Source organism: Mycobacterium scrofulaceum (assembly GCF_002086735.1).
GTDB lineage: Bacteria > Actinomycetota > Actinomycetes > Mycobacteriales > Mycobacteriaceae > Mycobacterium > Mycobacterium scrofulaceum.
The window spans coordinates 1-55647 of the sequence record NZ_MVIJ01000030.1 but is presented as its reverse complement, the minus strand read 5'-3'; the positions used below and the strand labels follow the sequence as shown (position 1 = coordinate 55647).

The 55647-nt window shown below is 68.3% G+C and carries 57 protein-coding genes (1 of these 57 only partly in view); 26 read left to right on the top strand and 31 right to left on the bottom strand.

Annotation, left to right across the window (positions count from 1 at the left end; genetic code table 11):
• The 3 genes in view from BST44_RS18870 to BST44_RS18860 are tightly spaced (each overlapping or abutting the next) and all read right to left on the bottom strand, a layout consistent with a single transcriptional unit that may run on beyond the window.
• A protein-coding gene (locus BST44_RS18870) for a dihydrolipoamide acetyltransferase family protein (protein ID WP_083178621.1) crosses the window boundary here: on the bottom strand, positions 1–1026 show its 5' portion. It extends 204 nt beyond the left edge of the window; only the first 1026 of its 1230 coding nucleotides appear in the window; the start codon lies at positions 1024–1026; its stop codon lies beyond the left edge, outside the window.
• A complete protein-coding gene (locus tag BST44_RS18865; RefSeq protein WP_083178620.1) occupies positions 1023–2027 on the bottom strand; it encodes an alpha-ketoacid dehydrogenase subunit beta in 1005 nt (334 codons plus the stop codon). The genes BST44_RS18870 and BST44_RS18865 overlap by 4 nt, the downstream gene beginning before the upstream one ends.
• A complete protein-coding gene (locus BST44_RS18860) occupies positions 2024–3148 on the bottom strand; it encodes a thiamine pyrophosphate-dependent enzyme (RefSeq protein WP_083178619.1) in 1125 nt (374 codons plus the stop codon). The genes BST44_RS18865 and BST44_RS18860 overlap by 4 nt, the downstream gene beginning before the upstream one ends.
• 158 nt (positions 3149–3306) lie before the next feature.
• Here BST44_RS18860 and BST44_RS18855 point away from each other — a divergent pair, with 158 nt between their 5' ends.
• Positions 3307–3777 carry an Lrp/AsnC family transcriptional regulator gene (locus BST44_RS18855; RefSeq protein ID WP_083178618.1) on the top strand — a complete coding sequence of 157 codons (471 nt, stop codon included), beginning with the start codon at positions 3307–3309 and terminating at the stop codon, positions 3775–3777.
• A gap of 7 nt (positions 3778–3784) precedes the next feature.
• On the opposite strand, the gene BST44_RS18850 is transcribed toward BST44_RS18855, so the two are convergent.
• The 3 genes from BST44_RS18850 to BST44_RS30685 form a co-directional block, all read right to left on the bottom strand.
• Positions 3785–4849, bottom strand: a complete 1065-nt coding sequence (locus BST44_RS18850; protein ID WP_083178649.1) for a Glu/Leu/Phe/Val dehydrogenase family protein — start codon at positions 4847–4849, stop codon at positions 3785–3787.
• A gap of 171 nt (positions 4850–5020) precedes the next feature.
• Positions 5021–6217, bottom strand: coding sequence for a metal-dependent hydrolase family protein (locus BST44_RS18845; RefSeq protein ID WP_208619836.1), 1197 nt, complete (start codon positions 6215–6217; stop codon positions 5021–5023).
• A complete protein-coding gene (locus tag BST44_RS30685; RefSeq protein WP_208619835.1) occupies positions 6214–6846 on the bottom strand; it encodes a TetR/AcrR family transcriptional regulator in 633 nt (210 codons plus the stop codon). Before BST44_RS30685 ends, BST44_RS18845 begins: the two co-directional genes overlap by 4 nt.
• A 76-nt stretch (positions 6847–6922) precedes the next feature.
• Between BST44_RS30685 and BST44_RS18840 the strand changes: the two genes are divergently transcribed.
• Genes BST44_RS18840 through BST44_RS18810 form a run of 7 tightly spaced genes read left to right on the top strand, consistent with a single transcriptional unit; the run spans position 6923 to position 11977 of the window.
• Positions 6923–7978 (top strand): LLM class flavin-dependent oxidoreductase, encoded by a 1056-nt coding sequence (locus tag BST44_RS18840; RefSeq protein WP_083178617.1) that lies wholly within the window; start codon positions 6923–6925, stop codon positions 7976–7978.
• Between the two features lie 29 nt (positions 7979–8007).
• The gene (locus BST44_RS18835; protein ID WP_083178616.1) at positions 8008–8448 is read left to right on the top strand and encodes a nuclear transport factor 2 family protein; all 441 of its coding nucleotides are present in this window, start codon (positions 8008–8010) and stop codon (positions 8446–8448) included.
• Positions 8449–8480: 32 nt separating this feature from the next.
• On the top strand, positions 8481–9293 hold the full coding sequence (locus tag BST44_RS18830; protein WP_083178615.1) for an alpha/beta fold hydrolase: 813 nt from the start codon (positions 8481–8483) through the stop codon (positions 9291–9293).
• On the top strand, positions 9293–10156 hold the full coding sequence (locus BST44_RS18825; protein WP_083178614.1) for an FAD binding domain-containing protein: 864 nt from the start codon (positions 9293–9295) through the stop codon (positions 10154–10156). The genes BST44_RS18830 and BST44_RS18825 overlap by 1 nt, the downstream gene beginning before the upstream one ends.
• Positions 10153–10683: a (2Fe-2S)-binding protein gene (locus BST44_RS18820; protein WP_083178613.1), complete on the top strand. Its 531-nt coding sequence runs from the start codon at positions 10153–10155 to the stop codon at positions 10681–10683. Before BST44_RS18825 ends, BST44_RS18820 begins: the two co-directional genes overlap by 4 nt.
• Positions 10680–11069, top strand: a complete 390-nt coding sequence (locus tag BST44_RS18815) for an SCP2 sterol-binding domain-containing protein (RefSeq protein WP_083178612.1) — start codon at positions 10680–10682, stop codon at positions 11067–11069. Before BST44_RS18820 ends, BST44_RS18815 begins: the two co-directional genes overlap by 4 nt.
• Entirely contained in the window at positions 11066–11977 is a 912-nt protein-coding gene (locus tag BST44_RS18810) for a DUF1028 domain-containing protein (RefSeq protein ID WP_158086666.1), read from the top strand. The genes BST44_RS18815 and BST44_RS18810 overlap by 4 nt, the downstream gene beginning before the upstream one ends.
• Before the next feature lie 4 nt (positions 11978–11981).
• Here the strand turns inward: BST44_RS18810 and BST44_RS18805 are convergent, their stop codons facing one another.
• Positions 11982–14384, bottom strand: a complete 2403-nt coding sequence (locus tag BST44_RS18805) for a xanthine dehydrogenase family protein molybdopterin-binding subunit (protein WP_083178647.1) — start codon at positions 14382–14384, stop codon at positions 11982–11984.
• Positions 14385–14597: 213 nt separating this feature from the next.
• Here BST44_RS18805 and BST44_RS18800 point away from each other — a divergent pair, with 213 nt between their 5' ends.
• Positions 14598–15233, top strand: coding sequence for a TetR/AcrR family transcriptional regulator (locus BST44_RS18800; RefSeq protein WP_158086665.1), 636 nt, complete (start codon positions 14598–14600; stop codon positions 15231–15233).
• Between the two features lie 7 nt (positions 15234–15240).
• On the opposite strand, the gene BST44_RS18795 is transcribed toward BST44_RS18800, so the two are convergent.
• From BST44_RS18795 to BST44_RS18785, 3 genes are read right to left on the bottom strand one after another with little or no spacing between them, the layout of a single operon-like run.
• Positions 15241–16077 carry an SDR family NAD(P)-dependent oxidoreductase gene (locus BST44_RS18795; RefSeq protein WP_083178609.1) on the bottom strand — a complete coding sequence of 279 codons (837 nt, stop codon included), beginning with the start codon at positions 16075–16077 and terminating at the stop codon, positions 15241–15243.
• Positions 16074–17156 carry an aminotransferase class V-fold PLP-dependent enzyme gene (locus BST44_RS18790; RefSeq protein ID WP_083178608.1) on the bottom strand — a complete coding sequence of 361 codons (1083 nt, stop codon included), beginning with the start codon at positions 17154–17156 and terminating at the stop codon, positions 16074–16076. The genes BST44_RS18795 and BST44_RS18790 overlap by 4 nt, the downstream gene beginning before the upstream one ends.
• A 52-nt stretch (positions 17157–17208) precedes the next feature.
• Complete coding sequence (locus BST44_RS18785; RefSeq protein WP_158086664.1) at positions 17209–18210, bottom strand: SDR family oxidoreductase; 1002 nt, start codon at positions 18208–18210, stop codon at positions 17209–17211.
• Positions 18211–18433: 223 nt separating this feature from the next.
• Here BST44_RS18785 and BST44_RS18780 point away from each other — a divergent pair, with 223 nt between their 5' ends.
• On the top strand, positions 18434–19033 hold the full coding sequence (locus BST44_RS18780; protein ID WP_083178606.1) for a RidA family protein: 600 nt from the start codon (positions 18434–18436) through the stop codon (positions 19031–19033).
• A 41-nt stretch (positions 19034–19074) separates the two neighbouring features.
• On the opposite strand, the gene paaK is transcribed toward BST44_RS18780, so the two are convergent.
• From paaK to BST44_RS18735, 9 genes are all read right to left on the bottom strand, one after another.
• On the bottom strand, positions 19075–20409 hold the full coding sequence (paaK, locus tag BST44_RS18775; RefSeq protein ID WP_083178646.1) for a phenylacetate--CoA ligase PaaK: 1335 nt from the start codon (positions 20407–20409) through the stop codon (positions 19075–19077).
• Positions 20410–20432: 23 nt separating this feature from the next.
• Complete coding sequence (paaE, locus tag BST44_RS18770; protein WP_083178605.1) at positions 20433–21533, bottom strand: 1,2-phenylacetyl-CoA epoxidase subunit PaaE; 1101 nt, start codon at positions 21531–21533, stop codon at positions 20433–20435.
• Position 21534: 1 nt separating this feature from the next.
• Positions 21535–22053, bottom strand: coding sequence for a 1,2-phenylacetyl-CoA epoxidase subunit PaaD (gene paaD, locus BST44_RS18765; RefSeq protein ID WP_083178645.1), 519 nt, complete (start codon positions 22051–22053; stop codon positions 21535–21537).
• Between the two features lie 5 nt (positions 22054–22058).
• Complete coding sequence (paaC, locus tag BST44_RS18760) at positions 22059–22970, bottom strand: 1,2-phenylacetyl-CoA epoxidase subunit PaaC (protein WP_083178604.1); 912 nt, start codon at positions 22968–22970, stop codon at positions 22059–22061.
• Between the two features lie 22 nt (positions 22971–22992).
• Positions 22993–23361 (bottom strand): 1,2-phenylacetyl-CoA epoxidase subunit PaaB, encoded by a 369-nt coding sequence (paaB, locus tag BST44_RS18755; RefSeq protein WP_083178603.1) that lies wholly within the window; start codon positions 23359–23361, stop codon positions 22993–22995.
• Entirely contained in the window at positions 23358–24338 is a 981-nt protein-coding gene (gene paaA / locus BST44_RS18750) for a 1,2-phenylacetyl-CoA epoxidase subunit PaaA (protein WP_083178602.1), read from the bottom strand. The genes paaB and paaA overlap by 4 nt, the downstream gene beginning before the upstream one ends.
• Before the next feature lie 76 nt (positions 24339–24414).
• Complete coding sequence (locus BST44_RS18745) at positions 24415–25215, bottom strand: enoyl-CoA hydratase/isomerase family protein (protein ID WP_083178601.1); 801 nt, start codon at positions 25213–25215, stop codon at positions 24415–24417.
• 21 nt (positions 25216–25236) lie between these two features.
• A complete protein-coding gene (locus BST44_RS18740; RefSeq protein ID WP_083178600.1) occupies positions 25237–26094 on the bottom strand; it encodes a 3-hydroxyacyl-CoA dehydrogenase family protein in 858 nt (285 codons plus the stop codon).
• On the bottom strand, positions 26091–26831 hold the full coding sequence (locus BST44_RS18735; protein WP_083178599.1) for an enoyl-CoA hydratase/isomerase family protein: 741 nt from the start codon (positions 26829–26831) through the stop codon (positions 26091–26093). Before BST44_RS18735 ends, BST44_RS18740 begins: the two co-directional genes overlap by 4 nt.
• Before the next feature lie 229 nt (positions 26832–27060).
• Between BST44_RS18735 and BST44_RS18730 the strand changes: the two genes are divergently transcribed.
• The 3 genes from BST44_RS18730 to BST44_RS18720 all read left to right on the top strand — a co-directional run bounded on the left by BST44_RS18730 (position 27061) and on the right by BST44_RS18720 (position 30352).
• On the top strand, positions 27061–27681 hold the full coding sequence (locus BST44_RS18730) for a TetR/AcrR family transcriptional regulator (RefSeq protein ID WP_083178644.1): 621 nt from the start codon (positions 27061–27063) through the stop codon (positions 27679–27681).
• Between the two features lie 107 nt (positions 27682–27788).
• A complete protein-coding gene (gene paaZ / locus BST44_RS18725) occupies positions 27789–29849 on the top strand; it encodes a phenylacetic acid degradation bifunctional protein PaaZ (RefSeq protein ID WP_083178598.1) in 2061 nt (686 codons plus the stop codon).
• 167 nt (positions 29850–30016) lie between these two features.
• Entirely contained in the window at positions 30017–30352 is a 336-nt protein-coding gene (locus BST44_RS18720) for an EthD family reductase (RefSeq protein WP_083178643.1), read from the top strand.
• 46 nt (positions 30353–30398) lie between these two features.
• On the opposite strand, the gene BST44_RS18715 is transcribed toward BST44_RS18720, so the two are convergent.
• Together BST44_RS18715 and BST44_RS18710 are read right to left on the bottom strand one after the other, a co-directional pair.
• Positions 30399–30848 (bottom strand): VOC family protein, encoded by a 450-nt coding sequence (locus BST44_RS18715; protein ID WP_083178597.1) that lies wholly within the window; start codon positions 30846–30848, stop codon positions 30399–30401.
• A gap of 131 nt (positions 30849–30979) precedes the next feature.
• Positions 30980–32101, bottom strand: a complete 1122-nt coding sequence (locus BST44_RS18710; RefSeq protein ID WP_083178596.1) for a citrate synthase 2 — start codon at positions 32099–32101, stop codon at positions 30980–30982.
• A gap of 72 nt (positions 32102–32173) precedes the next feature.
• Between BST44_RS18710 and pdxH the strand changes: the two genes are divergently transcribed.
• Complete coding sequence (gene pdxH / locus BST44_RS18705; RefSeq protein ID WP_083178595.1) at positions 32174–32833, top strand: pyridoxamine 5'-phosphate oxidase; 660 nt, start codon at positions 32174–32176, stop codon at positions 32831–32833.
• Positions 32834–32961: 128 nt separating this feature from the next.
• Positions 32962–34254, top strand: coding sequence for a citrate synthase (locus tag BST44_RS18700; protein WP_083178594.1), 1293 nt, complete (start codon positions 32962–32964; stop codon positions 34252–34254).
• Here the strand turns inward: BST44_RS18700 and BST44_RS18695 are convergent, their stop codons facing one another.
• The 5 genes from BST44_RS18695 to BST44_RS18675 all read right to left on the bottom strand — a co-directional run bounded on the left by BST44_RS18695 (position 34255) and on the right by BST44_RS18675 (position 39606).
• The gene (locus BST44_RS18695; protein ID WP_083178593.1) at positions 34255–35820 is read right to left on the bottom strand and encodes a phytoene desaturase family protein; all 1566 of its coding nucleotides are present in this window, start codon (positions 35818–35820) and stop codon (positions 34255–34257) included.
• Entirely contained in the window at positions 35817–36080 is a 264-nt protein-coding gene (locus tag BST44_RS18690) for a DUF2630 family protein (protein WP_083178642.1), read from the bottom strand. The genes BST44_RS18695 and BST44_RS18690 overlap by 4 nt, the downstream gene beginning before the upstream one ends.
• Positions 36081–36221: 141 nt before the next feature.
• On the bottom strand, positions 36222–37562 hold the full coding sequence (locus BST44_RS18685; protein ID WP_083178592.1) for a HAMP domain-containing sensor histidine kinase: 1341 nt from the start codon (positions 37560–37562) through the stop codon (positions 36222–36224).
• Positions 37563–37578: 16 nt separating this feature from the next.
• Positions 37579–38289 carry a two-component system response regulator PrrA gene (gene prrA / locus BST44_RS18680; protein WP_142274567.1) on the bottom strand — a complete coding sequence of 237 codons (711 nt, stop codon included), beginning with the start codon at positions 38287–38289 and terminating at the stop codon, positions 37579–37581.
• A gap of 177 nt (positions 38290–38466) precedes the next feature.
• A complete protein-coding gene (locus BST44_RS18675; RefSeq protein WP_083178591.1) occupies positions 38467–39606 on the bottom strand; it encodes an FAD-dependent oxidoreductase in 1140 nt (379 codons plus the stop codon).
• Positions 39607–39709: 103 nt separating this feature from the next.
• On the opposite strand from BST44_RS18675, the gene BST44_RS18670 reads away from it, so the two are divergent.
• A complete protein-coding gene (locus BST44_RS18670; RefSeq protein WP_083178590.1) occupies positions 39710–40261 on the top strand; it encodes a TetR/AcrR family transcriptional regulator in 552 nt (183 codons plus the stop codon).
• A gap of 123 nt (positions 40262–40384) precedes the next feature.
• On the opposite strand, the gene BST44_RS18665 is transcribed toward BST44_RS18670, so the two are convergent.
• Positions 40385–41842 carry a carboxyl transferase domain-containing protein gene (locus tag BST44_RS18665; protein WP_083178589.1) on the bottom strand — a complete coding sequence of 486 codons (1458 nt, stop codon included), beginning with the start codon at positions 41840–41842 and terminating at the stop codon, positions 40385–40387.
• A gap of 27 nt (positions 41843–41869) precedes the next feature.
• On the opposite strand from BST44_RS18665, the gene BST44_RS18660 reads away from it, so the two are divergent.
• From BST44_RS18660 to BST44_RS18630, 7 genes are all read left to right on the top strand, one after another.
• Complete coding sequence (locus BST44_RS18660; RefSeq protein ID WP_083178588.1) at positions 41870–42601, top strand: enoyl-CoA hydratase; 732 nt, start codon at positions 41870–41872, stop codon at positions 42599–42601.
• 5 nt (positions 42602–42606) lie between these two features.
• The gene (locus BST44_RS18655) at positions 42607–43719 is read left to right on the top strand and encodes an MBL fold metallo-hydrolase (RefSeq protein ID WP_142274566.1); all 1113 of its coding nucleotides are present in this window, start codon (positions 42607–42609) and stop codon (positions 43717–43719) included.
• A gap of 38 nt (positions 43720–43757) precedes the next feature.
• Complete coding sequence (locus BST44_RS18650; RefSeq protein WP_083178587.1) at positions 43758–45335, top strand: serine hydrolase; 1578 nt, start codon at positions 43758–43760, stop codon at positions 45333–45335.
• Positions 45332–47701 (top strand): cation-translocating P-type ATPase, encoded by a 2370-nt coding sequence (locus BST44_RS18645; protein WP_083178586.1) that lies wholly within the window; start codon positions 45332–45334, stop codon positions 47699–47701. The genes BST44_RS18650 and BST44_RS18645 overlap by 4 nt, the downstream gene beginning before the upstream one ends.
• Positions 47702–47742: 41 nt before the next feature.
• On the top strand, positions 47743–47931 hold the full coding sequence (locus BST44_RS18640) for an antitoxin (RefSeq protein WP_083178585.1): 189 nt from the start codon (positions 47743–47745) through the stop codon (positions 47929–47931).
• Between the two features lie 4 nt (positions 47932–47935).
• Positions 47936–48409, top strand: a complete 474-nt coding sequence (locus tag BST44_RS18635) for a type II toxin-antitoxin system Rv0910 family toxin (protein ID WP_083178584.1) — start codon at positions 47936–47938, stop codon at positions 48407–48409.
• Positions 48410–48474: 65 nt separating this feature from the next.
• A complete protein-coding gene (locus tag BST44_RS18630) occupies positions 48475–48909 on the top strand; it encodes a hypothetical protein (protein ID WP_083178640.1) in 435 nt (144 codons plus the stop codon).
• A gap of 4 nt (positions 48910–48913) precedes the next feature.
• Here BST44_RS18630 and BST44_RS18625 read toward each other — a convergent pair whose 3' ends face one another.
• The 4 genes from BST44_RS18625 to BST44_RS30150 all read right to left on the bottom strand — a co-directional run bounded on the left by BST44_RS18625 (position 48914) and on the right by BST44_RS30150 (position 52821).
• Entirely contained in the window at positions 48914–49396 is a 483-nt protein-coding gene (locus tag BST44_RS18625) for a VOC family protein (RefSeq protein WP_083178583.1), read from the bottom strand.
• Complete coding sequence (locus tag BST44_RS18620) at positions 49396–50910, bottom strand: carotenoid oxygenase family protein (protein ID WP_083178582.1); 1515 nt, start codon at positions 50908–50910, stop codon at positions 49396–49398. The genes BST44_RS18625 and BST44_RS18620 overlap by 1 nt, the downstream gene beginning before the upstream one ends.
• Before the next feature lies 1 nt (position 50911).
• Entirely contained in the window at positions 50912–52147 is a 1236-nt protein-coding gene (locus BST44_RS18615) for an acetyl-CoA acetyltransferase (RefSeq protein ID WP_083178581.1), read from the bottom strand.
• 443 nt (positions 52148–52590) lie between these two features.
• Entirely contained in the window at positions 52591–52821 is a 231-nt protein-coding gene (locus tag BST44_RS30150; protein ID WP_083178580.1) for a hypothetical protein, read from the bottom strand.
• Positions 52822–53217: 396 nt separating this feature from the next.
• Here BST44_RS30150 and BST44_RS18605 point away from each other — a divergent pair, with 396 nt between their 5' ends.
• The 3 genes from BST44_RS18605 (at position 53218) to BST44_RS18600 (ending at position 55203) form a co-directional block, all read left to right on the top strand.
• On the top strand, positions 53218–54696 hold the full coding sequence (locus BST44_RS18605; protein ID WP_083178579.1) for a glycoside hydrolase family 183 protein: 1479 nt from the start codon (positions 53218–53220) through the stop codon (positions 54694–54696).
• Between the two features lie 84 nt (positions 54697–54780).
• The gene (locus BST44_RS30145) at positions 54781–54921 is read left to right on the top strand and encodes a hypothetical protein (RefSeq protein WP_158086663.1); all 141 of its coding nucleotides are present in this window, start codon (positions 54781–54783) and stop codon (positions 54919–54921) included.
• A gap of 48 nt (positions 54922–54969) precedes the next feature.
• Positions 54970–55203 (top strand): hypothetical protein, encoded by a 234-nt coding sequence (locus BST44_RS18600; protein ID WP_083178578.1) that lies wholly within the window; start codon positions 54970–54972, stop codon positions 55201–55203.
• Positions 55204–55647: the final 444 nt, after the last annotated feature.

Genomic DNA, 55647 nt, shown 5'->3' with positions numbered 1-55647 from the left:
GATGATCGCCGCCGACCCGTCGACACCGAAGACACCGTAGTTGTTCAACGTCACGGTGCCGCCTGCCAGCCGTGCGGGCGGCAGCTTGCCGTCGCGGGCCAGAGAAATGACTTCGGCGAGGTTGTTCGACAGCGCCACGGTGTCGAGCGCGTCGGCGTGCGGGATGACGGGAACCACCAACCCGCGCGACGACTGCACCGCAATCCCGAGATGAATGTGGCGGTGCCGCACAATCTGCTGGCGTTCGGCGTCGAAGGACGCGTTCAACTCGGGAAACTGGCGCAGCGCGGCGACGGTGAGCCGGGCCAGCAATGCGAGGAGGCTGACGGGGGCCGTCGCGCTCAGCAGTCCTCTCGCGTCCAACAACCCGGTCGCGTCGGCGTCGACCCACACAGTGGCGTCAGGGATTTCGCGGCGACTGGCGCTCAGCTTGTCCGCGATGAACTTCCGGACCCCGGTGACGGGAATGCGGGGATCGTCCTCGTCGGCCCCAGGTTCCCTAGCCGCGATCGCCCGCTCGAGGTCGGCGCGGGTGATGACGCCGCCGGCGCCGCTGCCGGAAAGCTGCTCCAGGGCGATACCGTTGTCGCGCGCAAGCGTTCGGACAACCGGCGAGATGACCTTCGCCGCAGAACCCCGCACCGTCACCGCAGCTCGTCGGCGCCGGCGAGGTGAAGCGTCGTGAGCGCTGGTTCCGTAACCGATGAGTACATTGCCCGAACCGGCGCGCTCTTCGTCCCGGTGGTGGCCGAACGTGTCGCCGCTTTCGGGAGGGTCGGGGAAGCCACTGGTGCGCACGGTGATCAACGGTGACCCGACTGCCACGGCGACGCCCACCGCCCCGTGCAGTTCGACGACCGTGCCGGCGAACGGGATCGGCACGTCAACGCAGGCCTTGGCGGTCTCCACCTCCATGACCGGTTGGTCGATGCCGACGCTGTCGCCGACGTCGACCAGCCACCGCGTGATCACCGCTTCGGTAAGCCCCTCACCGAGGTCGGGCAGCATGAAGGTCTGATCGGTCACGCGCCGACCGCCCAGCGGGTGTCGGGATGGTCATCCCACTGCAGCCGATCGACGGCGTCGAGAATGCGGTCGCAGGTGGGCAGATACCAGCGTTCCAATTTCGGTGCGGGGTAAGGGATGTCGTAGCCGCATACCCGCAGCACCGGTGCCGCCAAGTGGTGAAAGCAGCGCTCCTGGATGCGCGCGGCGATTTCGGCAGCCACGCCGGCGAACCCCGGCGCCTCCTGTACCACTACGCAGCGACCCGTCTTGCGGACCGAGGCCGTCACCGTCGCGTCGTCGAACGGCACGATCGATCGCAAGTCGACGAGTTCGACGTCCCGCCCGTCCTCGGCGGCTGCCCTCGCGGCGTGCAGGGCCGGCTCCACCGATGGCCCGAAGGCAATCAACGTGATATCCGTGCCCGCTCGGAGCACGTGGGCCTGCCCGATCTTCGCGCCTCGGCGCAGCTCGACGTCGTCCCTGGAGAAGTAGAGCCGCTTCGGCTCGAGGAACACGACCGGATCGGGATCGTCAATGGCCTCGCGCAACAGCCCATAGGCATCGGCGACCGTCGCCGGCGTGACGACTTTGAGCCCCGGCGTGTGGGCGTAATAGGCCTCGCTCGAATCGCAGTGGTGCTCGACTCCGCCAATACCACCGGCGTAGGGCACGCGGATCACCAGCGGCGCCGACAGGACGCCGCGAGTCCGGTTCCGCAGCTTGGCGACGTGCGACACGACCTGCTCGAAGGCCGGGTAGGCGAAGGCGTCGAACTGCATCTCGACCACCGGCCGAAAACCCCCCATCGCCATCCCGACCGCGAATCCGATGATTCCGGACTCCGCCAGTGGAGTGTCGAAACACCGGTCGGCCCCGAACGCCTCGGCCAGGCCGTCGGTGACGCGGAAGACGCCCCCGAGTGCGCCGACGTCCTCTCCGAACACCACCACGGAATCGTCGTCGTCGAGCGCATCGCGTAAGGCGGCGTTCAAAGCCTGCGCCATCGTGGTCGGTGTCATTGATCGTCCTCGTCGAGATCGGGGGTGAATTCGATACGGGCGTGGTTTTGTTGTTCTTGCAGTTGGGTGGTCGGCTCGGCGTACACGTACCGGAACAAATCGTCGATCTCGGGGGGCCGGTCACGATTCATGCCGTCTCGGATCGTGGTGGCAAAGCCGTCCGCCTCGGCGGTCAATGCGGCGGCGTAGGCGTCGTCCACCAATCCCTGGGCGCGCAGGAAGGTTTCCAGTCGCCGTAGGGGGTCGCGGGCCGTCCACGCCGCCACCTCGCCCTCGGTGCGGTACCGGCCCGGGTCGTCGGCGTTGGTGTGGCCGGATATCCGATACGTGTGCGCCTCGACGATGACCGGTCCGTTTCCCGCCAGCACGTAGTCGCGCGCCGCGTCCAGCACGGCAAGCATGGCGACGGGATCATTGCCGTCGACCTGCTCACTGCCGATGCCGTAGCCAACCCCCTTGTGCGCCAACGACGGAGCCACAGACTGGCGGGCCAGCGGAACGCTGATGGCAAAGCCATTGTTTTGCACCAGGAAGATCACCGGCGCCCTGAACACGGCGGCGAAGTTCAGGGCTTCGTGGAAATCGCCCTCGCTGGTGGCCCCGTCACCGCACAGGGCCAACACCGCCGCGCTGGTCGCCGTGCGCGACAGGGCGTGCGCCAAGCCTGCCGCGTGCAGGAGTTGAGTGGCCAACGGTGTGCACTGCGGAGCGGTGTGGTGATGTTTGGCGTCGAAGCAGCAGTGCCAGTCGCCGGCGAGCATCCCGAGGATCTCGACCGGGTCGATGCCCCGAGCCGTCAGGGCCATCGAATCGCGGTACGTCGGAAACAGCCAGTCCTCCGCGTGCAGGCACATCGCCGCCGCGATCTGGCAGGCCTCCTGCCCGCGAGAAGACGGGTAGACCGCAAGCCGGCCTTGCTTCGTCAATGCGACCGCCTGCTCGTCAAAGCGGCGTCCCAGCACCATGTTCCGGTACATCGTCAGCAACCGCTGAGGGTCCGGTCGGGCATATCGGGCGCTGCTCGCGACCGGCTGGCCGGCCGGGTCGAGGAACTGCACGGCCGTATCGGCGGGAAGGAACTTCTGGTACAGCGATGTGTCAGCCGATCCGACCACTGTCACGGTAGCCTCCGATGTCGCGTGTTCGTCTTACGATCTTCGGTAGGCGTGGACCGGATGACAACTAGATGAGCGATACTCGATACGTATTGCTGTCAGTGCCCACTGAGAGCGACAGATTGTCCAGTGAAGATGGTCGAACGGAAGCGGGCGGTGAACAAATGGATGACGCGGTCACACCCATTCAACTAGACGACGTCGACCGCAGGTTGATCAAGGAGCTAGTCAAGGACGGCCGGTTGTCGATGTTGGCTTTGGCGCAGCGCGCACACGTCTCGCGTACCCACGTCTACGCACGGGTCGAACGGCTAGAGAAGGCGGGTGTCATCGAAGGCTTCACCGCGCGAATCAACATGGAGAGGGCCGGGTTTGCCACATCCGCTTTGATCGCCCTGACGATTCTGCAGGATTCCTGGCGCGGGCTGTCCGAGCAGTTGAAAACGCTGCGCTACGTCGAGCGGTTCACTTTGATCGGCGGAGACTTCGATGTGTTGGTCGTGGTGCGTGCACCCGACAACCACACTCTTCGCAACGTCGTGCTCGACCGGATCCACAGTCTGGCCGGAATCCGTTCGAGTCGCACGTGGCTGATCTTCGAGGAGTGGAGCGACCTGTGCTGGGAATGGCTGTGACTCGTGCTCAGCGCGCAAGGGGTTCGGGTGCGTCGGCGCGTTTGCGCGCGAGCGTTCGCGCGGCCACATCGGTGGGAACACCGTCGGCGGCGCTGATCTGGTAGACGAGCGTCAGGGTCTGACCGATGGCTTCGGTGTAACTCGCTACCGTCTCGTCATCCCACCCGAGCACCTCCCGGCCGACGAGATGCAATGCGCCGCCGGCATTGGAGACGAAGTCGGGGGCGTACAGGATTTCGCGATCACGTAGCACCGACCCCGCTTCGGCATCCGCCAGGATGTTGTTGGCGGCCCCCACGACCGCGGAGGCGCTGAGTCGCCGCGCGACAGCGCGGTCGACGACGGCACCCATCGCACAGGGCGCGAAGATGTCACATGGCGTGGTGGTCACCTGCTGGATTGGGACCGGGTTGCAACCGAACCTCTGCGCCCAGGCGATCCGGTCGCTGTCGACGTCCGCGACCAGTAGGCGCGCGCCGGCCTCGGCCGCCATTGTTGCGAGGTGACCGCCGACCGCGCCGAGACCTTGGATGAGGACGGTCAGGCCCTCGATGCCGCCCATCCCGCCGAACCGCGCGGTCGCCTTCATCGCCTCAAAGACTCCGACTGCCGTGTTGACCGCGCTCGACCCGGCGCCGCCTCTGCCGACCGAGCGGCCAAACACGAAGCCCGTTGTGTCGCCGACGATGTCCATGTCCGCGGAGTTTGTGTTGACGTCCGGGCCCGTCCAGTAGATGCCGTTGAGCCTGTCGATGTTTTCGGCGTGCAGGCGCAGGATGCGGTCCCAGGCCCGCGTGTCGATGTCCTTGCGTGGGACCGGCAGGGCGATGACGGATTTCCCGCCGCCCATGGGTAGGTTGCTCACCGCCATCTTCAATGTCATGGCGTCGGCGAGCCGGGCCGCGTCAGCCAGCGCGTCGGTGAGCGACGGGTAGTGGGCTGCGCGCGTCCCACCCGCGGCGCGGCCGTGCCGGATCGAATCGACCCGGATGACGAATGTCGCGCCGGTCTCGGGGTCATGGCGGGTGAGCGTGAGTTCGCCATCCCACCGAAATGCGTCACCGGGGTCCATGGCCATGCCTTTCATATCGATGGATGGGTAGCCACGCTAGGGGGCTGCAGACGGATAGGCGAGAATGGGCCGGATTGTTCGAACAGAATGCTCAGCTACGGCGGGCTGGAAGGACGAGTTGTCTTATTCCTGCCTCGCAGCGGGCCGGCGGTGAACGGTCTGCTGAGACGCTCACCCGACCACTTTGCCGCGATGAATGACCATGCGTACGCGTTCGGGCAGCCGCTGCACCGCAATCTCCGGACCTTCCAGGAGCACCATGTCGGCCCGCTTGCCCGGGGCCAGCTCGCCGATCTCCGCTTCCGCGCCGAGCAGTTCGGCCGCCGACGTCGACGCGGCACGCAGCGCGTCGACGGCCGAGATTCCCACCCGGTTCATCAGTTCCAATTCGCGGAGGTTATCGCCGTGGCGGGAGATGCCGGCATCGGTACCCATCGCAATGCGGACACCCGCGGAGTGGGCGAGCCGCACGGACGCTTCGTGCGCTTCGAGGGCCGCAGCGGCCTTGTCCCGCGTCGACTCGGCGATGCCCCCTTGCTGCAGGATCGCGCGGGGAGCGGATAGCGTTGGCACTAGCCACGTTCCACTCTTGACCATCATGTCTATGGCCTCGTCGTCGAGGTAGACACCGTGTTCGATGGAGCGCACTCCGGCCCGGACCGCGTTCTTGACGCCCTGCGCACCCTGGGCGTGCGCCATCACCGGCAGGTGCGCGGCGCGTGCCTCCGCCATCATGACCGCGAGTTCGTCCTCGGCCAGCTGCGCGCGCCGCGGATCACTTCGTGGACTGATCACGCCGCCGGTGGTCGCGACCTTGATGACATCGGCTCCAGCGCGCACGAGTTCGCGGACCGCGCGGCGCATCGCGTCAACGCCGTCGACGACGGTCGACGGCCGGCCGGGATAGGTGGGCCACAACGCGTGCACACACTCGCCGGTGGGAAGCCATTCGTCACCGTGGCCGCCGGTTTGGCTGAGCATTCCGATGGCGATCCGCATGTCGGGACCCTCGACGAGCCCGGCGGCGAGTGCCTGCTTGACACCCAGGTCGGCGCCGGCGGCGTCCCGGATTGTCGTCACGCCGGCGCGCAACGTCAGCCGCAGGTTGCGCGCGGCCTGAAAGAACCGCAGCGACAATGGCGTTTGCAGCAGGCGCAACGTGTCGACGTCGTCGAGCATGACGTGCACATGGCAGTCGATGAAGCCGGGAACCACCAGTTGACCGGTGGCGTCGATCGCGGTGTCGCCGTCCAGTCCCGCGCCGACGCCGACAACCCGGGTGCCCTCGACGGCGACGTCCGCGGGCCCCGCCGTCCCGCCGATCGGGTCGAAGACGTGGCCGCCCCGAACCAGTAGTCGCGTCGTCACGTGTGATCCCTCGGGCACGGCCCGTACAACGTGTTGATCCAGACGGTCTGCAGCGCCGCCGCGGCGGTGGCCGGGTCGGTGATCGGCCGCCGACCGAACGCCGCTATGAGATAGCGCTCGTTCATCCACGTCAGCGCCCGCGCCACTTCCGCAGGCTCGGTGATGTGGCTGCGTCCCGCGGCCAGATCCGACGTAATGCGGCACGCGGTCTGCTCGGCGAGACGATCGGCGAGCTCCTGGTAGAGCGCGGCGATCTCGGGATCGTGTCGGGCGGTGTCGGAGATCGCCTCGATAAGCCGTCCGTGCTCGACCCAGAGGGCGGTGAGCGCCTCCAGGCTGCGGCGCAGCTCGGCGACCGGATCGTCCGACTTCGCCAACCAGTTGTCGGCCACGTGGTCCAATTCGAGGCCGACGTCGCCGAGCATCGCCATCAGCAGGTTCTGCCGATCGTCGAAGTGGCGGTAAAAGGCCGTGCGGGCAACGTCTGCGGCAGACGTGATGTCGTCGAGCGAGATTTCCGCCCATGCCTTTTGTTCGAGCAGGGCGTGCGCGGCGTCGAGGATGCGGCGACGTGCGTTGCGGCGGTGCTCGCGGCGACGCGCTTGCAGGTCCGTCTGACGGGTGGTCACGAATTCGAGTCTCGCACATGTCGGCACACCAAGTGAAACATCGTTCTTGACACAGTGTCACAGTTGTAGTTACGTGATGGGCACCAACGCGGATGCACGCGTCCGCGCGACCGCGTCCCGCACCATAGATTGGGGTTTGAGCCTCGTGCGATTGAGTCTGTCGTTCACCGGATTCGGCTCGATCTTCGCCGACCTGCCGGCGGTCCTCGCCGCAGAAGAGTGCGGACTGGACGGCATCTGGTACGCCGAACACATCTGCGCTCACGACGCGGTTGTGCCCGCGACGGTCTATCTGCGGGAAACCGAGCGGCTGGAGCTCGCGCTGATGGGCATCAATCCCGCGGGTCGCCACCCCGGCGTCACGGCGATGGAACTCGCGTCGCTGGCCGAGATCGCCCCCGGCCGCGTGCGCGCCGCGATCGGCACCGGCGTGCCGGACATGGTCGCCAAGCTGGGCCGCTCGATCGACAGGCCGATCGCCTCGACCGTCGCACTGCACCGCGCGCTGAGCTCCGCCCTCGCCGGCGTCGAGTTGACGGGGGGCTACCCGGGATTCGGCTTTGAGCGGTACCAGCTGAACCCGCTGGCGGCGCCACCGGCGTTGGACATCATGGCGGTGCGCCCGAAAATGGTGGAGACGGCGGCGCGATACGCCGACGGTGTGTGCCTGAGCGCCGGTTCGTCGCGCGCCTACCTGAGCGAAACCGTGCGGCGGGTCGAGGAGACGCTGGCCGCGGCCGGCCGGTCGCGGGAAAGTTTCCGGATCTCTGTCGTGGTTCCCGCCTTCATCACCGAGGACATCGACGGTGCGCGGACGCAGGTGGCCTCGTTGCTGTCGACATTCGACGCGGCTACCACGGAATACCTTGCGGCTGGTGCGATCCCGCCGGGCGTCCTGGTCGCGGCGGTCGCCTCCGGTGACCCGGCCGCGGCGTTGGAGGTGTTCACCCCGGACGTGATCGACGCCGTGGCCATGGTCTGCCCGCCCGATGGCGTCGGCGAATCGTTGGCGGCGTACGCCCAGACCGGCGTCGACGAGGTCGCCATAGCCCCGTTCATGCCGCCCGGCCAGGTCCCCGACCTGGTCGGGCTGCTGGCCGAAAACCGGCCCACGATGGCCGCCAAATCCTGAATGCCGAACCGTGAGAGGACGAAACGCAGATGACGCAGAGCGCCACTGTGCTCGAGGGTGATGCCGCCGAAATCATGCGGCTGCACCGGGAATTCGTCGACGCCAACAGCCCGCTGGATTCGCGCTATCTGAGACGGCGCGCGAGCGCCAACCCCGATGAGCTCGTCTGGTACAACCTCAACGGCTCTGCCTACATCGGACAGGACCACATCGCCCGGTTGTGGGACACCCTGTCGTCCAACATGAGTGGGCAGGCGGTGAGCGCGGATCTGCGCGATGAACGCGTCGAGGTCGAGGGCGACGTCGCATGGGTTACGTACCTGAGCCGCTATCAAGCGGATTTCGGTGAACTGGGCGCCTACGACGGCGGCATGCGCAGCACCGAGATCTGGCGGCGCCGCGGTGGCGAATGGCGGCTCGTCCACACGCACTTCTCGGCGCATGTGCCCGACCAGATGGGCGGACGATGACGCCGGCGCGCCCACGCGATCGGGGTTAGGCGGTGCGGCGACGCTTCGTGCCGGGTCCGGCGGGGCGCATCAGCTGCCTGGTGGCCGAATCCGACTCGCCCCGGCCACCGGTGGTGTTCGTGCACGGCATCAACGGAGCCGCCGAGCAGTGGTCGCCGGTGGCCCGCCTGGTGGCGGGTCGCGGGCTACTCGCCGTCGACCTTCGCGGCCATGGCGATTCGGCGCCGGGCGGTCGGTACGAAGCCGCCGACTACGCCGCCGATGTCAGCGCTGTGATGCGCGCACTGGGCATCACGCGCGCTCACCTGGTCGGAGCCTCGTTCGGCGCGGGCGTCTGCGTCACGCTGGCCGCAACCGAGCCCGATCGCGTTGCGTCGCTGACACTCGTCGGTGGGGCACTCAGCGTGGCCGCCGGCGCCGATGCCGAAGCCGCCGTCACCGAGTTGCGCCGGCTGGGCGCGGAGTCGTTTTTCGAGCAGGCCGCTGCGGCGAGCTTCGGGCCGGATGCCGACGAAGAGATGTTGCGGCACTCGGTGCGGTTGGCCGCGTTTCGCGACGAGGCGGTGATCGAGCGGATCCTGCGCGCGGCGCTGTCTGCCGACGTCTCGGCGGCCGCCGCGCGGGCCGCGTCGCCGGCCCGGGTGCTGGCCGGCGAGCACGACCGGACCTGTCCGCCCGCCCTGGGTGCGGCGCTGGCCACCGCCCTGCGCACCGACTGCACGGTGCTGGCGGGGCTGGGGCACATGGCCCACCTCGAGGACCCGCGACGAATTGCGGCGCTGCTCGTCGCACACATCGATGAGGCCGAGTCGTCCTGCGAATCCCCGGCAGCGCGAGGCTCGTGATGCGCCCGGCAGCGTTCGACTACGTGGCCGCGTCCACCGTGACCGAAGCCTGCGCCGAACTGGCTCGCGACCCCGACGGAACCCGGGTGCTGGCCGGGGGACAGAGCCTGATGCCGCGCCTGGTCCGCCGGCTGGACCGCCCGCGCCGCCTCGTCGACATCTGCAGGATCGCCGAACTCCACGAATTGTCCGCCACGCCAGACGGTGTGCGGATAGGCGCCGCGGTCACGCAGCGAACGGCAGAGCTCCATCCCGAGCTGCGGGGGTTCGGTGTGCTAACGCAGGCCTTGCCCGGGGTCGGCAAGGTCACCACCCGCAATCGCGGGACGATCTGCGGCAGCCTGGCCAACGCCAACCCCGCCGCAGAGCTCGGCGTGTGCCTGGTGCTCCTCGGCGGCGAGGTGACCGCGGCCTCGACACGCGGCCTGCGGCGAATCGCCGCAGACGATTTCTTCCTGGCTCCGCGCCGCACCGCGCTCGATGACGACGAGTTGCTGCACGCCGTACGGTACGACCGCCCGCAAGCGGGCACCGTGGGACATTTCGAAAAGGTGACGATCCGCGGTGCAGGCGACACCCCGCTGTTGAGCGCCGCGGTCAGCGCTCGCCTCAGCGCCGAAGGCGCCACCGATGTGCGCATCGGCGTGGGCGGCGAGGGTCAGAAGCCGATGCGTGCCCCGTCGGGCATTACCGCGCCGCTGGCGGGGGCGCTCGATGACCCCGGCATCGAGCACGCGAGTCGCACGCTGGCCGCAGAACTCGAATTCCTCGGCGACACAAGGGCATGCGCCGACCATCGTCGACGGCTGGCGATCCGAATCGTCGCTCGCCTGCTGCGTCGCCTGCGGGAGGATCTGGCATGACCGACGATGTGGCCATCGAAGTCCGGGTGAACGGCCGGGCGGTGCGCGCCTGCGTGCCCGCACGAATGACGCTCGTCGACTTCCTGCGGGAACGGCTCGGCCTCACCGGTACGCACATCGGCTGCGGCGAGGGGTTGTGCGGCGCGTGCAACGTGCTCCTCGAATCGCGCTCCGCGCGTGCGTGTCTGACGCTGGCCGTGCAGGCCGACGACACTGACGTCGTCACGATCGAAGGGCTCAGCCCGCCCGGGCGTGCCTCGAAGGTGCAGGACTGCCTGGTGCGGCATCACGCGTTGCAGTGCGGCTTCTGCACACCCGGCTTCGTGGTGCTGATCGAGGAACTGCTTGCCGAGGTCGACGCCGGCGGGCGCCCGACGTCCACCCAGATACGCAAACACCTCAGCTCGTCGCTGTGCCGCTGCACCGGCTACGCGCCGATCATCGCCGCGGCCGAGGAACTGGTGGCCGACAGGCTTGCGGTAATCGACGGCAACAACACGAAACCAACGACGAAGGCGAGACGATGAAATACGCATCTCAGGAATGGTTGTCCCGGCAGACCGCGCTCCAGCAGACGTTCGCGGTACGCCCCGGCGCGACGGCCCGGGTGCAATACCGTCTCACCAACGCGCCCGGCGGCGGCGAAATCCGCTACTACGCCGACGTCCGCGACGGCCGGGCCGTGGAACAGCAGCTGGGTGACGACCCCGCCGCCGATGGCACCATGACGGCGTCGTTCGGCGACTCCGTCGCAATCCTGCGGGGGGAACTGCCCCCGACGACGGCGTTCATGGAGGGGCGCATCAAGCTTGCCGGTGACGTGGCCAAACTCGGCAAGTTGATGCCGCTCACCCAAACGGCCGAGTACAAGCGGCATCTCACACAGCTCTGCGAGGAGACCGATTTCTCTTGACCTTCTCGCTGCTTGCCCGCGATCCGCGCACGGGCCATCTGGGCGTTGCATCGCAGTCGCACTACCTGGGCGTCGGCTCCGTGGTGACCTGGGCCGAGGCCGGTGTCGGTGTAGTCGCCACACAGGCGTTCGCGCTCCGCGGCTACGGGCCGCGCGGCCTGGCCTTGATGCGGGCCGGCAGCCGCGCGCCGGACGCACTGCGGCAACTGCTGCGGTCGGATGCCGACCGTGAGATCAGGCAGGTCGCGTTCCTGGATGCGGCGGGGGACTTCGCAATTCACAGCGGCACTCGATGTGTCGGCGCCGCGGGTGTGGCGCGAGGCGAGCATGTCGTGGGGTTGGGCAACATGCTCGACAACGACGGCGTGCCGCAGGCGATGGTGCGTGGCTTCGACGGCGCTGACGGTGATCTCGCCCACCGCCTCCTGGCCGGCCTACTCGCCGCCGATGAAGCGGGTGGTGACATTCGCGGGCGGCAATCGGCCGCGGTTCTGGTCGTCGACGGAGCGCCGACCGATGCGCCCTGGGATGGCATCGTGCGCGATCTCCGCGTGGAGGACGATCAGGACCCCGTCGGGGAACTGAACCGGCTGCTCGAGCTCAACGATGCGGTCGACGAGATGTCGCAAGTGGTGTTCGACCCGAGCGGCCCGATTCTCGGCCCACCGCAACCCGATTGCGTCTATCTCTCGGCGGTCGCATCGCTGGCGGCGGTGGCGACGGCGCTGGGCGACAATCCCGAAGCGACGTTCTGGCAAGCGGTGCTGCAGGCGCGCCGGGGACGGACGGACGAGGCCAGGCAACTGCTGGAAATCGCTACCCGGCACAATCCGCGGCTGGTGACGTTCTTCTCGCGGTTGGCCGACGCCGGAATCCTTACATCCCAGACCGTCTCCGCCCTGACTTAATCTCTCAGAAGCCGCTGCCGCCACCTGTCGCCCATACACGCACGGGCGCAGACGGTTGTGGCTGGGGCGCGGGGGTGGAGGTCATCGAATCCAACGCGGCGAGCAGCCGGTCGGCGGTGATCGGAATGGTGTCGACGATGTGGGCGGGTTCGGCCCCGATGGCATCGCGGATCGCGTTGGCAAGTGCCGCGGGCAGCGGAATGGCACCGCTTTCCCCGGCCCCTTTGGCGCCGTTGAGCGAGAACGGAGAGGGTGTTTCGAGGTGCACGAGTTCGACCGGCGGCACGTTGGCCGGCAGCGGGGGAAAGTAATCCCACATCGATTGGACCACGGGTTGGCCGTCGTCGGTGTAGGGCAACTGCTCGTACAGCGCCGCGCCGATCCCCTGTGCGGTGCTGCCCTCGATCTGCCCGACGACCAGCGCGGGGTTGAGCTGCGGGCCGCAGTCGTGCCCGAAGACCAGCCGCCGCACCGACACCGCGCCGGTGTCACGATCGATTTCGACCACGACCGCGACCACACCGAAAGTGAAGGCGAAGTTCCGCGGATCGTAGGTAAAGGACGACTCGAGCCCGGGCTCGGTATCGGGCGGAAGATCTATTGCACGCCAGGCGGCTTCGACGACCTGGCCGACGGTGACGCTGACGCCGGCTGCGTCGGCGAAGCCGGAGTCCGTGTCCTGAATGCCCGCCGAATCGCCTGCCTCGAGGATGTGGGCGGCAATGACCCGCATCCGTTCGCGCAGCCCCCGCGCGGCCATCATGACGGCGGAGCCGGCCACCCCGGCGCCGCGGCTGCCGCCGCTGGCATAGCCGGTGTACGGACAGGCCTGCGTATCCCCGTAGATGACCGAAACCGATTCCAGCGCAACGCCGATCTCGTCGGCGGCCACCTGCGCAAGGACGGTCTCGAGCCCCTGGCCCATCGGGATCTGCCCGGTCAACACGGTCACCAGGCCCGCCGCGTCCATGCGGACCACCGCGCGGTCGTGGCCGGGGTTGTTGATCCCCATCATCGCCGCGGCCGCCGACGGGCCGAAGTTGGAAGCCTCGACGTAGCAGGCGACGCCGACGCCAGCCAGTCGCCCCCTGGCGCGGGCTTCGGCGGCCTCGCGGCGGGCGCGCGGCCAGTCGACGTGGTCGGCGACTAGGTCGAGCAGTTCGCCGTAGCGCCCGCTGTCCAGGCACATCATCGCGGGGGTCCAATACGGCAATTCCTCGGGACGCAAGAGGTTGCGGCGTCGGATCTCGATCGGATCGATGCCCAGGCGTCGCGCTCCCTCGTCCAGCGCACGCTCGATGGCGAAGGTGGCTTCCGGCATGCCGAAGCCGCGGTACGCCCCGATCGGCGTTTTGTTGGTCACCACCGCGACCAGCTCGCTCAGCGCGTCGGTGACCCGGTACGGACCGGTCAGCATGGCCGCGGTGACCACCCCGGACCCGGCGCCGGCCATGTAGGGCGTTGCCCCGCAATCGAGGACGACTGTGCCCCGCAGTCCGGTGATGGTGCCGTCAGCGTTGAGCCCCAACTCGAGGTCGACCGCCGTTCCGCGTCCGTGAACGGTGGCGGTGAACGCCTCGGATCTGCTTTCGATCCAGCGGACGGGACGGCCCACGACGCGCGCGGCGAAGGCCACCAGGGTTTCCTCGATGTACGCGCACGTCTTGTTGCCGAACGCCCCGCCGACATCGGGACAGATCACCCGCACCCGGCTCTCGGGGACCCGCAACGTGGTGCTCAACGAGGTCCGCACCTGATGCAGCGCCTGCGTCGAGGTCCACACGGTGACGGAATCGCCGATGATGTCCCATGCGGCGCGTACCCCGCGCGTCTCCAGTGAGAGCCCGGCGACCCGATTGCTGGTGTAGCGGCCGGCGACGATCAGCGCCGCCGTCGACAGGGCGGCGTCGGGGTCGCCGGCCTCGAACCGTGTCCGGCCGAAGACGTTGTCCGGCCAGTCGTCATAGATCAGCGGTGCGCTGTCGGCGCCTGCCTCGACCACCGCCGGCAGCCGTTCATAACTGACGTCCACGAGCTCGGCGGCGTCCTCGGCGAGGTAGGCGTCGTCGGCGACGACTGCTGCGATCGGTTCGCCCACATAGCGAACCCGTTCGCCGGCCAGACACCACGTGGGGGCGTCGGCCTGGATCTGGGTCGTCCACATCATCGCCATCGGGTCGGTCGCGGAACGGACGTCGGAGCCGACCAGGACTGCGTGCACCCCGGGAGCGGCGCACGCCTTGCTCGTAACGACCGAGATGCGGGCGTGCGGTTCACGGGAACGGACCACCACGAGGTGCAGCTCGCCGGCAACCTGCTCATCGGCGAGATAGCGGCCGCCTCCGGCGGCCAGTCGCCGCAAATTGAGCCCCGGCGGGCTTTGGCCGACCTGGCGCGCAGTGGTCATGGCGAGGTGCACACGCCCCTTCTCCGACACCTTCTCCGGGTCTTGACCGATACGTCCGGACCGGTACGGAAGCAAACGTAACTACACGTGTGACAGCATGTCAATAACGCAGTTCAAATTGCCGTCAGATATGCTCGCGGGTGGAACTGCCACGCCCACCGCGCGTCTGCGACCACGGTCGGTCTGGCGGACCCGCCCCTTACCGCAAGAAGGTTGCCGCTCCTGACTACTCGACAAAGCGATCTGCAGGCGCGCCGGCGCGAGCATCGACGCAATGCCCGCCGTCGGCTGCTCGACGCCGCGCACGGCCTGCTCGAAGAGCAACGCTGGGCGGAGATTTCGCTCGACGACATCACCTCGGCCGCCGACGTCGCGCGCACCGCCTTCTACCGCCATTTCGAGGACCGCCAACACCTGTTGATGGCGATGCTCGACGACGTCGGACTCGAGTTGGATCACGTCGCCGACAACTGGATGGCGCCGGCCGAGGACCCCGTGGCCGAGCTGCGCACGAGCCTCGGCGGCCTGACAACGGTTTTCGTCGAACACGGTCGCCTCATCCAAGCCATCTCCGATACCGCCCGGCACGACCCGGAGATCGGCGCGCTCTACGACCGGCTGGCCGACCGCCTTCTCACCGCAACGGCGCACCGAATCGAAGCGGACGTCGAGGCCGGACGGAGCGACATCACCGAGCCCTACGAGGTCGCCCGCGCGCTGACGTGGATGAACGAGCGATACTTGCTCGCATCGTTCGGGCACCCCCCGTTCAGCGACCCGGCGGCGGTCACCGAAGCCCTGGCGATCATCTGGATCCGCACGCTGTACGGGTCGGCGGCGGCGACTTAACGCACTCTCACGTCTTGTTGGTTTCGGCGCGGCCGGCGGCGACGCGACGGAACAGTTCGGTCATGCCGGCACGGTCCGTGATCATTTCGGCCAGTCGCGGGTTGAGTGCAATGGCTGCGGCGATGGGCCGGACGGGCGCGCCGGTAACGTGCACTTCGGGGCGGTCGTGGCGAATGGCCGCCACGATCTTGCGAGCCACTCGAGTGGTCGTGGTCGTGCCGAGCAGGGGGCTGGCGGCAAATCCGTTGTCGAGCATGCGTTGGTACATCCCGGCCCCGGTCACCAACCCGGGGCACACGACGGAGAAACCTACGGGGGTATGACGGTATTCGGCGCGTAGCGCCTGTGTCAGCGCGAGCAGGGCAGCCTTGGTCGCGGAATAGGGCACTTGGTAGGCGCTGCCCATCTTCGCCAGTCCCGAAGAGACGAAGACGATGTGGCCACGCCCGCGATTGAGCATGCCGGGCAGGACTCGATGGGTGAGCAGCATGGTGGCGGTCAAGTTGACCTCGACCATGGTGCGGATGTCGTCGGGCGTCATGTCGGTGAACGCGGCGGGCTGTTCGACGCCGGCGTTGTTGACCAAAATGTCGGCGGGGCCAACGTCCCGCTCGACGCTGCCGAGAAGGTCGTCTGCTGCCGCAGCGTCCCTCAGGTCGATCGGAATGGCACGTGCACGGCTACCTTTCGTGCGCAGCTCGACAACGAGCTCCTCGAGAGCACCGCGTTGTCGACCAGAAACCACCACGGCGGCGCCGGCATCGGCGAGCGCCAGGCAGATGGCGCGACCGATGCCGCCGGACGCTCCGGTGACCAGGGCGGTCTTGCCGGTCAGTTCTTTCATCTGGGCTCCTCGCAATGGGTTGCGCGTTGTGGTGGTGGCCTTCCGCGCGGCGAGAGCCCGTCGAGCAGCCGGTCGAGGTCGCCATCGGTGTTGTACAGATGAAAGCCGACGCGGGCGGAGCCGGCGCGCACCGATGCCCGGACCCCGGCCCGCCGCAGGGAATCGGTGTGGGGGGAGCCAGGGATGGAGACGATCGGTGAGTCGACGGCGGGCATGCCGAGTTCGGCTCGCAGCCGATTCGCCAAACCCACGCCATGGGCCTCCACCGCGACCCGGTCCAGCGATGCCACCCAGGGCAGCGCGAGCCCCGCCCCCAAGATGCTGAACCAGACCGGCGCCGCGTCGAACCGCCGCGCGCCGCCGGCCAGCCGCATCGGCAGGCCGTACACCGAGGACCATAGATCTTCGCCCGCATAGGGATTGGCCAAGTGCGGTATCAGTGCATCCGACAGGCGTTGGCTCAACGACATCCACGCCACACCGCGCGGCCCGAGCAGCCACTTGTAGCTGACCGAAACCACGGCGTCGGCCCACGGCATCTCGATGTTCCTCCAGCCCAGCGCATGGGTCGCATCGATGAGCGTGAGCGTTCCGGATTCGGCGGCGTTGCGACGCAACCTTTCGACGTCCAGCACGGCGCCGTCGGCCGATTGCACGAGACTGGCTGCCACCACGTCGAAGTCACCCGCCGCATCCTCGAGCAGGCCGGCGGGCAACTCCGTGACCGTGACGCCCCGCGCAGCCTGGGCGGCGAAGGGAAAGGTGACACTGGTGAATTCGCCGCGCAGGGTCGCCACCCGGGTGCCGTCGGGTATCGACGCGGCCACCAGGCCGATGGCCGACGAGACGCTGGTGCCCATCGTCACCCGGCTCTCATCGACGCCGACCAGGGCGGCGTACGCCGCGCGGCTGGCGCGCATGGGCGCGTCGAACGTGCTCATCTGCAGGCGCCCTTGCGCCCACGACCGCACGCAATCGCGCATCGCGTCGGCGACAAAGCACGGCGGGAGCCCAGATGTGGCCGTGTCCAGGAAACCCTCAGCGCCAAAGAACGTCGTACCGAACGCTTCACGCCTCACCGCGCCGCCCTCCTTACCCGCTCATCGTTGCCGCCGCCGCCGACACACGCGGTCAGCCGCACTCGGAAATGAAGACGTCCCTGTTGTCCCGGAACCACGATTTCAACGGAAGCGGCTCGAAACCGAGCATTTCTGGAGTGAGGTGGCGTTCCCCGCCCCGCAGGTCGTTGCCGCGCTTGAGAAGTTCGTTGATGAAGGGAACCTCATGATGACATTCGGCCAGGATGTGCTCGGCGGCGTCGTCGCGCTTGTAGTACTTCCGCAGGGCGGGCCCGAGTTCCCGCAGAAAGGCTTCGTCGGTGCCTTCGTAGGCGATCGGCACGCCCCACGCGTCGCTCATGATGTCCGCGATCCTGCTGAACCTGATCATCGTGTCGATGCCGTTCTCCAGGTGCAGGGTCTCGCCGGCCTCGGTCAGCGAGGGGTCCAGCAGCAGCTCGGCCGCGCAGCGGCCGATGTCGCGGGTCGCGATGAAGTTCATCGGCCGGTCCGCCGCCATGACGAACGTGCGCTTGTCACGTATCGGGTCCACCAGGAACTCGGAGAAATCCTCGAAGAACCAGCCCGGGATGTTCATGTATACGACCGGAACGCCCGCTCCCGTCAAGACTTTACGGGCTCGCAGATGATGGAGGGCGGTTTCGTTCTTGTAGTCGGGGCCCCACAACGCCAGCACCTCCGCTTCGTCGCGGATTCCCGGCGGGTCGCCGATCAGCCGGACCAGCCGCACGAGCGTTCCGGCTGCGTTGACCGCGTCGGCCACATTGGCCATGGCGACCTTCTCGTCGATGAAATCGGGGGTGAGCACGAACGCCGCGTGGATCCCATCGAAGGCCGCGATCATGTCGTCGGCGCGCAGGTAATCGGCGATCATGACCTCGGCGTCCGGGTGCGCTTCGGCCAGGGCGGCGGCCATGTCGGGCCTGCTGGAGACGACCCGGATGTGCGCCGTGGGGTGCCGTTCGGTGAGCCATTGTGCGCAGGGGCGTCCGATGTGCCCGGCGGCGCCGAAAATGAGAAAGGACGGTTCGGGGGGCAATGTCTGGATCGTCACGATTCAATTCCTAAGGCGCCGTCGGGATTCGGTTGGTGCGCCAGCCATGGGGGCGGTGCGTCGTGCGCGGAGTTCCGAAACTTTCGGCCCCTCGATGCCGTTGCGCGGTGCCGGGGGGCCGTGGCTGGCGTGCCATCGATGACAATATGTAATATGCCATGCGTGACATGGTGTCACAAGTGCGGTCACAGCGCGGTGCCCCTGCCGCCACGGCCACGAGGAGATGAGCGCCGATGGACGATGGGTTTCGCGGGCGGTGCGGCCGCTGCGCGGGCCGGCCGTCCAGTCGTTGCGCCCGGCGGCCGGCGTGAAGCCCGCATCAACGCCGGAGAAACGTCTCGTGCAGCTCGGCATCGAGCTGCCGGCCCCGGCACCGGCCGCCGGCAGATACCTTGCGGCCAAAAGTGATCGCGACCTGGTGTTCATATCCGGCCACGGGCCCATTTGGAACGGGCATGGCGGCTCCGTCCCCGGCATCCGGGGCAAGGTGGGAATCGACCTCACGCCGGAGGCCGCCCGATCGGCCGCCCGCCTCACAGGGCTGTTCCTGCTGTCGGCGCTGCGCGCGGAAGTCGAATCCCTCGATCGCGTGCGATCGGTGCTCAAGCTGTTCGGCATGGTGAACTGCGCTCCCGGATTCACCGACACCCCCGCCGTCATCGACGGCTGCTCGGAACTGCTCGTGCAGGTCTTCGGTGAGAAGGTCGGTCGGCACGCCCGTTCCGCCGTCGGCATGGCCGAGTTGCCGTTCGACATCTGCGTCGAGATCGAGATGCTGGTAGCGGTCAAGCGCAGGTGCTGCCCGCGCGGCCGAAGGCGTTGACGGGTTCGCGGGCCACCACAGCCACCGCCAGTGCCGGGCTGTCAGCCTTTGGGACGGTTGTCGATCAGCCGCCTCGCCTTGCCCTCCGAGCGCGCCATGCTGTTCGGCTCGACAACGTTGACCGTCACGCTGACGCCGATGCGGCTCTTGATCTGCCCGGTAAGCGCCTCGGCGGCGTCCGCACGCATCTCTGGCGTCGCACCCGGCCGGCTTTCCACATGCACGGTCAGAGTGTCGAGTCGGCCGGCGCGGGCGAGAACGCAGTGGAATTCCGGTGTCAGGGCCTGGATTCCGAAGATCAGCTCCTCGATCTGGGTCGGGAAAAGGTTGACACCGCGCAGGATGATCATGTCGTCGGTGCGCCCTGCGATCCTGCGCATCCGCCGCATGCTGCGCGCGGTACCGGGCAATAGTGCCGTGAGGTCGCGGGTGCGGTACCGGACGATCGGGAACGCCTGCTTGGTCAGTGAGGTGAAAACCAGCTCCCCTTCGGCTCCGTCGGGGAGAACTCGGCCGCTTTCCGGATCGATGATCTCGGGATAGAAATGGTCTTCCCAGATATGCAGTCCGTCTTTGGTTTCGACGCACTCCTGCGCAACCCCCGGGCCGATTACCTCCGACAATCCATAGATGTCGACGGCGTCGATGTCGAGCTTGTGTTCGAGCTCGGCGCGCATCTGTTCGGTCCAGGGTTCGGCACCGAAGACGCCGGTACGCAAGGAAGTTTTGCGCGGATCGGTGCCAGCGCGTTCCATCGCGTCGATCAGTGTGAGCATGTAGGACGGGGTGACCATGATGGCGTCGGGCTCAAAGTCGGTGATGAGCTGGATCTGGCGTTCGGTCATGCCACCCGACATGGGGATGACCGTGCAGCCCAGGCGCTCCGCCCCGTAGTGCGCGCCTATTCCGCCGGTGAATAGGCCGTAGCCGTAGGCGATGTGGACCTTGTCGGTGGAGCGGACCCCTGCCGCGCGCAGGCTGCGTGCGACCAGGCCGGCCCAGGTATCTATGTCGGCCGCGGTGTAGCCGACCACGGTCGGGTGGCCGGTTGTGCCCGATGAGGCGTGGACGCGCCGGATCTCCGACTGGGGCACGGCGAACATGCCGAACGGATAGTTCTGCCGCAGGTCGGCTTTGGTGGTGAAGGGGAACAGCGCCAGATCAGCGAGGTCTTTGAGGTCGCTCGGGTGCACGCCGGCCTGGTCGAACGCGGTCCGGTAATGCCCGACATTGTCATAGGCATGTCGAAGCGACCACGTCAGCCGCGAAAGCTGCACGGCCGCAATCTCATCGCGCGACGCCATTTCTATGGCTTCGGGTTCATCGGGTGAGGGCCGCGCGGCGCCATCGGCGGGACGATCGATCACATCGGCCATGGCAAGCTCCCAGGGCAACATCGTCATGCGTCGAAATCCACGGTCAGCGCGTCAGTGACGGGGCAAGACTGGCATGTCAGCACGAAGCCGGCCTCGATTTCGGCGGGCTCGAGGGCGTAGTTGCGGCGCATGTGCACGGCGCCGCCGGTGACCTTGGCGCGACAGGTCCCGCAAACCCCACCCTTGCAGGCAAAGGGCAGGTCGCTGCGGAACCGCTGCGCCCCATCCAGGATCGACGAATCACGCGGCAGCGCGAGTGTGCCGGTGGCACCGTCCAGAACAATGGTGACCCGGCTGACCGGGCCGGACACCGCCGCATCGACATGTTCGACCGGTGCGGGAGCGGCGTCTTCGACGAAGAACAGCTCCTGGTGGATCCGATCGCCCGGCACCCCGAGCGCGCGCAGCGCTGCCCTGGCGTCGGTGACCATACCGAGGGGGCCGCACAGCCAGAAGTGGTCGACGCTGTGCACCGGCACGAGGCGTCGCAGCAGTGCGTGGATGCGGGCATGGTCGAGCCGGCCGCTGAGCAGATCGGAAGTTCGCGGCTCACGCGAAAGCACGTGCACCAGCTGCAACCGTGCGCGGTAGGAGTCCTTGAGGTCGGCCAGCTCATCGGCGAACATGACCGTGCCGGCGCGGCGGTTGCCGTAAAGCAGGGTGACCCGTGAGTCGGGATGGGTCAGCACCGAAGCGGCAATCGAAAGGACCGGGGTGATACCGGAACCGGCGGCAATCACCACGTGGTGTCCCGCCGTGGCGGGGTCCGCGGTGAAATTGCCCGAGGGCGGCTGAACTTCGACCTGATCGCCCGGCGATATCCGGCGGACCAGCCAGCTCGAGACAGCTCCTCCGGGTACTTCGCGGACTCCGATCCGGGGCCGGTCACCAGCAGGCGAGCAGATCGAGTAGGTCCGGCGCTGCTCGGTGCCGTCGATGGTGCGCCGAACGACGACGGATTGGCCGGGTGCGAAAGCGAATTCGGCGGCGTACTCGTCGGGCACGGTGAAGCTGATGGCCGCGGCGTCAGCGCAGAGGCGCTGCACCTCGGCGACTCGCACCGTGCGAAACCGCCGCTTACGCAGGCCCGTACCCGTCGCGGCGACCGGTTCAGCGGTGGACATGTCAGATCTCCTTGATCCGTTCGAATGGTTCACCGCAGCACCGGCACCGGTGCAGGGCTTTGCAGGTGGTCGACCCGAAGGCCGACAGTTCTTCGGTGTCCAGGCCGTTGCACTGCGGGCACTGCACAACGGGGCGGCGCGCAACGAGGGTCAAGGGGACGGGACCGGTGGCCGGTCGCGGGGCGGCGTGCGGGGGAGCGATCCCGTGTTCTTCGAGCTTGCGGCGCCCGCCGGCGGTGATCCAGTCCGAACTCCAGGGTGGCGCCAGCGAAATCCGGATTTCGAACCGCTCGAAACCCCTCGCGGCGAGCGCATTCGAGAGGTCCTCGCGCATGGTGGCCAGCGCGGGACATCCGGAGTAGGTCGGGGTGATGGTGACGACGATGGTGCCGTCCCCGTCTTGGTGGACGTCGCGCAACACTCCGAGGTCAACCAGCGTCAGCATGGGCATCTCGGGGTCGGTCACCGTGGCGGCGACCTCACGCGCCCGCGCCACCGCCCCCATCGTCGCGGCGATCATTCGCCTCACCATGCCCCGGTGGGATGCGCCCGGGCCACCGACTGCATTTCGGCCAACAGATAACTCAGCGCTTCGGTGTGGGTGCCGTCCCGACCCGATCTGCCGGCCACTCGGGCCGCCGCCCGCACCGCCGGGAGCGGCAATAGCGCGGCCTGGAAAATCTGTTCGAGGACCTCGTCGAACTCGCCGCGCAGAGTGGACGAGTCAACGGCCGCGCCCGATGCGGCAAGTCGCTGTTCCACCGGGTTGGCGCTGAAAAGTTCGTCAACGTAGGGCCATACGCCCGTGACCGCTTGCTCGAGCCGGCGCCGTGACTCGTCGGTCCCCCCGGCAAGCGTGAGCAACCATCGGGCGGCGTAGTCGCGGTGATAGGTCACTTCTTTGACGCCCTTGGTGGCCACCGCCGCCAGCACCGGGTCGCGCGAGTCCCGTAGCCGCTGCAGCGTCGCCAGCCGGAACGTGGCGAACACCAAAAGACGCGTGATGCTGTGGGCGAAGTCGCCGTTGGGCAGCTCGACCAGGCGAAGGCACCGAAACGACGGTTCGTCGCGGAAGAAGGCCAACGCGTCGTCGGCGGGCACGGGGGAGCCGTCGGGCAGCGCCGGGACAATCGCGGGGTGGGCGGCCGCGGCGCGGGCCAGCAACAGCCGGGCCTGGCCGAGCAGGTCCAGCCCGATGTTGGCCAGTGCCATCTCCTCTTCGAGTTCGGGTGCGCGAGCGCACCATTGGGTCAGCCGCTGCGCGGAGACCAACGCATCGTCGGCGAGCATCAGGCAGTAGGTTGCCAGGTCGGGGCCGTCGATGCCGTCGGCCAGCGTGGTGTCGACGCCGGCCAGGGGATCGTCGAAACTGGTGCCGAATGCCCACTGGCTGTGCGTGTCCTCGTCGATGGCGCGGGGGTTGGCGTGATCGTTCATGCGCGCAGGCCTTCCTCGCCGATCACATGTGGGGAACGTTGTCGGCGATGGTGTAAAAGGTCGGGTGGCGGTACACCTTGTCGCCGCTGGGGGCGAAGAACGGATCCTTCTCGGCGGGGCTGGACGCGGCGATGGCCTCCGAACGCACCACCCAGATGCTGACGCCTTCGTTGCGCCTGGTGTAGAGGTCACGCGCGTGGCGCAGGGCCATCTTCTCCTCGGCAGCGTGCAGCGAACCGACATGCACATGGTTGAGGCCGCGCCTTCCGCGGACGAAGACCTCGTAGAGGGGCCAGTCGGCCTCGACCGCGGTGTTGTCGGGTGCGGTGTCCACGCTCGCTGTCGGAACCGCACCGTGACCGCCTTCGGCGGTGAAACCCTCGTCACTCATCGGGCTTTGCCTTCCACGGCCCGCGGTTTCGCCGCGAACGCGGTCGCGGCCTCGCGCACCCATGCGCCGTTGTCGTGGGCGCGCGTGCGCGTGGCGATGCGTTCGGCGTTGCACGGGCCATGCCCCTCGATGACGTCCATGAACTCGCTCCAATCCGGCGTCCCGAAATCGTGTGCCCCGCGTTTCTCGTTCCAGCGCAGCCGCGGATCGGGCAGGGTGACGCCGAGCGCCTCGGCCTGCGGGACCGTCATGTCGACGAAGCGTTGCCTGAGCTCGTCGTTGGTATGGCGCTTGATCCCCCATGCCATGGACTGCGCGGTGTGGGACGAATCGGTGTCGGGCGGGCCGAACATCATCAGGGTCGGCCACCACCAGCGGTCGACGGAGTCCTGGACCATGGCGCGTTGGGCGTCGGTGCCCGACATCATCGTGGCCAGCAGTTCGTAGCCCTGGCGTTGGTGGAAGGACTCCTCCTTGCAAACCCGGATCATCGCGCGGGCGTACGGTCCGTAGGAGCTGCGGCACAACGGGACCTGATTACAGATCGCCGCGCCGTCGACCAGCCAGCCGATCACGCCCACATCGGCGTACGTCAACGCGGGGTAGTTGAAAATCGAGGAATACTTCTGCTTGCCGGCAATGAGCTTGGCGTTGAGGTCGGCACGGTCGGCGCCCAAGGTCTCGGCCGCGGAATACAGGTAGAGGCCATGGCCGGCTTCGTCTTGCACCTTGGCCAGCAGGATTGCCTTGCGGCGCAACGAGGGTGCCCGGGTCAGCCAGTTGCCTTCGGGCTGCATGCCGATGATTTCGGAGTGAGCGTGCTGTGCGATCTGGCGGATCAGCGTCTTGCGGTAGCCGTCGGGCATCCAATCGCGGGGCTCTATCCGCATGCCGTCGGCGACGATTGCTTCGAACTCCCGCGCCAGTGGAGCGGGGTCGTGGCCACCCGTCTGCGACGATACGTCGCCCAAGGTCATCCACCCTCCTATTACCTACCGAACGGTCGGTTATAAAGTCTGCCGGATCGCGGGCTTGAACACAAGTTGGGCGGCTTCAGTGCCCTACGAAGACGGGCCTGGCCTTGGTGAGGAATGCCTCGACGGCCGCAGCATGATCGGTCGACGTCCCGAGGCGCTGCTGTGCGGCGGCCTCACGTTCGAGGACGTCTTGCAATGAGGCAGTGGCGTTTTCGGCTAGCAGGGCCTTGACGGCGCCGAAGGCGGCGGTGGGTCCGACGGCCAGGCGCGCCGCAAGGCCGGTCGCCACCTCGTCGAGGACATCGGGGCCGACGACCTGATGCACGAGTCCCCACGCGTGGGCGGTGGCCGCGTCGACGGTGTCTGCGAGCAAAAACATGGCCGCGGCGCGACCGCCTCCGATGAGCCGGGGCAGCGATGCGGACAGCGCGGAGTCGGCCGCCAGGCCGATGCCGGTGAAGGCGGTGCCGAACTTGGCCTTCGAGCCGGCGATGCGGACGTCGCCCGCCAGGGCCAAACCCAGCCCCGCGCCGACGCAGGCGCCGTTGATCCCAACGACGACAGGTACCTTGATCGCGTGTAGCGCCGTCAGGATCGGGTTGTAGTGGTCGCGCACGGTGTCCATCGCGTGGCCGGGGTCGGCGTGCAGCGCATCGACGTGTTCGGCGAGGTCCTGGCCTACGCAGAAGTTCTTTCCGGCAGCGGTGATCACGAGGGCGCGCACGCTGTCGTCCGCCCCGACCGCGGTCAGCGCATTCAGCAGCTGCTGCTTGGTGGCGCGGTCAAGGGCGTTGGAAGCCGCGGGCCGGTCGAGTCGAATCGCGGCCAGAGCGCCGTCGACGTGATAGGCGACGGTGGCCATGGAAGTTTCTGTCATCGGATGCTCCTCAATGGTTGTTCACCGCGGCCAGGGGAAGAACCCCTGGCCGGTCTTGCGGCCCAGTTCTCCGCGGGCGACTTTGTCGCGCAGCAGCGCCGGTGGCCGGAAGCGTTCCCCCAAGGTGGTGTGCAGGTGCTCGGCGATCGCAAGCCGGACGTCCAGTCCGACGAGGTCTGTGGATCGGAGTGGACCCATCGGATGCCGGTAACCGAATTCCATCGCACGGTCGATCGACGCGGCGTCCGCAACGTTTTCCTCGAGCATGCGGATCGCTTCCAGCCCCAGCGCCACGCCGAGGCGGCTAGTAGCAAAACCCGGTGAATCCTCGACGACCACATCGGATTTCCCGAGTTCGTGAATCCAGCCGAGCACCTGGTCGACGACGTCGGCAGCGGTCGCTGGTCCGCGCACCACCTCGACCAGTGCAGAGGCCGGCACCGGATTGAAGAAGTGCATGCCGACGAACCGCTCCGGAAAGCGCAGCGCCGCAGCTATTTCTCCAATCGACAGGGAGCTGGTGTTCGAAGCGAGCACGGCGGTTGGGGCGACGACCTTTTCCGCCCCGGACAGCACATTGATCTTGTCGGCCGTCCGTTCGGGCACCGCCTCGATGACAAGATTTGCGTCGGAGGGCAATTCGGTCAGTGCCGTCACGGTATGCACCCGCGTCATAATCCGCTGCGCATCGTCGCCCAGGCTGCCTTTGTCCGCCGCGCGGGCCAGCCCGGCGGCAACCCGTGCGCGGGCAGCCACTGCCGCGTCCGGGTTCGCCTCCGCCACGACGACCGTCGACCCGGCCGCGGCGAAGACCTGGCCGATGCCGGCGCCCATCCGCCCTCCGCCGATGACGGCGACCACTTCGGGCACGGTGATCATGAGGTCCTCTTTTCCAGAAACCGGGTCATCCGCTCGACTTTGTCGGGGCTTTCGAACAGGACCGCCTGAGCGATGTCATCGAGCAGGGGATGCGGTGCGGTGGCATCCACAACCGCCTTGGAGATCCGCACCGCCAGTGGCGAGAGCCGGGCAATCCGGTCCGCCAGGGTGCATGCGCGGCTGAGTGCCGTCCCCGTCTCGACCACCTCACCGACCAGGCCGCACTGCAGTGCGGCCTCGGCGTCGAGGATGCGTCCGCCGAGGATGACCTGCTTGGCAATGGATTTGCCTACCAAGTCGGTGAGCCGGTAGCTGGCGCCCGCGGCGGCGAGGATTCCGAGTCCGGGTTCGGGATTGCCGAACCGGGCGCCTGTTGCCGCGACGCGTAGGTCGCAGGCATACGTCAGTTCGGCGCCGCCGCCCAACGCATTGCCCTCCACGGCGGCGATGGTGGGCATCGGCAGCGCCGCAATTCGGTCGAAGACACCGCGATTGATTCCGGCCAACGCTTCGTCGCGCCCCCGCGAGCGGAGTTCGCCGATGTCCGCGCCGGCGGCGAAGTCGCGGCCGGTGGCGCCGACGACGAGCACGCGGGGCCGGCACTCCAGAACCGCGCAAACCGCGTGAAGTTCGGTGACCATTGCGGCGTTGATGGCATTGCGTTGGGCCGGGCGGTGCAATTCGACCACCACACGGTCGTCATCCTCGTGGACGCGCAGCGTCTCGTAGTCGGTCACAGCGCCTCGATCAACATGGCCACCGAACCGCCGGACAGTGGGCGCGACGATTGCGCGGTCCCGATGCCGTAGGCGCGGAACAAGCCGTCGACCAGATCGACATCTGCGTCCACCCCGCCATCCTTTCGCGATTCCGATGATAACCGACCATTCGGTCTATAATTCATAGCAGATGGCTGGGCGAGAGGTTGCCGGCGTGTGGATGACGCGAGATGTCATGATGATCAACATGGCCGCACCGCGTTCGCGCCCCACCGGGCAAGTCGGTCGGCCGGGCTATGACTTGGACTCTTTGCTGGCCATTGCCGTGGGCGTGTTCAACCAACGCGGCTACGACGGCACGTCGATGGAACACCTGTCGGCCCGGCTGGGCATCAGCAAGTCGTCGATCTATCACCACGTCAGCGGTAAGGAAGAGCTGCTGCGGCTCGCCGTGGATCGGGCCCTGGACGCGCTCTTCGCCGCCACGCAAGCCCCGGACACCACTACCGGGCCGGCCATCGAACGCCTGGGAAACCTGGTCAAACGCAGTATCCATGTGCTGGTCGAGGAGCTTCCCTACGTGACGCTGCTGCTGCGGATTCGCGGCAACACCACCGTGGAGCGCCGCGCTTTGGCGCGGCGCCGCGAGTTCGACCACATCGTCGGAAAGCTCGTCGAGGACGCGTGCGACGAGGGCAGCATTCGCCCCGACGTCGATCCGGCACTGACGAGCCGGCTCATCTTCGGCACCGTCAACTCCCTCATCGAGTGGTACCGGCCAAGCCGTGCCCTGGGCGCCGACGAACTCGCTGACGCGGTGGCGACGATGATCTTCGACGGACTGCGCACCGCTGCTGCCGCAGACTGACCGTTCGGCCGGTATTACCGCCCCCTGACGTGCGCTTGACGCGGCGATGGCCCCGCTGGCATGGTGATAACCGAACGAATGGACGGTTGGTTAAAGGAGCCTGCTGGATGACCGATGTGCTGAAGAGCTACGTGACGGGAAGCTGGGTCGCGCCGGCGGGGGATGACGTCCCACTGTTCAACGCGGTCACCGGCGAGGAAGTGGCCCGATTCGCGACGGGTCCGGTGGACGTGGCCGCCCTCATCGCCCACGGGCGTGAGGCCGGCGGCCCGGCGTTGCGCGCGTTGACCTTTCATCAGCGGGCCAACGCGCTGAAATCGCTGGGCAAGCTGCTCATGAGTCGCAAGGAAGAGTTCTACCCGCTGTCGGCGGCCACGGGCGCGACCGCCCGCGACTCGGCGATCGACGTCGACGGGGGAATCGGCACATTGTTCAGCTACGCGAGCAAGGGCACGCGCGAACTGCCGAACGACACCGTCCACCTCGATGGCCCCGCTGAAAGGCTCGGCCGCACCGGTGCATTCGTCGGACAGCACATCTACACCTCGCGCGCCGGCGTCGCTGTCCAGATCAATGCGTTCAACTTCCCGGTGTGGGGCATGTTGGAAAAACTGGCCCCGGCGTTTATCGCCGGGGTGCCCTCGATCGTCAAGCCGGCACACCAAACCGCCTACCTGACCGAATTGGTGTTCCGCGCCATCGTTGACTCCGGGTTACTTCCCGAAGGGTCCGTGCAGCTGCTGTGCGCCAGCCCGCACCAGTTGCTGGACCACCTCGACAGCCAGGACAGTGTGTTGTTCACCGGGTCGGCATCGACCGCGGCCAAGCTCCGCGGCCATCCCGCGGTGGTCGAGGGCGGTCTGCGCTTCAACGGCGAGGCCGATTCCCTGAACTGCTCGATCCTGGGCCCCGATGCCACTGCGGACACCCCCGAGTTCGACTTGTATGTCGAGCAACTCGTGTCGGAGATGACCTCGAAGGCGGGCCAGAAGTGCACGGCCATCCGGCGCGCCCTGGTGCCCCACGAACTTCTCGATGAGGTCATCGACGCGACGAGCGCGCGACTGGCGCACATCGTCGTGGGTGACCCGGCGCTCGATGGCGTGCGGATGGGTCCGTTGGCCAGCCTCGATCAGCGCGAAGAAGTGCTGCGGTCGCTCAAGAGCCTTCGCGACGCCGCTGCCCTTGTCTTCGGCGACCCGGAATCGTTCACCGTCGAGGGCGCCGACGCCGCCCGTGGCGCCTTCCTGCCGCCAATGCTGCTGCGGGCAACGGATCCCACGGCCGCCGCCGTGCATGAGGTAGAGGCTTTCGGCCCGGTGAGCACCGTCATCGGCTACCGCGACATCGATGACGCCATCGCGCTCGCGGCGCGCGGAAAGGGAAGTCTCGTCGGGTCATTGGTTACCCACGATGCCGCGGTGGCACGACGGGTGACGATCGGCATCGCCCCGTATCACGGCCGCGTTCTCGTGCTCGACCGCGACGACGCCAAGGAGTCGACCGGCCACGGATCGCCGCTGCCCACCCTCGTGCATGGTGGGCCGGGTCGTGCGGGCGCCGGAGAAGAGTTGGGGGGCATCCGGGGCGTCCTGCACTTCATGCAACGCAGCGCGATCCAGGCCGGTCCCGACATGATGACAGCAATCACCGGTCGCTGGACCACCGGTTCCGCACGGACCGCCACGGACGTGCACCCGTTCCGCAAGCACCTCGAGGAGCTGCACATCGGCGACACGATCGTCGGCGGCCCGCGGGTCGTCAGCCTCGAAGACATTCACCACTTCGCCGAGTTCACCGGCGACACCTTCTATGCTCACACCGACCCAGCGGCAGCGGCCAACAACCCGTTGTTCGGCGGGATCGTCGCGCACGGCTATCTCGTCGTTTCGCTGGCAGCCGGCTTGTTCGTCGAACCCAGCCCGGGTCCGGTCCTGGCGAACTTTGGCGTGGACGGGCTGCGCTTCCTCACCCCGGTGAAAGCTGGAGACGCCCTGACCGTCACCCTGACCGCAAAGCAGCTGACACCGCGGCTTTCGGCCGACTACGGCGAAGTCCGCTGGGATGCCGTGGTGACCAATCAGCATGGTGAGCAGGCGGCTACTTATGACGTCTTGACGCTGGTCGCGAAAATGAAAGAGGAACGCAACCAACCGGGGCGTCGATGAGAATGTCAAGCGACGGCAGCCCCAGCCCCTGACGCCCGGGGCGTGACTGCAGTGCTCGGGGTCGTAGCGAAGCCGCCAGACCGGCTTTCGTTCGATTTCGGCCGCCGTCGATCCGGGTCTTCGTCGTCCCGTGCTATCCGATCCCCCTTAACCGTGAGGAGCAAATGATGTTTCGAGTCTCAGTCTGCTACGGCGAGCCCACCGACCCCGGAGCGTTCGAGAAGTACTACAGCAGCACGCATGTTCCGTTGACGTTGAAGATCCCCGGTTTGACCGGCTTCACCACCGGCAAGTGTCGGTCGCTCATGCCTGACCGCGAGGCCCCGTACTACATGGTGGCCAGCCTGACCTTCGGTTCCCTCGAAGATCTCAAAGGGGCGCTGAAATCACCCGAGATGGCCGCCGCCAGTGCCGATGTGGCGAACTTCGCCACCGGCGGGGTCTCGTTGTACAGCACGGAAGAGGTCGACCGGCTGATCGGGACCGGTAACGCGTCGTCCTAGACCTGATCCACGGCCTGTGGCCGGACTACGCGGCCGATAGCCGGCGCTACCGCCCCGCCATCGCGGCCTGGATCTCGTCGTAGCCGACCTCGCGGACCGGCTGCCCCATCGACCAGTGGTGGCCGAACGGATCGGCGACCACGCCGTAACGGTCGCCCCAGAACTGATCGTCCAGCGGGGCGACCACGGTGGCGCCGGCGTCGACCGCGCGCTGGAACTTGGCGTCGACGTCGGTGACGGTCAGGTGGATGGTGACCGGCGTGCCACCCAACGACGTCGGCGTCATCGACTTGCCGCCGCACATCTCGGGGAAGTCATCGTTGAGCATCACCAAAAAGCCGTTGATGCGCAGCGCGGCGTGGATGAGTTTCCCGTCCGGACGAGGCACCCGCCCCAGCTCCTCGGCGCCGAACGCCCTGACGTAGAAGTCGATTGCGGCGGCGGCGTCGTCGACCACCAGGTGCGGGGACAGGGCGGGCTCGATGTTGAGCGCCATGGTGTTCTCCTTGCTGTCGGTTCCCAGGCCGGCCCGGGGCGGGCAGGCTCGCGAGTTATGACTGCGCCCGCGACGAAAACTCATCGCGGCGACACTCATTCAACCGCCGGGTACCGACAACGAGAGCGCCGTCAGGCGTGGGTGAGGCTGCGGTCCCAACCTTCGACAGATTCGGGGCTGCGCGGAGCCGGCCCCACGTAGATGGCCGACGGGCGCACCAGCTTGCCGAGCCGCTTCTGCTCGAGGATGTGCGCACACCAGCCCGCGGTGCGGCCGCAGGTGAACATCGCCGGCATCATGTTGGCCGGGACCTGGGCGAAGTCCAGGATCACCGCCGCCCAGAACTCGACGTTGGTCTCGATGGCCCGGTCCGGACGGCGCTCGCGCAGCTCGGCCAGGGCGGCCTGCTCCAGCGCCACCGCAACCTCGTGCCGCGGCGCGCCCAGCCGCTCCGCCGTCGCGCGCAACACCCGCGCCCGCGGGTCCTCGGCACGGTAGACCCGGTGCCCGAAGCCCATCAGCTTGTCGCCGCTGTCCAGGATCTTTTTGACCAGGGCGCGGGCGTCGCCGGTGCGCTCGACCTCTTCGATCATCGGCAGCACCCGCGCCGGCGCCCCGCCGTGCAGCGGCCCGCTCATCGCCCCGATCGCCCCGGACAACGCCGCGGCGACGTCGGCCCCGGTCGAGGCGATCACCCGGGCGGTGAACGTCGAGGCGTTCATGCCGTGCTCGGCGGCCGAGACCCAGTAGGCGTCAATCGCCTCGACATGCCGCGGGTCCGGCTCGCCCTGCCAGCGCGTCATGAAACGGGCTGTGACGGTGGAGCATTCGTCGATGACCCGCTGGGGCACCGCGGGCTGGTAGATGCCCCGAGCGGACTGCGCGACGTAGGACAGCGCCATCACCGAGGCCCGGGCCAGCTGGTCACGGGCGGTGGCGTCGTCGGTGTCGAGCAGGGGCTTGTACCCCCAGATCGGGGCCAGCATCGCCAGCCCGGCCTGGACGTCGACGCGCACGTCGCCGGTGTGGATGGGCAGGGGGAACGGCTCGGCGGGCGGCAGGCCGTGGCCGAACTTGCCGTCGACCAGCAGGCCCCAGACGTCACCGAAGGTGACCTGCTGATCCACTAGGTCTTGGATGTCGACGCCGCGGTAACGCAGCGCGCCGCCGTCTTTATCCGGTTCGGCGATCTCGGTGGTGAAGGCGACGACGCCTTCGAGGCCGGGGACAAAGTCTTCGGGGACCACAGTCATACCGAAAATTCTCGCACCCCAGCCTGCGGCCGACGCTACCGGCCGGTAGCAAGCCCCGGTAGCGTTGGCGCGATGGCAGGACCAGACTCCGAGCACCTGCAGCGAATGCGCGTGGAATACGGATCGGCGGAAAAGGACGGCAGTCCGGATCTCGACGCGGATTGGCTCGCCGACGGCTGGGTTGCCTTGTTGCGCAGATGGATCGAGGACGCCGAACGGTCCGGCGTCGCCGAGCCCAACGCCATGGTGCTGGCCACCGTCGCGGACGGCAGGCCGGCGAGCCGGACGGTGTTGTGCAAGAGCGTGGACGAGGCCGGGATCACATTTTTCACCAACTATGGCTCGGCAAAAGGCGCCGACCTGGCGGCGACGCCCTACGGATCGGTGACCTTTCCCTGGTATCAGCTGGGCCGGCAGGTCCACCTTCGCGGCGCGGTGAGCAAGGTCACCCCGGAGGTCACCGAGGACTACTGGTCCAAGCGGCCGCGCGGCTCACAGCTCGGCGCGTGGGCGTCGCACCAGTCCCGCCCGATCGCCTCGCGTGCGGCGTTGCTCGACCAGCTGGCGGAGGTGACCACCCGCTTCGCCGACAGCGACCAGGTGCCGGTTCCGCCGGGTTGGGGCGGCTATCTGCTCGCTCCGGAGTCGGTCGAATTCTGGCAGGGGCGGGAGAACCGGTTGCATAACCGGATCCGGGTCACCGGCGGTCGGGTCGAGCGCCTCCAGCCGTAGCCCACTCCGAGGGTCGGGCGACCCCGCAGACCCGACCCCGGGCAGGCACGCGAACGCAACAACGACTACCTTCACCTATAAGCACCTAGTCAGGGCAGCCATACCAGCCAGAGCGCAAAGGGGTTCTCGTGGCCGACACCGACGACACCGCAACTCTGAAGTACCCGGGGGGCGAAATCGATCTGGAGATCGTTCGCGCCACCGAAGGTGCCGACGGGATTGCGCTCGGTTCCCTGTTGTCCAAAACCGGGCACACCACCTTCGACAACGGGTTCGTCAACACCGCTGCGTGCAAGAGCTCCATCACCTACATCGACGGTGACGCCGGAATCCTGCGCTACCGCGGCTACCCGATCGAGCAGCTCGCCGAGAAGTCGACCTTCATCGAGGTGAGCTACCTGCTGATCTACGGCGAGCTGCCGGACTCCGACCAGCTCGCCGAGTTCACCAAGCGGATCCAGCTGCACACGATGCTGCACGAGGACCTCAAGCGCTTCTTCGACGGCTTCCCGCGCAATGCGCACCCCATGCCGGTGCTGTCCAGCGTCGTGAACGCGTTGAGCGCCTACTATCCGGACGCGCTCGACCCGATGGACAACAACCAGGTCGAGCTGTCGACGATCCGGCTGCTCGCGAAGTTGCCCACCATCGCCGCTTACGCCTACAAGAAGTCCGTCGGCCAGCCGTTCCTCTACCCGGACAACTCGCAGTCGCTGGTGGAGAACTTCCTGCGCATGACGTTCGGGTTGCCCGCCGAGCCGTACCAGGCCGACCCCGAGGTGGTGCGGGCGCTGGACATGCTGCTCATCCTGCACGCCGACCACGAGCAGAACTGCTCGACGTCGACGGTCCGGCTGGTGGGGTCGTCGCGGGCCAACCTGTTCACCTCGATCTCCGGCGGCATCAACGCGCTGTGGGGGCCCCTGCACGGCGGCGCCAACCAGGCGGTGCTGGAGATGCTCGAGCAGATCCGGGAAAGCGGCGACGACGTCAGCGAGTTCGTCCGCAAGGTGAAGAACCGCGAAGAGGGCGTCAAGCTGATGGGCTTCGGCCACCGGGTCTACAAGAACTACGACCCGCGCGCCCGCATCGTCAAGGAACAGGCCGACAAGATCCTGGCCAAGCTCGGCGGGGACCCGCTGCTGGACATCGCCAAGGAGCTGGAAGAGGCGGCGCTGACCGACGACTACTTCGTCGAGCGCAAGCTGTACCCGAACGTCGACTTCTACACCGGGCTGATCTACCGGGCCCTGGGCTTCCCGGTCCGGATGTTCACCGTGCTGTTCGCGTTGGGCCGGCTGCCCGGCTGGATCGCGCACTGGCGCGAGATGCACGACGAGGGTGACAGCAAGATCGGCCGTCCGCGTCAGATCTACACCGGCTACACCGAGCGCGACTACACCACCATCGACGCGCGCTAATCACAGCGAGGCCAGCACCGCCATGGCGGCGTTGTGCCCGCCGATGCCCGACACGGCACCGCCGCGGCGGGCGCCGGAGCCGCACAGCATGATTCGCTCGTGCGCGGTGGCCACCCCCCATAGCCGCGCCGGGGCGTCCAACGGGTCGTCGTCGTCCGCGAACGGCCACGACAATCCGCCGTGGAAGATGTTGCCCGCGGTCATCCCCAGCTTGCGGTGCAGGTCCAGGGTGGTCGTCGTCTCGATGCACGGCCGGCCCTCGGCGTCGCTCATCAGCACGTCCTGAATCGGTTCGGCCAGAACGGAATTCAGCGACGCAAGCACCGCGTCGGTGAGCCGGTCACGCAGGGCGCCGGAGTACGTGCCGTCGAACAACGAGTGCGGGGTGTGCAGGCCGAACACGGTCATCGTGTGGGCGCCCGACTCGCGCAGGGCGGGCGACAGGATGCTCGGGTCGGTCAGCGAATGGCAATAGGCCTCGCAGGGCAGCGGATTCGGGATCTGCCCGGCGGCCGCGTGGGCATACCCGCTGTCGAGTTGGGTCCAGGACTCGTTCACGTGGAACGTTCCGGCGAAGGCCTGCTCGGGCGCCACGCCGGCGTCGCGCAATCGCGGCAGGCGCCGCAGCACCATGTTCACCTTGACCTGCGCGCCCTGGGCGGGGGTTGGCGGTCGTTCGCCGAGCAGGCCGGCCAGTGTCGACGGTGTCACGCCGGCGAGGACGAACCGGGCGTGGACCGTGCGCTCGTCGTCGCGGACGCGGTAACGCACCCTGCCGTCCGGGTCGACGGCGTAAACCTCTGCGCGGGTGGTGATCTGGGCGCCGTGTCGGACCGCGGCGGCCGCCAGCGCCTCGGTCAGCGCGCCCATCCCGCCGACGGGCACGTCCCAGTCGCCGGTCCCGCCGCCGAGCACGTGATACAGGAAGCAGACGTTCTGGATCAGCGACGGGTCGCCGAGGCGGGCGAAAGTCCCGATCAGTGCGTCCGTCGCCATGACGCCGCGTACCACATCGTTGCCGACGGCGGCGGTGATGGCGTGCCCGATCGGCTCGTCGATCAACGCGTGCCACGCGGCGGTCGCCTCGGCGCTTCCCACGGCGTGCCGGCGGGCCTGCTCGCGGGTGCGCAGCGGTTCCAGCAGCGTCGGCCACAGCCGCCGGGTCACCAGCCGGCAGCGCTGGTAGAAGTCGGCGAACCCCTGCTCGTCGGCGGCGGCCCCGATCGCGGCGAACGTGTCCCCGGTCCCCCCGATCAGCAGCCCGCGGCGCCCGCCGGTGGCGGGGTCGGGCGTGTACGACGAAAACGGTCGCCGGGCCAGCCGCACCGCGGCGCCCAGGTCGTCGACGATGCGCGGCGGCAACAAGCTGACCAGATACGAGTACCGCGACAGCCGGACGTCGACGCCCTCGAAGGCCCGTGCCGAGACGGCGGCCCCGCCGATGTGTCCCAGGCGCTCCAGCAACCGCACCCGCAACCCCGCCCGGGCCAGGTACGCCGCCGCCACCAGGGCGTTGTGGCCGCCACCCACGACGACGACGTCGACATCCGCCGCGTGTTGGCTCAGTTCAGGTAGCCCTCGACCTCGTCGGGCGGGCGCACCTCGGCCTCGCGCGGGTCACCGCCGCTGTCCCGCAGCGCCCGGCGCTGCCGCAGCAGGTCCCAACACTGGTCGAGTTCGACTTCCAGCCGCCGCAGCCGATCGTGCTCCTCCGATTCGGAGATGTCGCGCTGTTGCAGCTGCTCCCGCAGGGCTTTCTCCTCGGCGACCAGGTCGCGGATGTGTGCCAGGGTTTCGCTGTCCGTCGGTTTCTTGCCGTTGGCCATCGCTCCAGTGTGCACGACGCCCCCGCGGGCGGCGAGGAAACCGGGAGCCAGCGGTCGTCCGCCGGCGGCACCGGAAACCGACATACCGGAATCGCTTGTAGCCGCGGGCATTCCGGGCTCACTGATCCGCGCCGCGGGACCCTAGCTCGGGCCCGGGAGGCGCAGCACCAGCCGTGCGCCGCCCAGCGGGCTGCTTTCGAGTGCGGCGGTCCCGCGGTGCAGGTGGGCCTGTTGGGCCACCAACGCCAGGCCCAGCCCCGACCCCGAATGCGAGGCGGTCGACCCGCGGGAGAACCGCTCGAACACCACGGTCCGTTCGTCTTCGGGCACGCCGCTGCCGTTGTCGTCGATGGCGATTTCCACACCGGCGCGGGAGCTGACGGCCGAGAGCTGGACCCGGGTCGCGCCGCCGTGCTTGACGGCATTGGCTATCGCGTTGTCCACGGCCAGGCGCAGTCCGGCCGGCAATCCGACGATGATGCACGTCGGTGAGGGCACCAGGGACACGTCGAGATCGGGGTAGATGCGCATCGCGTCGTGGGCGGCGCGGTCGAGCAACTCGGTGATGTCGACGGGCACGTGGTCGTCGGACGTCGACAGTTCGCCCTGGGCCAGCCGTTCGAGCGCGCTCAGGGTGGCCTCGATGCGCGACTGGGTGCGGATGACGTCGCCCAGCACCTCCTTGCGTTGGTCGTCGGTCATGTCCAGGGTGGACAGCACCTCGAGGTTGGTGCGCATCGCGGTCAGCGGGGTGCGCAGTTCGTGCGACGAGACGGCGGCGAAGTCGCGGGCCGACGCCAGCGCCTCCTTGGTCCGGATCTGTTCGTCCCAGATGCGCTGCAGCATGCCCCGCATGGCTTCGGCGATCTCGACGGCCTCGGTGGCGCCGTGGACCTCGACGCGCGGTGCCTCGTCGCCGGCATCGATCGACCGGGTCTGCTGCGCAAGCTGTTTGAACGGGCGCACCGCGAACGCGGCCAGCAACCAGGCGAACACGGCCGCCGCGCCAATCGCGAAGCCGCAGATCAGCAGCACCCGCCGGTGCAGATTGTTGGTTTCGGCCAGCGTCGCGTCATACGTCGCCCCCACGGCCAGCGACGTGGGCTCCGGCGCGGGAATCTCCACGGTCCGCACCCGGTAACGCACACCCTTGACGTAGGCGTCGGCGTAGTCGACGTCCAGCTTGGGCAGCGTCACGTCGGAGTTCGACTTGACGAGGTCGCCGCGCCGGACCGTCATGATGGCGTCGTTGTCGTTGGGGGAGCGGGGGATTTCGTCCAGCCCGCGCGGCAGGAACGGGATCGCGAAGCCCGCTGCCTCGTCGAGGCGCCGGTCCAGCCGTTCCTTGCGGTCGTTGGTGATGCCCACCCAGACGACGACGCCGACGATGAGCACGGGAATCGCCGCGCCGATGACCGTCGCGACCACGACCCGGGCCCGCAGCGATGGCGTACGGGTCAGGATCCGGGAGACAAAATTCATCGGCCGCTCGACCTGGTTACTGCATACGCAGGACGAACCCTACCCCGCGGACGGTGTGCAGCAGCCTGGGGCCGCCATTGGCCTCCAGCTTGCGGCGCAGGTATCCGATGAACACGTCGACGACGTTGGTGTCGGCGGCGAAGTCGTAACCCCACACCAATTCCAACAGCTGCGCGCGGGACAGCACCGCGGTCTTGTGCTCGGCGAGCACCGCCAGCAGGTCGAACTCCCGCTTGGTGAGGTCGACGTCGACGCCGTTGACCCTCGCGCGCCGGCCGGGGATGTCCACCTCCAGCGGACCCACCGTGATGGTTTCCGACGACGAGGTCGCGGTCGCGCCGCGGCGGCGCAGCAACGCCTTCACGCGCGCGACAAGCTCCGCGAGCACGAACGGTTTGACCAGGTAATCGTCGGCGCCCGCCTCGAGCCCGGCCACCCGGTCGTCGACGGAGCTGCGGGCGGACAGCACGCAGACCGGGACGTCGTTGTCCATCGCCCGCAGCGCCGTGACCACGCTGACGCCGTCCAGCACCGGCATGTTGATGTCGAGCACGATCGCGTCCGGCCGGGTCTCGGTGGCGCTGCGCAAGGCTTCGGCGCCGTCGACCGCGGTCGACACCTCGAATCCGGACAGCCGCAGGCCGCGTTCCAGCGAAGCGAGCACATCGGAGTCGTCGTCGACGACCAAGACGCGAGGTGAGGTCCCGCCAGTGTCCATGGCGCCCATTTTGCCTGATTGTCGATCGCGGTGGTGCCGCGGAGGGGGCGCCGACACCTAAAAGGTTACGTATTCGACGCCGCACCGCGACTGCGCGCTGTTAGGGGCCTTCTGGTGCCGAAACGGCTGGCCTGCAGCGGGATTCGTGCTCCACGTCGAGTCATGTTGGGCCCGTGCGTATTCGGGTCACTCCGCGCCGAGCCCGCTCAGGCGCATCGCGAGCTGCCGTCGCACCGCCGGGACCCCCGCGGCCAGGCGTATTCCGGCGTTGCGGAGGGGCCGCAGCGGGCGCGGGAGGGTCGAGACCCGGGTCAGGCGTCCCGTCAGTTTCAGCACCCGCTCGGCGCGCCGGCGCTGCGCGGCGCTGTAGTCGTCCAGCGCTCCGTCCGGCCCGCCCGCCAGCACCTCGGCGAGCGCCGCGGCCAGCGCCATGGCGTCGGTGATCCCGAGGTTCATGCCCTGCCCGCCGGCCGGGCTGTGCACGTGGGCCGCGTCGCCGGCGAGCAGCAACCGGCCGGCCCGGTAGGTGTCGGCCACGCGGTGATGAATCTGGAACCGGGATCCCCACACCAGCTCGGTGACGGTCGTTTGCCCCGGCCCGAATCCCCGGGCGTCCAGGAGCGCCTGCACGAACTCCACCGACGGCAATGGTGGCGGGTCGGCGGTCGGCGCGACGACGCGGAAGATGTCCCCGGGCAGCGGCGCCAGCACCGTCAGGCCGTCCTTGGCGTAGAACAGGATCACCTCGTTGCGGGGCGCCTCTCCGGTCACGCGGACGTCGGCGAGCGTGAAGGACTCGGCGAATTCCCCGCCGGCGAACCCGATCCCGGCTTGCGTGCGAACCGTGCTGTGCATGCCGTCCGCCCCGACGACGTAACCGGCCCGGATGGTGTCGCCGTCGTCGAACGTCGCCGTGACGCCGCTCGCATCCTGGGTGACTCGGCTCAGTGCCTTGGGGCGGACGACGTCGCCGCCGAGTTCTCCAAGCCGCTCCACCAGCAGCCGCTCGGTGTCGGCCTGGGACAGCATCAGCGTGTAGGGATGTTCCGTCGGCAGCGCGCTGAAGTCGACGGGGATCAAGATGTGCCGGCCCTGCCGCATGGTGAACCGCGGCGCGATCAGCCCCGCCTTGACCATCCGTCGGGACACGTCCAGTTCTTCGAGCACCTCGAGGCTGCGGGCGTTGACGGCTGCGGCGCGGGACGTGTTTGCGCCCGCCGCCATCTTGTCGACCACGACCGCCCGAACGCCGCGGCTGAGCAACGCGGCGGCCAGGGTGAGGCCGGTGGGCCCCGCGCCTATCACCAGGACGTCGGTGTCTTTCATGGCCGGCTCCTCTCTCGGCTGAGTTAGTCAACGCTTGTTGGCATAATCCATGCTCGCGCGCCGGACGTGTTATGTCAACAGTTGTTGGCCTACAATCGTTGGTATGAGGCGGTCGTCTGACGACACCAAGGCGGCGATCCTGGCGGCGGCCCGCGAGCGGTTCGGCGCGGTGGGTTTTCAGGGCGCGACGATCCGGGCGATCGCCGCCGACGCGGGAATCGATCCCGCGATGGTCATGCGGTATTACGGCAGCAAGGACAAGCTGTTCGCGGCGGCCGCCGAGTTCGATCTGCGGTTCCCCGACCTGGCCGCCATCGACCCGGCGCAGGTCGGGCGGTCGATGGTCCGGCACTTTCTCGAACGCTGGGAGGGTGACGAGGCCCTGGTGATCCTGCTGCGGTCCAGCGCCACCAACGAGGAAGCGGCGCAACGGATGCAAGAGATCTTCGGCAGCCAGATCCGGCCGTTGGTGGCCTCACTCGCGCCGTCGGAGGAGGTGGGGGTGCGGGCCGGGCTGATCGCGACTCAGATCCTGGGGATGGCGTTGTGCCGCTTCGTATTACGGCTGCCGCCTGTCGTCGAGATGACGCGGGACGAGATCGTCGACTGGCTCGGCCCGACCATTCAGCGCTATCTCGGCGGGCCGGAGGGCTGACTCACCAGACATAAACCACGGTGGCGTTTTGCGGCGTGTCGTCGCAGCCGTTTATGTGTCGCGGAAGCGGACGGTCGCGGAAGCGGACGGGCGCGGAAGCGGACGGCGTGGAAGCGGACGGGCTCAGGGCAATCCGATGCGCCGGTACCGGCGCAGCCGGGCGGACAGCCGCTCGCCGGCGGGCAACGCGCGCAGCGCGTCCACCTCGGCGGCGATGGCGCGCGACAGGCGCTGACAGAACTCCACCGGCTCGTCGGCGGCGTCGGGACGCTCCGGCACGATGGCGTCGACGATGCCCGAGCTGAGCAGATCGAGCGACCGAATGCCTTGCGCTGCGGCAAGTTCGGCGGCGTGCGCGGTATCGCGGAAGACGATCGCGCTGGCGCCTTCCGGTGGAAGCGGCGCCAGCCAGCCGTGCAGGGCGCACAGCACGCGGTCGGCGGGCACCATCGCCAGCGCCGGCCCGCCGCTGCCCTGGCCGAGCAGCACCGACACCGTCGGGGTGTCGAGGGTGACCAGCTCCGCCAGGCACTGGGCGATCTGACCCGCCAGCCCGCCCTGTTCGGCCTCGGCCGACAGCGCGGGGCCGGCGGTGTCGATCACGAGCACCAGCGGCAGGCGCAGCTCGGCGGCCAGGGCCATGCCGCGGCGCGCCTCCCGCAGCGATGCCGGCCCCATCACCCCGCCCGTCACCCGCTGCTGCCCGAGCACCACGGCGGGCTGACCCGCGAGACGCGCCAGGGCCAACAGCGTCGTCGCGCTCCCCGACAGCAGCACCCGGTCGGTGGCGCCGTGGCGCAGCAGCAGCCCGACGCCCGGCCGGTCCGGGCGCCGCGACGCGACCACCGAGTCCCACGCCGGCACGTCGGGTGTCGGCTCGGGCGGCGGCGCGGGCGGTAACGCCTCGGGCGGGTCGGCGATGACGGTCAGCGCCCGGTCGAGCATCCCGCGCAGCTCGGCGACCGGGACGACGCCGTCGATCACGCCGTGGCGCTGCAGGTTCTCCGCCGTCTGGACGCCTTCGGGGAACGGCTCGCTGTAGAGCAGCTGGTACACCCGCGGCCCGAGGAAGCCGATCAGCGCGCCGGGCTCGGCGAGCGTGACATGACCCAGCGATCCCCACGACGCGAACACCCCGCCGGTGGTCGGATTGCGCAGGTAGACCAGGTAGGGCAGGTGGGCCTGCTTGTGCAGGCGGACCGCCGCGGCGATCTTCACCATCTGCAGGAAGGCGACCGTGCCCTCCTGCATGCGGGTGCCGCCGGAGCTCGGGGACGCCAGCAGCGGCAGCCCCTCGGCGGTCGCTCGCTGCACCGCGGCGGTGATCCGTTCGGCCGCCGCCACGCCGATCGAACCGCCGAGGAAGCCGAACTCGCACACCACGACGGCCACCCGGCGCCCGAGGATGCGGCCCTCGCCGGTCAGCACCGATTCGTCCAGGCCGGTCGCCGCCCGCGCGTCGGCCAGCTCGCGTGCATACGCCGCGCTGACCGGCACGGCGAGCGGCTCGCTGTCCCAGCGGGTGAAGGAGCCCTCGTCCAGCACCGCGTCCCGCAACTGAGCAGCCGTGATACGACTCACGACACGAGGCTATATAGGGTGGCTGCCATGATCGGTGTTACCCGGGCCGAAGCCGTGCTGACCCTCGAGCTGCAGCGCCCCGAGCGCCGCAACGCGCTGAATTCCGAGCTGGTCGAGGAGCTGCGGGAGGCCTTCCAGAAAGCGAGCGACGGCACCGTCCGGGTCATCGTGCTGACCGGCCAGGGCACGGCCTTCTGCGCCGGCGCGGACCTGAGCGGCGACGCGTTCGCCGCCGACTACCCCGACCGGCTCATCGAGCTGCACAAGCTGATGGACGCCACGCTGATCCCGGTGATCGGCGCCATCAACGGCCCCGCGATCGGCGCGGGCCTGCAGCTGGCCATGCGATGCGACCTGAGGGTCGTCGCGCCCGAGGCGTTCTTTCAGTTCCCCACCTCGAAATACGGTCTGGCCCTGGATAACTGGAGCATCCGCCGGCTGTCCTCGCTGGTGGGTCACGGCCGGGCCAGCGCGATGTTGCTGACCGCGGAGAAGCTGACGCCCGAGGTGGCGCTGCAGAGCGGAATGGCCAACCGCATCGGGACGCTGGCCGACGCGCAATCCTGGGCCGCCGAGATCGCCGACCTGGCGCCGCTGGCCATCCAGCACGCCAAGCGGGTGCTCAACGACGACGGTTCCATGGACGATTCATTGCCGGAGCACAAGGAGCTCTTCGACAAGGCCTGGAAGAGCCAGGACGTCATCGAGGCCCAGGTCGCCCGCATCGAGAAGCGACCGCCGAAGTTCCAGGGGGCCTGAGCGTCATGGTGCGGGGGGCGCTGCGACTGGCCGCCGGTACGGCCTCGCTGGCGGCCGGCAGTTGGCTGGTGCGGGCGCTGCACGGCGCACCGGCTGCCCTCGGCGCCCATCCCGCGGCGATCAGGGCGGCGGCGCAGGGATCACCGAACTACCGCGACGGCGTATTCGTCAACCTCGACCCCGCCTCGGCTTTCACGATGGATCGGGAGGAAATGCGGCTGGTCGCCTGGGAGTTGATCGGTAACCGGGGCGTGAGCCGGCCGCCGGCGCCGATCCCGTTGGCCGCGCCGGCGATCTTCGACGGCGATCCGGCCCGGCTCGCGGTCAGCTGGTTCGGCCACTCCACGGCGCTGCTGGAGATCGACGGCTACCGGGTGCTGACCGACCCGGTGTGGAGCGACCGATGCTCCCCGTCGGACATCGTCGGGCCGCAGCGGTTGCATCCGCCGCCGGTGCAATTAGCGGGGCTGCCCGCCGTCGACGCCGTGGTGATCAGCCACGACCACTACGACCACCTCGACATCGACACGGTGACGGCGCTGGCTCGCACGCAGCGGGCCCCCTTCTTCGTGCCGCTCGGTGTCGGCGCCCACCTGCGCGCGTGGGGGATACCCGAGCACCGCATCGTCGAGCTGGACTGGCAGCAGAGCGCCCAGGTGGACGAGCTCACCGTGACTTGCATGCCGGCGCGGCACTTTTCGGGCCGGTTCCTCGACCGCAACACCACCCTGTGGGCGTCGTGGGCGTTCTGCGGCCCGAACCACCGCGCGTATTTCGGTGGCGACACCGGCTACACCAAGAGCTTCGCGCAGATCGGCGCCGACCACGGACCGTTCGACCTGACCCTGCTGCCGATCGGCGCCTACAACACCGCGTGGCCCGACGTCCACATGAACCCCGAGGAGGCCGTCCGGGCCCACCTCGACCTCACCGACGACGGACTGCTCGTCCCGATCCACTGGGGAACGTTCCGGCTGGCCCCCCACCCGTGGGCTGAGCCGGTTGAGCGCCTGCTGACCGCCGCGGAACCGGAACAGGTCAAAGTCGCGGTGCCCACGCCGGGGCAACGCGTCGACGCCGCGGCGCCGGCGAAGGCCAACCCATGGTGGCGGTTCTGATCCGGGGTTGGGCAACGCCCCCACGTTAGAGTTCGGCCATGACGAAACGCGCGGCCGCGGCCGCTGTCACCGTGCTGCTCGGCATGACAGGCTGTGGGCCCGCGCAACCGGTATCCAGGCCGCCCGCACTCTCTGACGTACCGCCCAACGAGGTGTCCGGTCTCGCCATCCCCGCCGGCCGCATCGACGACGCCGTCGCGAAGGTCGATGGCCTGGTCGGCGACCTGATGAAGAGCACGGGCGTCCCGGGGATGGCCGTGGCCATCGTCCACGGCGCAAAGGTGCTGTACGCCAAGGGCTTCGGCATCAAGGACGCGGGCAAGGGGCAGGGGCAGGGCAACAAGGTGGACGCCGACACCGTCTTCCAGTTGGCCTCGGTGTCCAAATCGGTCGGAGCCACAGTGGTCGCGCACGAAGTCAGCGACAACGTCGTCGCCTGGGACACGCCGGTCGCGGCCAAGCTGCCGTGGTTCACCCTGGGCGATCCCTACGTCAGCGGCCACGTGACCATCGCCGACCTGTATTCGCACCGCTCGGGGCTGCCCGACCACGCCGGCGACAAACTCGAGGACCTGGGCTACGGCCGTCGGCAGACCCTCGAACGCCTGAAGTACCTCCCGCTGGCCCCGTTTCGGGCCAGCTACGCCTACACCAACTACGGCGTGACCGCCGCCGCCGAGACGGTGGCCGCCGCGGCGGGCAAGTCATGGGAGGACCTCTCCGACGAGGCGCTCTACCGCCCCCTCGGGATGACGTCGACCAGTTCGCGCTTCGCGGACTTCGTCGCACGACCCAACCATGCGGTCAACCACGTCAAGGTCGGCGACACCTGGGAGGCGCGGTTTCAGCGTGACCCCGATCCGCAATCCCCCGCGGGGGGTGTGAGCTCGTCGGTCAACGACATGGCCCGCTGGCTGATGATGCTGCTGGGCAACGGAATTTACGACGGCCGGCGGATCGCCGCGCCGGAAGCCTTGCTGCCCGCCACCAGCCCGCAGGCGGTCTCGTCGCCGGCGAAGACGCCCAAGGCGCGCACCGGGTTCTACGGGTATGGCTTCAACGCGTCGGTCGATTCCTCGGGGCGCACCGAATACAGCCATTCCGGCGCCTTCGATCTGGGGGCGGCGACCAACTTCGTGGTGCTGCCCGCGGAGGGTCTGGGCATCATCGCCCTGACCAACGGCGCCCCCTACGGCATCCCGGAGACGCTGACCGCCCAATTCATGGATCTCGTTCAGTACGGCCAGATCCGCGAGGATTGGGGCGCACTGTACAAGAAGGCGATCGGCTGGCTGAACAACCCGGAGGGCTCGCTGGTCGGCAAGCAGCCACCGGCCCACCCCGGCCCGGCCCGACCGCTGCGCGACTACGCCGGCGTCTACGCCAGCGACTACTGGGGCCCGGCCGTCGTCACCGAACACGACGGCACCCTGCAATTGGCGATGGGTCCGAAGAACCGGACGGTCACCCTGGCGCACTGGGACGGCGACACCTTCACCTTCGGATTGACCGACGAAAACGCCCCGCCCGGAACCATTTCCAAGGCCGTGTTCTCCGACAATGCGGTGAACCTGGAGTACTACGACTCGGACAAGCTGGGAACGTTCACCCGATGATCGCCGGCCTGACCGACGCGGAGGTGGCGCAGCGCGTCGCCGACGGCAAGAGCAACGCGATCTCCGAACGCGCCACCCGCAGCATCCCGGACATCGTCCGGGCCAACGTCTTCACCAGGATCAACGCGATCCTCGGGGTGTTGCTGCTGATCGTGCTGGCGACGGGCTCGCTGATCAACGGGATGTTCGGCCTGCTCATCGTCGCCAACAGCGTCGTCGGCATGGTCCAGGAGATCCGGGCCAAGCGGACGCTGGACACGCTGGCCATCGTGGGTCAGGCGAAACCGTTGGTGCGCAGGCAATCCGGTACCCGGACCCTCTCGCCCGCCGAGGTCGTGCTCGACGACATCATCGAACTCGGGCCGGGTGACCAGGTTGTCGTCGACGGCCAGATCGTCGAGGAGGCGAACCTGGAGGTCGACGAGTCGCTGCTGACCGGGGAGGCCGACCCGGTCACCAAGGCCGCCGGCGACGGAGTGATGTCGGGCAGCTTCGTCGTCGCCGGAACGGGCGCGTACCGGGCCACCAGGGTTGGCCCGGAGGCCTATGCCGCCAAGCTGGCCGAGGAGGCCAGCAAGTTCACCCTGGTGAAATCCGAACTGCGCAACGGCATCAACCGCATCCTGCAGTTCATCACCTACCTGTTGGTGCCCGCCGGTCTGCTGACGATCTACACGCAGTTGTTCACCACGCACGCGGACTGGCGGCAGTCCGTGCTGCGGGCGGTCGGCGCCCTGGTGCCGATGGTGCCCGAGGGCCTGGTGCTGCTGACGTCGGTCGCGTTCGCCGTCGGGGTGGTCAGGCTGGGCCAGCGCCGCTGCCTGGTGCAGGAGTTGCCCGCCATCGAGGGGCTCGCGCGGGTCGACGTGGTGTGCGCGGACAAGACCGGCACTTTGACCGAGAACGGCATGCGCGTCGCGGGGGTCGAGGGGTTCGGCGGATCTCAGGACCGCGTCCACGACGCGCTGGCGGCGTTGGCGGCCGCCGACCCGCGCCCGAACGCCAGCATGCAGGCGATCGCCGAGAGCTATCAACGCCCGCCGGACTGGATCGCCACGGCGACCGCTCCGTTCAAGTCGGCGACCAAGTGGAGCGGGGTGTCCTTCGGCGACCACGGCAACTGGGTGATCGGCGCGCCGGATGTGCTGCTCGATCCCGCCTCGGCGGCGGCCGAAGACGCCGAGCGCATCGGCGCGCAGGGGTTGCGGGTGCTGCTCGTCGGCACCGGTGACGTGGCCGTCGACCAACCGGACGCACCGGGCCGCGTCACCCCCGTGGCGCTGGTGGTCCTCGAACAGAGGGTGCGTCCGGACGCCGCCGAAACGTTGGATTATTTTGCCGAGCAAGGCGTTTCGGTCAAGGTGATCTCCGGCGACAACGCGGTGTCGGTCGGCGCCGTCGCAGACAAGCTCGGGTTGCGGGGCGAGACGATGGACGCGCGCCGGCTGCCGTCGGACCCCGCGGAATTGGCCGACGCGCTGGATGCCTACACCACGTTCGGCCGGGTGCGGCCCGATCAGAAGCGGGCGATCGTGCACGCCCTGCAATCGCACGGGCACACCGTCGCGATGACCGGCGACGGCGTCAACGACGTGCTGGCCCTCAAGGATGCCGACATCGGCGTCGCGATGGGTGCCGGCAGCCCGGCGTCGCGCGCGGTGGCGCAGATCGTGTTGCTGGACAACCGGTTTGCCACCCTGCCGTATGTGGTGGGCGAGGGTCGGCGGGTAATCGGAAACATCGAGCGGGTCGCCAACCTGTTTTTGACCAAGACGGTCTACTCGGTGCTGCTCGCGTTGCTGGTCGGCATCGAATGCCTGTTCGCCAGACCGCTCAAGGCCGATCCCCTGCTGTACCCGTTTCAGCCCATCCACGTCACCATCGCGGCGTGGTTCACGATCGGAATCCCGTCGTTCATCCTGTCACTGGCGCCCAACAACGAACGCGCCTATCCCGGGTTCGTGCGGCGGGTGCTGAGTTCGGCGCTGCCGTCCGGGCTGATCGTCGGGGTGGCGACGTTCGCGTCGTACCTGGTGGCCTACCACGGCCGGCACGCGACGTTCCAGCAACAGGAGCAGGCGTCCACCGCGGCCCTGATCACGCTGCTGATGACGGCGCTGTGGGTGCTGGCGATCGTGGCGCGGCCCTACCAATGGTGGCGGGTGGCGCTGGTCGTCGGCTCCGGGCTGGCCTACGTCGTGATCTTCAGCATCCCGCTGGCCCGCAAGGCGTTCCTGCTCGATCCCTCCGACGTCGCGGTGACGGCGACCGCCGTGGGGATCGGCGTGCTGGGCGCGGGCGCCGTGGAGGCCCTGTGGTGGATCCGTGCGCGGATGCTGGGCGTGCAACCGCGGCTGTGGCGCTAGCGGCCGGCCAAGTAGGATTTCGGCGGGGAAAGGACGGGGAAATGGGATTCCTGGACAAGGCCAAAGACCTGCTGTCGCAGAACGCCGACAAGGTCGAGACGGCGATCGACAAGGCCGGCGAGTTCGTCGACGACAAGACGCAGGGCAAGTACTCCGACACCATCCACAAAGTGCAAGAAGAGGCCAAGAAGGCGGCCGAGTCCGCGGCAAAAGGCGACAACCAGAACTAAGCTCATGGCGAAACTCTCCGGATCCATCGACGTCCCGCTGCCACCCGAGGTGGCGTGGCAGCATGCCTCCGACCTGTCCCGGTACTCCGACTGGCTGACGATTCACCGGGTGTGGCGCAGCAAACTGCCCGACGACATCGACAAAGGGACGGTCGTGGAATCGATCGTCGAGGTCAAGGGCATGTACAACCGGATCAAGTGGACGGTCGTGCGGTACAAGCCGCCGGAGGGCATGACGCTCAACGGCGACGGCGTCGGGGGCGTCAAGGTCAAGCTGATGGCCAAGGTCCAGCCCGCGGACGAGGGCTCCACCGTCAGCTTCGACGTCCACCTCGGCGGCCCGGCGCTGTTCGGGCCGATCGGCATGATCGTCGCCGCCGCGCTCCGCGGCGACATCGACACGTCGCTGGAGAACTTCGTCACGGTGTTCACCCGGCCCGATCCCGGCATGAACGGGGCCGGCCCCGGTCATCGCTGACGCTCGGGCGCCACGCTGGCGTGACGTTCGCGGGGGCCGGCCCGGCGTCGGCTAACCTCGCTGACATGACTCGCCGGCTGCGCCCTGGTTGGCTGGTGGCATTCTTCGCGTTGGTGATTTCGGCCAGCGCGTGGCTGCCGTGGCTGACGACGGCGGTCAACGGCGGCGGCTGGGCCAACGCCATCGGAGGCGCGCACGGAAACTTGGAACTCCCGCGGGGGTTCGGCGCGGGCCAGCTCATCGTCTTGCTCTCCTCGGCGCTGCTGGTGACCGGGGCGATGGTCGGCCGCGGCCTATCGGTCAGGATTGCTTCGGTTGGCGCGCTGGCGATTTCGTTGCTGATCGTCGCGCTGGTGGCGTGGTATTACAAGCTCAACGTCAACCCGCCGGTGTCGGCCCAATACGGCCTGTACGTCGGGGCGGGCGCGGCGGTGTGCGCGGTGGTGTGCTCGATCGTCGCGGTCATCGCGGCGCTGGCCTCCGCTCGGCCCGGCCGCTGAGGTCTCAGTCCGACGGAAACTCGTGCGTTCCCGAGGCCGAGCTGTCGCTCGGCTCGTTGACGCCGAATACGAAAGGCGCGAAGACGATTTCGCGGCCATCCGGGTCGCGGTAGCTGACCGCGCCGGTCGCCTCCCAGTACGGGTGCTGTTCGATGGGCTGGACGCCCGCCCCCTGCAGGCGGGCGACCGCCGCCTGCTGCGCCTGCCGGTCGGGGAAGTACAGACACAGCTGTTCGTGGTGGTCCACCGCGACGGGCTCGACGGACTCCACGATCTCCAGGGTCAGATTCCAGCTGGGCAGGCCGAAGATCGCACCGTTGCTGCCGTAGCTTTCGCCGAACGTCTCGAACAGGGGCAGGCCCACCAGCTCGCGGTAAAACCGCACCGTCTCTTGAAAGTTCGACGACCGGCGAGCGAAGCGCAGAGCACCGATCGTCGCCAATTGCGGCGGCCAGTGAGTGGTGCGGCGCGGCTTGTCGGTGTTCATCACAGCCCGACGGCCGCTGCGGCCGTCTCCGCGGTATCCCAGCGACGCAGCTGTTCCCCGGGTGCCCAGGTCGAATGGGTGCCGCTGGAGATGCGTTCCGGTAGTTGCAGTTTGCAGACCGGCCCGTCGCCGAGTCGGCCGGCATCGAAGACCATGCAGTACGAGGCGTCGGTGTTCATGTCGGTGGTGAGCGTGATCAGGTAGCCGTCGTCCTCGCCGGTGGCCCCGACCCGGGGCGCCATCGCCGTCTCGCTCCCGTAGACGCCGTCGCCGAAGGAGAACTCCTGTTGGCTTCCGGTGCGCAGATCGTGCTTGACCAGCCCGTCGAACAGGAACCACCCCGGCTTGCCGGTGGCGGCGTAGGCGTAGCGGTAGTTGCCCGCGGCGTAGTCGGGGTTGATGGTGCCGAACTCGGTGATGGATTCCGACAGCCGCTCCTCCGTCACGGCACCGGTGGCCAGGTTGAACCGCCATCGGTGCAACCGCGACTGCAGACGATCCAACGCGAGGAAGCGAAACAGCTTGTCCCACTTCGACCCACCGTTGTCGATCGGAGAAGGGTCGCCCTCGAAGAAACCGTCGAGCACGATCTCGTCGCCGTCCTCATACGCGTTGACGAAGTGCAGCACGAACGTCGGGTCCGCCTCGAACCATCGGACGTCGCGGGTGCCGCCGCGGCGGGGGAGGATCGCGAAGCGCGACGGCATGTCCGGGTAGAAGCGCGGCAGGTGCACGTCGTGCTCGAGCAGGGCGGGGTCCCAGAACAACGGAAAGTCGTTGAGAATCACGTAGTTTTCGGTGAACGCCATGTCGTGCGGCAGCCGCGGCCCGGGCAATGGTACGTCCACGTAGTGGACCAGTTCGTCGTTTCCGTCGACCACGCCGTATCGCATGTACGGCTCTCGCTTGCTGTAGTTGAAGAACAGCAGCTCACCGGTTTTGTTGTCGACCTTCGGGTGCGCGGACACCCCCCAATCGGAAGGGAATCGCCCGTTCCAGCTTTCCTTGCCGAGGGTTTCACCCGAGTACGGGTTGACCCGGTACAGGTCGCCGCACTGATAGAAGCTGGTCAGCGCCACGCCGCGGTGCACGATGACGTCGGTGCTCGAGGCATCCTTCATCCTGGTGCGAGCGCCCCAGCCCTCCTCCCGCTTGGCCAGTTGCACCGGTTCGGCCAGGCCCGGCCACAGCGGCCCTCCGGCGTCGTTCTCCGCAAGGAAGCCGTCGGTCCGGACAAAACGATTGCGGTAGAAGGCCTTTCCGTCGCGGAACCCCACCACGTGCAGCATGCCGTCGCCGTCGAACGGGTGGTAGGTCTTCAGCGCCGGGTGCAGCGGGTTCTCGGTGTTGCGCAGGTAGATGCCGTCCAGGTCGTGCGGGATCTCCCCTTCCACGGCGGTCAGGTCGTCGGCGTCCCACTCGGTGGTCTGGGGCCGCCAGGGTCCGGTGCGGTACGGGTGGTCGTCGTCTTCGGGCAGCGTGGACAGGAATTTGCCGACGATCTCCACATCCATGTCACGCGCCTTCTGCTGTGGTGACGACGAAGCTGACGGTGGTGGCGGTGCTGCCGCCGAAGTTGAGGGTGCCGAACGCCTTGGCCCCCTCGACCTGGTAGTCGCCGGCCCCGCCGCTGACCTGCTTGGCCGCGTCGAGCAGCATCCGCACACCGGAGGCGCCGACCGGATGGCCGCCGCCGATCAGGCCGCCGCTGGGGTTGATCGGCAGCCGGCCACCGATTTCGATCTCGCCGTTTTCGATGGCCTTCCACGACTCGCCGGGCCCGGTCAACCCGATGTGGTCGATGGCGAGGTACTCGCTGGGGGTGAAGCAGTCGTGGACCTCGTAGCCGTCGAGGTGGTCGAGGCTCAAGCGGGCGCGCCGCAAGGCGTCGTGCACCGCGGACCGCACATGGGGAAGGACATGACTTTCCCGGGGATTGTCCGCCGCGCGGTCCAGCTTCTCCCGCAAACCCAGTCCCACCGTGCGGTGCCCCCAACCGTCGATGCGGCCGATCGGGCGCGCGGCGGGATGGTCGCGCAGATACGCGTCGCCGACGAGCACCAATCCCGCCGCCCCATCGGTCATTTGGCTGCAGTCGAAGCGTCGCAGCCGGCCCTCGGTGACGGGATTGGTCGCATCGTCGTCGGTGATGGGGTCGGGGACCGTCCAAGCGCGCGTCTGGGCGTTGGGGTTGCGCCGCGCGTTGGCGAAGTTGAGCTGCGCGATGGCCCGCAGGTGCGCGTCGTCCAGACCGTAGCGGCGGTCGTACTCGTCGGCGACCTGAGCGAACATCGACGGCCACAGGTAACGCGCGCCGGCGCCCTCGTGACCTGTCCACGCCGCCGCGCCCAGGTGCCGGGCCGCGGTGTCGCCGGGAACGGTTTTCTCGAGTTCGATTCCCACCACCAGCGCGGTGTCGTAGGCGCCCGAGCGCAGGTCGGCCATCGCGGACAGCGTCGCGATGCTGCCCGACGCGCACGCCGCTTCGTGCCGGGAGGCCGGGGTGTCCCAGAGGTCGGCGCAGACCGTGGCCGGCATCGCCCCGAGGTGGCCCTGGCCGGCGAACATTTCCCCGAAGGCGTTCGCCACGTGGACCACTTCGATGTCGGCGGCGTTCATCCTGGCCGAGGCGAGCGTGCCGTCGACGATCTCACCGGTCAGCGCGGCGAAGTCCTTGCCCTCTTTGGTGAGGTTGCGGGCGAAATCGGTTTGCCAACCACCCAGGATCCACACACCCGACGAGCCGTCCATACGCCGCACGGTACTCCTGGGTGGCCTCCTCGTTGAGGCGTATCCGCGAGCGGTCGTCATGGGGAGTCGCCCAAAAATTGGGGCGGCCCCGTCGGCTCTCGGGCTGAACCGACGGGACCTAGGCGGACGCGAAGGCCGGCCGACGCGTTCGCCTCTCATGGAACATTGCCCCGTACGGCGGCAGGCAAACATGCGGCTTCCGCGCGGACGCCGCGGGCGTCCAGGCGATGCCCTCGACGAGTTCGGTGGGTTCGCGGTGGTCAAGAAGACCGGGTCCCGCGCAGCCGACGGCGGTTGGCCGGCCCAAAAGCCATACCGGGCCGGGGATCCCAGCGCGCGTTGTTGCGGCGTGCTCCTCTCCGCCGCCAGACCCATCCGCCCCAACCGTCACGGCGCGCCGGGCACACGCGGCATCGCCCGCCCCTACTCCTCGCCGACGACCGCTAGGGGAGCGGTGGCGCCGGTGGTGCCGACGGGGCCGGCGGCGCCGAGATGGTCGACGGCGGCGGCAAGGTGGTCAGCGGGGTGGGCGTGGTGGTGGACGCCTGGGTGTCGGTGCCGACGGGCGCCGCGGTCATCACGCCGCTTTGGTGATGACCTGCCAGTGCCGCCGCGGCGATGACCAGGCCGCTGACGGCGAGCAACGCATGGCGCGTGACAGTGCGATCTTGCATGAGGTTCTCCCGGATCGAAAGGATGTGATCCGTATAGCGAATCCATTAGGACCGAAATACGGATCAGATTGTCACGGCAGGATAACACCGGTGCGGGCGCCGGCAACACCCCTGAACCACAGAAAAGCGTCGCCCGACGGCCAACATCACCAGCGGGTTCGCGCCGCGGAATAGCGCGGATGGCGGATGGCGGTGCGGGCGGGATTGTTAGCTGTATACGCCCGGCGAGCTAACCGGGCAGGCCGCCCGTTTCGGCGGGATCCGGCTGCGTTGCGACACGGTCACGGATGCGTACCTATCGCCGCATCACTAGTCACAACAGCCGCACTGATCACTATCGTCACATGAGCCAACTGCGGACGTCAACGCGGTGTCCCGCCGCTCGAAAGGTGCTACATGTCGGCGATTCTTCGAAGTGTGTCGCTATCGATGGCGTCGGCGGCGGCTGTCGGACTCGTCTACGTGGTCGGGCCCGCGCCGTCGGCCAACGCCACCCCGTGCGGTGCGCCGGAAGCCAACGTTGAGCCGCCCGCCGCGCCACCGGCGATGCCCGCGCCGCAGCCGGTCGTCCAACCACCCACCGGGCGCAGACCCACCCACACGAATGACCAGGCACCGCTGCCCAAGCTGGGGCCGCTGATCTCCTCGTTCCTCAAGCCGGCAATTCCCCGGCAGGCCGCGCCCATGAGACCGCAGGCCGAGGTCCTCCCGCCCGGGCCCAACCCACCGGTGCCCGGCCTTCCTCAGCCGCCGAACGCCGGGCAGCTGCAGCCCAACGCCGCTCCGGTCCCGCAGCCGCAACCCGCGGCGGCGCCACCGCCGCCCTCGATCGCGGGGGCGCCGACCTCGCTGGTCGACTGGGTGACCGGTCCCGACGGCCCGAACAAGACGCTGCAGCGATTCAGCATCTCCGGTACCGACCTCGGGATCGCCTGGGAAAACGGCGATCCCGTGAACCGGCAGGTGCTGATGGCCTTCGGCGACACCTTCGGCTACTGCAAGGTCAGGGGCCAGCAGTGGCGCTACAACACCCTGTTCCGCAGCTCGGACCGCGATCTCTCGCACGGGATCCACATCTCGGACGGCATCCCCAACGACCGGTACTCCGGTTCACCGGTGTGGGCACCGAGCCTTTCCAAACAGGTTGTCAACACGATTCACAAGGCCGCCCACGAGACCGGGATCATTCCGACCGCCGGCATCTCGCTCGGCAGGACGCAGTACATGAGCTACATGTCCATCCGGCAGTGGGGTCGCGACGGCGAATGGACCACCAACTACTCGGCGATCGCCCGGTCGAACGACAACGGCCAGAACTGGGGGATTTTTCCCACTTCGATCCGCACGGCGTCCCCGGACGCCATTCCCGGAGCCGGGTTCACCCCCGGTAACGAGAACTTCCAGATGGGTGCCTTCATGAAGGGCAACGACGGCTACCTCTATCAGTTCGGCACCCCGTCGGGACGCGGCGGCGCGGCGTTCCTGTCGCGGGTGCCACCGGCTCAGCTGCCCGACCTGACCAAGTACCAGTACTGGAACGGCGACGAGGGCGGCCGTTGGGTCCCCAACAATCCGGGCGCGGCGACGCCGATCTTCCCGGGTCCGGTGGGCGAGATGTCGGCCCAATACAACAACTACCTCAAGCAATACCTGGTGCTCTACACCAACGGCGGCAGCAACGACGTGGTCGCGCGGACCGCGCCGACCCCGCAGGGGCCGTGGAGCCCCGAGCAGCCGCTCGTGTCCTCATTTTCGATGCCCGGCGGCATCTACGCGCCGATGATCCACCCCTGGTCGTCGGGCCGGGACCTGTATTTCAACCTGTCGCTGTGGTCGGCATACGACGTGATGCTGATGCACACCGTCTTGCCCTAATCGTGATCGTGTCGCACCCCGAATAGTCGGTATACGTGTCGCACCCTGAATAAAGCGGGGGCCTAGTGAGAGAGGAGATCGGCGATGATCACCTTCGACAACCCGGCCACATCGACCGCCGGTAAGCCACGGCGGCCAAGCATCGAGGTGCGCATCGAGGGGGTGCGCCGTGCGGATGGCGCCGTCCGGCTGGGCATCATGCTCGACGGGCGGATGGCGACTTAACCCCACGCGCCGTCCGCCGGCCGCTTTGGCCGGGGCAAGATGTAACGCGTGAGTTGGGCCAAGCGCGAAGCGAGGGCGCTCGCGGAGACGACCCTGACGGGCGATGCGCTACTGGCTGAGCTCGAAGACTATGTCCGCGTGCACAATCCGCGGCTGACGGACGTTCGGCTCGAGCGGGCGACCGCGACCGAGGATTACGACGACGAGGTGCAGCCGCCCCGGCGGTGGTACGTGGTCACCTACCTGGCCGACGACGGCGAGGGCTACGGGATCAAGCCGTAAGCCGTCGCCGTGAGTGGCTGCACGGCTTGACCGCCGTCCTTCACCGGGTTACCGGCCAGTTTTGATGAAGACGAAAGCAGTTCTGCCGGGACCGGATTCGCGCCTGCGGCCGCAGTCAGGTTCTTGGCGGTTCATGGCACAGCGGCGTAGTCGGGAGCCGATGGTGCTCCACCGGAGCGAGGATTGCCGGCGCGGGCAAAGGGCATCATTCATTGAGTTGCGGAGCCGCCGAGGTGTGCGAAGGTCAACGCGGGATCCGCGAAAAGGCCGGTGCTGAGCTTGGCCGGCGCCGCGCGGAACCATCGTGTGAATACCTTGGATGCACCCTGCCAACCGTGGCGTGCTGGCAGGCGGCCGGACTATCGCCCTAGACGGTATGGGGGGCGGCGTGAGGCCGAAGGCCTCGGGCTGCAATCGGACGTGGGTTGCCTGTATCGAGTGAAC

What these genes read in the sequence shown, in the direction of transcription:
- BST44_RS18795 (WP_083178609.1), bottom strand. Translation starts at nt 16,077, where the DNA reads ATGAAAGAACTGACCGGCAAGACCGCCCTGGTCACCGGAGCGTCCGGC.
- BST44_RS18835 (WP_083178616.1), top strand. Translation starts at nt 8,008, where the DNA reads ATGACGCAGAGCGCCACTGTGCTCGAGGGTGATGCCGCCGAAATCATG.
- BST44_RS18660 (WP_083178588.1), top strand. Translation starts at nt 41,870, where the DNA reads ATGATCGGTGTTACCCGGGCCGAAGCCGTGCTGACCCTCGAGCTGCAG.
- BST44_RS18645 (WP_083178586.1), top strand. Translation starts at nt 45,332, where the DNA reads ATGATCGCCGGCCTGACCGACGCGGAGGTGGCGCAGCGCGTCGCCGAC.
- BST44_RS18710 (WP_083178596.1), bottom strand. Translation starts at nt 32,101, where the DNA reads ATGACTGTGGTCCCCGAAGACTTTGTCCCCGGCCTCGAAGGCGTCGTC.
- BST44_RS18745 (WP_083178601.1), bottom strand. Translation starts at nt 25,215, where the DNA reads ATGACAGAAACTTCCATGGCCACCGTCGCCTATCACGTCGACGGCGCT.
- paaZ (WP_083178598.1), top strand. Translation starts at nt 27,789, where the DNA reads ATGACCGATGTGCTGAAGAGCTACGTGACGGGAAGCTGGGTCGCGCCG.
- BST44_RS18825 (WP_083178614.1), top strand. Translation starts at nt 9,293, where the DNA reads ATGCGCCCGGCAGCGTTCGACTACGTGGCCGCGTCCACCGTGACCGAA.
- BST44_RS18675 (WP_083178591.1), bottom strand. Translation starts at nt 39,606, where the DNA reads ATGAAAGACACCGACGTCCTGGTGATAGGCGCGGGGCCCACCGGCCTC.
- BST44_RS18690 (WP_083178642.1), bottom strand. Translation starts at nt 36,080, where the DNA reads ATGGCCAACGGCAAGAAACCGACGGACAGCGAAACCCTGGCACACATC.
- BST44_RS18635 (WP_083178584.1), top strand. Translation starts at nt 47,936, where the DNA reads ATGGCGAAACTCTCCGGATCCATCGACGTCCCGCTGCCACCCGAGGTG.
- BST44_RS18850 (WP_083178649.1), bottom strand. Translation starts at nt 4,849, where the DNA reads ATGGACCCCGGTGACGCATTTCGGTGGGATGGCGAACTCACGCTCACC.
- paaC (WP_083178604.1), bottom strand. Translation starts at nt 22,970, where the DNA reads ATGAACGATCACGCCAACCCCCGCGCCATCGACGAGGACACGCACAGC.
- BST44_RS18720 (WP_083178643.1), top strand. Translation starts at nt 30,017, where the DNA reads ATGTTTCGAGTCTCAGTCTGCTACGGCGAGCCCACCGACCCCGGAGCG.
- BST44_RS18840 (WP_083178617.1), top strand. Translation starts at nt 6,923, where the DNA reads ATGGGCACCAACGCGGATGCACGCGTCCGCGCGACCGCGTCCCGCACC.
- paaD (WP_083178645.1), bottom strand. Translation starts at nt 22,053, where the DNA reads ATGATCGCCGCGACGATGGGGGCGGTGGCGCGGGCGCGTGAGGTCGCC.
- BST44_RS18650 (WP_083178587.1), top strand. Translation starts at nt 43,758, where the DNA reads ATGACGAAACGCGCGGCCGCGGCCGCTGTCACCGTGCTGCTCGGCATG.
- BST44_RS18715 (WP_083178597.1), bottom strand. Translation starts at nt 30,848, where the DNA reads ATGGCGCTCAACATCGAGCCCGCCCTGTCCCCGCACCTGGTGGTCGAC.
- BST44_RS18685 (WP_083178592.1), bottom strand. Translation starts at nt 37,562, where the DNA reads ATGAATTTTGTCTCCCGGATCCTGACCCGTACGCCATCGCTGCGGGCC.
- BST44_RS18670 (WP_083178590.1), top strand. Translation starts at nt 39,710, where the DNA reads ATGAGGCGGTCGTCTGACGACACCAAGGCGGCGATCCTGGCGGCGGCC.
- BST44_RS18740 (WP_083178600.1), bottom strand. Translation starts at nt 26,094, where the DNA reads ATGATCACCGTGCCCGAAGTGGTCGCCGTCATCGGCGGAGGGCGGATG.
- BST44_RS18855 (WP_083178618.1), top strand. Translation starts at nt 3,307, where the DNA reads ATGGATGACGCGGTCACACCCATTCAACTAGACGACGTCGACCGCAGG.
- paaB (WP_083178603.1), bottom strand. Translation starts at nt 23,361, where the DNA reads ATGAGTGACGAGGGTTTCACCGCCGAAGGCGGTCACGGTGCGGTTCCG.
- BST44_RS18630 (WP_083178640.1), top strand. Translation starts at nt 48,475, where the DNA reads ATGACTCGCCGGCTGCGCCCTGGTTGGCTGGTGGCATTCTTCGCGTTG.
- BST44_RS30145 (WP_158086663.1), top strand. Translation starts at nt 54,781, where the DNA reads ATGATCACCTTCGACAACCCGGCCACATCGACCGCCGGTAAGCCACGG.
- BST44_RS18615 (WP_083178581.1), bottom strand. Translation starts at nt 52,147, where the DNA reads ATGGACGGCTCGTCGGGTGTGTGGATCCTGGGTGGTTGGCAAACCGAT.
- paaE (WP_083178605.1), bottom strand. Translation starts at nt 21,533, where the DNA reads ATGTCCACCGCTGAACCGGTCGCCGCGACGGGTACGGGCCTGCGTAAG.
- BST44_RS18620 (WP_083178582.1), bottom strand. Translation starts at nt 50,910, where the DNA reads ATGGATGTGGAGATCGTCGGCAAATTCCTGTCCACGCTGCCCGAAGAC.
- BST44_RS18865 (WP_083178620.1), bottom strand. Translation starts at nt 2,027, where the DNA reads ATGACACCGACCACGATGGCGCAGGCTTTGAACGCCGCCTTACGCGAT.
- BST44_RS18805 (WP_083178647.1), bottom strand. Translation starts at nt 14,384, where the DNA reads ATGACCACTGCGCGCCAGGTCGGCCAAAGCCCGCCGGGGCTCAATTTG.
- BST44_RS18640 (WP_083178585.1), top strand. Translation starts at nt 47,743, where the DNA reads ATGGGATTCCTGGACAAGGCCAAAGACCTGCTGTCGCAGAACGCCGAC.
- BST44_RS18780 (WP_083178606.1), top strand. Translation starts at nt 18,434, where the DNA reads ATGAGCGCCGATGGACGATGGGTTTCGCGGGCGGTGCGGCCGCTGCGC.
- prrA (WP_142274567.1), bottom strand. Translation starts at nt 38,289, where the DNA reads ATGGGCGCCATGGACACTGGCGGGACCTCACCTCGCGTCTTGGTCGTC.
- pdxH (WP_083178595.1), top strand. Translation starts at nt 32,174, where the DNA reads ATGGCAGGACCAGACTCCGAGCACCTGCAGCGAATGCGCGTGGAATAC.
- BST44_RS18625 (WP_083178583.1), bottom strand. Translation starts at nt 49,396, where the DNA reads ATGAACACCGACAAGCCGCGCCGCACCACTCACTGGCCGCCGCAATTG.
- BST44_RS18820 (WP_083178613.1), top strand. Translation starts at nt 10,153, where the DNA reads ATGACCGACGATGTGGCCATCGAAGTCCGGGTGAACGGCCGGGCGGTG.
- BST44_RS18655 (WP_142274566.1), top strand. Translation starts at nt 42,607, where the DNA reads ATGGTGCGGGGGGCGCTGCGACTGGCCGCCGGTACGGCCTCGCTGGCG.
- BST44_RS30150 (WP_083178580.1), bottom strand. Translation starts at nt 52,821, where the DNA reads ATGCAAGATCGCACTGTCACGCGCCATGCGTTGCTCGCCGTCAGCGGC.
- BST44_RS18815 (WP_083178612.1), top strand. Translation starts at nt 10,680, where the DNA reads ATGAAATACGCATCTCAGGAATGGTTGTCCCGGCAGACCGCGCTCCAG.
- paaK (WP_083178646.1), bottom strand. Translation starts at nt 20,409, where the DNA reads ATGGCCGATGTGATCGATCGTCCCGCCGATGGCGCCGCGCGGCCCTCA.
- BST44_RS18730 (WP_083178644.1), top strand. Translation starts at nt 27,061, where the DNA reads ATGGCCGCACCGCGTTCGCGCCCCACCGGGCAAGTCGGTCGGCCGGGC.
- paaA (WP_083178602.1), bottom strand. Translation starts at nt 24,338, where the DNA reads ATGACCTTGGGCGACGTATCGTCGCAGACGGGTGGCCACGACCCCGCT.
- BST44_RS18605 (WP_083178579.1), top strand. Translation starts at nt 53,218, where the DNA reads ATGTCGGCGATTCTTCGAAGTGTGTCGCTATCGATGGCGTCGGCGGCG.